General features: G+C 33.9%; 43 protein-coding genes, 3 pseudogenes and 1 CRISPR repeat array (2 of these 47 only partly in view). Of the genes and pseudogenes, 18 read left to right on the top strand and 28 right to left on the bottom strand.

Translation table 11 applies throughout. The features are described 5' to 3' along the window. Positions 1-755 carry the 3' portion of an amidophosphoribosyltransferase gene (gene purF / locus KKQ79_RS06580; protein ID WP_213189457.1) on the top strand. It extends 751 nt beyond the left edge of the window, so the window shows 755 of its 1,506 coding nt (coding positions 752-1,506); the start codon falls outside the window, past its left edge; it ends in the stop codon at positions 753-755. Positions 756-841: 86 nt separating this feature from the next. On the opposite strand, the gene KKQ79_RS06575 is transcribed toward purF, so the two are convergent. The 3 genes from KKQ79_RS06575 to aroB all read right to left on the bottom strand — a co-directional run bounded on the left by KKQ79_RS06575 (position 842) and on the right by aroB (position 3,575). Further along, complete coding sequence (locus KKQ79_RS06575) at positions 842-1,453, bottom strand: porin family protein (RefSeq protein ID WP_069797302.1); 612 nt, start codon at positions 1,451-1,453, stop codon at positions 842-844. Positions 1,454-1,611: 158 nt separating this feature from the next. After that, the gene (locus KKQ79_RS06570) at positions 1,612-2,208 is read right to left on the bottom strand and encodes a porin family protein (RefSeq protein ID WP_213189456.1); all 597 of its coding nucleotides are present in this window, start codon (positions 2,206-2,208) and stop codon (positions 1,612-1,614) included. A 323-nt stretch (positions 2,209-2,531) separates the two neighbouring features. Further along, a complete protein-coding gene (gene aroB / locus KKQ79_RS06565; protein WP_213189455.1) occupies positions 2,532-3,575 on the bottom strand; it encodes a 3-dehydroquinate synthase in 1,044 nt (347 codons plus the stop codon). 183 nt (positions 3,576-3,758) lie between these two features. On the opposite strand from aroB, the gene KKQ79_RS06560 reads away from it, so the two are divergent. The 4 genes from KKQ79_RS06560 (at position 3,759) to kbl (ending at position 10,538) form a co-directional block, all read left to right on the top strand. Then, a complete protein-coding gene (locus KKQ79_RS06560) occupies positions 3,759-4,931 on the top strand; it encodes a proline dehydrogenase family protein (protein WP_213189454.1) in 1,173 nt (390 codons plus the stop codon). A 259-nt stretch (positions 4,932-5,190) separates the two neighbouring features. Next, positions 5,191-7,629, top strand: a complete 2,439-nt coding sequence (priA, locus tag KKQ79_RS06555; protein WP_213189453.1) for a replication restart helicase PriA — start codon at positions 5,191-5,193, stop codon at positions 7,627-7,629. A gap of 115 nt (positions 7,630-7,744) precedes the next feature. Beyond that, positions 7,745-9,190, top strand: a complete 1,446-nt coding sequence (dacB, locus tag KKQ79_RS06550; protein ID WP_213189452.1) for a D-alanyl-D-alanine carboxypeptidase/D-alanyl-D-alanine endopeptidase — start codon at positions 7,745-7,747, stop codon at positions 9,188-9,190. A gap of 151 nt (positions 9,191-9,341) precedes the next feature. Then, a complete protein-coding gene (kbl, locus tag KKQ79_RS06545; RefSeq protein WP_213189451.1) occupies positions 9,342-10,538 on the top strand; it encodes a glycine C-acetyltransferase in 1,197 nt (398 codons plus the stop codon). 499 nt (positions 10,539-11,037) lie between these two features. Here kbl and KKQ79_RS06540 read toward each other — a convergent pair whose 3' ends face one another. The 4 genes from KKQ79_RS06540 to KKQ79_RS06525 are packed head-to-tail and all read right to left on the bottom strand — an operon-like array spanning position 11,038 to position 14,802. Beyond that, positions 11,038-11,499 (bottom strand): hypothetical protein, encoded by a 462-nt coding sequence (locus KKQ79_RS06540; protein ID WP_213189450.1) that lies wholly within the window; start codon positions 11,497-11,499, stop codon positions 11,038-11,040. 27 nt (positions 11,500-11,526) lie between these two features. Beyond that, positions 11,527-11,829 (bottom strand): nucleotidyltransferase domain-containing protein, encoded by a 303-nt coding sequence (locus KKQ79_RS06535; protein WP_213189449.1) that lies wholly within the window; start codon positions 11,827-11,829, stop codon positions 11,527-11,529. Continuing rightward, entirely contained in the window at positions 11,829-12,293 is a 465-nt protein-coding gene (locus KKQ79_RS06530) for a nucleotidyltransferase substrate binding protein (protein WP_213189448.1), read from the bottom strand. The genes KKQ79_RS06535 and KKQ79_RS06530 overlap by 1 nt, the downstream gene beginning before the upstream one ends. Positions 12,294-12,321: 28 nt before the next feature. Further along, complete coding sequence (locus KKQ79_RS06525; RefSeq protein WP_213189447.1) at positions 12,322-14,802, bottom strand: hypothetical protein; 2,481 nt, start codon at positions 14,800-14,802, stop codon at positions 12,322-12,324. A 176-nt stretch (positions 14,803-14,978) separates the two neighbouring features. Here KKQ79_RS06525 and KKQ79_RS06520 point away from each other — a divergent pair. Next, positions 14,979-15,410: pseudogene (locus KKQ79_RS06520) on the top strand (DUF4268 domain-containing protein). Positions 15,411-15,764: 354 nt separating this feature from the next. On the opposite strand, the gene gldG reads toward KKQ79_RS06520, so the two are convergent. The 5 genes from gldG to KKQ79_RS06495 all read right to left on the bottom strand — a co-directional run bounded on the left by gldG (position 15,765) and on the right by KKQ79_RS06495 (position 20,300). After that, positions 15,765-17,423: a gliding motility-associated ABC transporter substrate-binding protein GldG gene (gene gldG, locus KKQ79_RS06515; protein WP_213189446.1), complete on the bottom strand. Its 1,659-nt coding sequence runs from the start codon at positions 17,421-17,423 to the stop codon at positions 15,765-15,767. A gap of 153 nt (positions 17,424-17,576) precedes the next feature. Further along, complete coding sequence (locus tag KKQ79_RS06510; RefSeq protein ID WP_213189445.1) at positions 17,577-18,305, bottom strand: ABC transporter permease; 729 nt, start codon at positions 18,303-18,305, stop codon at positions 17,577-17,579. Beyond that, positions 18,305-18,676, bottom strand: coding sequence for a GxxExxY protein (locus KKQ79_RS06505; RefSeq protein WP_213189444.1), 372 nt, complete (start codon positions 18,674-18,676; stop codon positions 18,305-18,307). Before KKQ79_RS06505 ends, KKQ79_RS06510 begins: the two co-directional genes overlap by 1 nt. A 202-nt stretch (positions 18,677-18,878) precedes the next feature. Continuing rightward, positions 18,879-19,424: a CopD family protein gene (locus KKQ79_RS06500; RefSeq protein WP_213189443.1), complete on the bottom strand. Its 546-nt coding sequence runs from the start codon at positions 19,422-19,424 to the stop codon at positions 18,879-18,881. Positions 19,425-19,472: 48 nt separating this feature from the next. Next, positions 19,473-20,300, bottom strand: coding sequence for an SAM hydrolase/SAM-dependent halogenase family protein (locus tag KKQ79_RS06495; RefSeq protein ID WP_213189442.1), 828 nt, complete (start codon positions 20,298-20,300; stop codon positions 19,473-19,475). A 77-nt stretch (positions 20,301-20,377) separates the two neighbouring features. On the opposite strand from KKQ79_RS06495, the gene KKQ79_RS06490 reads away from it, so the two are divergent. Then, entirely contained in the window at positions 20,378-21,337 is a 960-nt protein-coding gene (locus KKQ79_RS06490; RefSeq protein WP_213189441.1) for a PhoH family protein, read from the top strand. A gap of 57 nt (positions 21,338-21,394) precedes the next feature. On the opposite strand, the gene ffh is transcribed toward KKQ79_RS06490, so the two are convergent. The 3 genes from ffh to KKQ79_RS06475 all read right to left on the bottom strand — a co-directional run bounded on the left by ffh (position 21,395) and on the right by KKQ79_RS06475 (position 23,759). Next, positions 21,395-22,762, bottom strand: a complete 1,368-nt coding sequence (gene ffh, locus KKQ79_RS06485) for a signal recognition particle protein (RefSeq protein WP_213189440.1) — start codon at positions 22,760-22,762, stop codon at positions 21,395-21,397. A gap of 212 nt (positions 22,763-22,974) precedes the next feature. Beyond that, entirely contained in the window at positions 22,975-23,169 is a 195-nt protein-coding gene (locus KKQ79_RS06480; RefSeq protein WP_213189439.1) for a cold-shock protein, read from the bottom strand. Between the two features lie 161 nt (positions 23,170-23,330). Further along, entirely contained in the window at positions 23,331-23,759 is a 429-nt protein-coding gene (locus tag KKQ79_RS06475) for a cold-shock protein (RefSeq protein WP_069797279.1), read from the bottom strand. A gap of 794 nt (positions 23,760-24,553) precedes the next feature. On the opposite strand from KKQ79_RS06475, the gene cas9 reads away from it, so the two are divergent. Then, entirely contained in the window at positions 24,554-28,924 is a 4,371-nt protein-coding gene (cas9, locus tag KKQ79_RS06470; protein ID WP_213189438.1) for a type II CRISPR RNA-guided endonuclease Cas9, read from the top strand. A 78-nt stretch (positions 28,925-29,002) separates the two neighbouring features. Then, a CRISPR array of direct repeats spans positions 29,003-31,148; the repeat unit is 36 nt; unit sequence GTTGTGGTTTGATTAAAGATTAGAAAAAACGATATT. Between the two features lie 451 nt (positions 31,149-31,599). On the opposite strand, the gene cas2 is transcribed toward cas9, so the two are convergent. Both cas2 and cas1 read right to left on the bottom strand, forming a co-directional pair. After that, positions 31,600-31,929 carry a CRISPR-associated endonuclease Cas2 gene (gene cas2 / locus KKQ79_RS06465; RefSeq protein WP_069797277.1) on the bottom strand — a complete coding sequence of 110 codons (330 nt, stop codon included), beginning with the start codon at positions 31,927-31,929 and terminating at the stop codon, positions 31,600-31,602. Continuing rightward, complete coding sequence (cas1, locus tag KKQ79_RS06460; RefSeq protein ID WP_213189437.1) at positions 31,920-32,816, bottom strand: type II CRISPR-associated endonuclease Cas1; 897 nt, start codon at positions 32,814-32,816, stop codon at positions 31,920-31,922. Before cas1 ends, cas2 begins: the two co-directional genes overlap by 10 nt. 180 nt (positions 32,817-32,996) lie before the next feature. On the opposite strand from cas1, the gene KKQ79_RS06455 reads away from it, so the two are divergent. Continuing rightward, on the top strand, positions 32,997-33,977 hold the full coding sequence (locus KKQ79_RS06455) for a bile acid:sodium symporter family protein (protein ID WP_284070058.1): 981 nt from the start codon (positions 32,997-32,999) through the stop codon (positions 33,975-33,977). A 360-nt stretch (positions 33,978-34,337) separates the two neighbouring features. On the opposite strand, the gene ilvA is transcribed toward KKQ79_RS06455, so the two are convergent. Genes ilvA through KKQ79_RS06425 form a run of 6 tightly spaced genes read right to left on the bottom strand, consistent with a single transcriptional unit; the run spans position 34,338 to position 41,494 of the window. Beyond that, complete coding sequence (gene ilvA, locus KKQ79_RS06450) at positions 34,338-35,582, bottom strand: threonine ammonia-lyase IlvA (RefSeq protein ID WP_213189436.1); 1,245 nt, start codon at positions 35,580-35,582, stop codon at positions 34,338-34,340. Further along, positions 35,579-36,625, bottom strand: coding sequence for a ketol-acid reductoisomerase (ilvC, locus tag KKQ79_RS06445; RefSeq protein ID WP_213189435.1), 1,047 nt, complete (start codon positions 36,623-36,625; stop codon positions 35,579-35,581). Before ilvC ends, ilvA begins: the two co-directional genes overlap by 4 nt. Positions 36,626-36,641: 16 nt before the next feature. Beyond that, complete coding sequence (gene ilvN / locus KKQ79_RS06440) at positions 36,642-37,172, bottom strand: acetolactate synthase small subunit (RefSeq protein ID WP_213189434.1); 531 nt, start codon at positions 37,170-37,172, stop codon at positions 36,642-36,644. A gap of 19 nt (positions 37,173-37,191) precedes the next feature. Beyond that, positions 37,192-38,922 carry a biosynthetic-type acetolactate synthase large subunit gene (ilvB, locus tag KKQ79_RS06435; RefSeq protein WP_213189433.1) on the bottom strand — a complete coding sequence of 577 codons (1,731 nt, stop codon included), beginning with the start codon at positions 38,920-38,922 and terminating at the stop codon, positions 37,192-37,194. Positions 38,923-38,930: 8 nt separating this feature from the next. Beyond that, complete coding sequence (gene ilvD, locus KKQ79_RS06430; protein ID WP_213189432.1) at positions 38,931-40,607, bottom strand: dihydroxy-acid dehydratase; 1,677 nt, start codon at positions 40,605-40,607, stop codon at positions 38,931-38,933. Continuing rightward, positions 40,607-41,494 carry a branched-chain amino acid transaminase gene (locus KKQ79_RS06425; RefSeq protein ID WP_213189431.1) on the bottom strand — a complete coding sequence of 296 codons (888 nt, stop codon included), beginning with the start codon at positions 41,492-41,494 and terminating at the stop codon, positions 40,607-40,609. Before KKQ79_RS06425 ends, ilvD begins: the two co-directional genes overlap by 1 nt. 534 nt (positions 41,495-42,028) lie before the next feature. Between KKQ79_RS06425 and KKQ79_RS06420 the strand changes: the two genes are divergently transcribed. Beyond that, positions 42,029-42,319, top strand: coding sequence for a transposase (locus KKQ79_RS06420; protein WP_213189430.1), 291 nt, complete (start codon positions 42,029-42,031; stop codon positions 42,317-42,319). Positions 42,320-42,374: 55 nt separating this feature from the next. On the opposite strand, the gene KKQ79_RS06415 is transcribed toward KKQ79_RS06420, so the two are convergent. Beyond that, positions 42,375-42,875, bottom strand: a complete 501-nt coding sequence (locus tag KKQ79_RS06415) for a hypothetical protein (RefSeq protein ID WP_213189429.1) — start codon at positions 42,873-42,875, stop codon at positions 42,375-42,377. Positions 42,876-43,079: 204 nt separating this feature from the next. Continuing rightward, a complete protein-coding gene (locus KKQ79_RS06410) occupies positions 43,080-43,610 on the bottom strand; it encodes a hypothetical protein (protein ID WP_213189428.1) in 531 nt (176 codons plus the stop codon). Positions 43,611-43,881: 271 nt separating this feature from the next. On the opposite strand from KKQ79_RS06410, the pseudogene KKQ79_RS13975 reads away from it, so the two are divergent. Continuing rightward, positions 43,882-44,269: pseudogene (locus KKQ79_RS13975) on the top strand (transposase); the annotation flags it as partial. A 73-nt stretch (positions 44,270-44,342) separates the two neighbouring features. On the opposite strand, the gene KKQ79_RS06400 reads toward KKQ79_RS13975, so the two are convergent. Together KKQ79_RS06400 and KKQ79_RS06395 are read right to left on the bottom strand one after the other, a co-directional pair. Beyond that, positions 44,343-45,254: an IS3 family transposase gene (locus tag KKQ79_RS06400; RefSeq protein WP_213189427.1), complete on the bottom strand. Its 912-nt coding sequence runs from the start codon at positions 45,252-45,254 to the stop codon at positions 44,343-44,345. Then, on the bottom strand, positions 45,251-45,670 hold the full coding sequence (locus tag KKQ79_RS06395) for a hypothetical protein (protein WP_112652852.1): 420 nt from the start codon (positions 45,668-45,670) through the stop codon (positions 45,251-45,253). The genes KKQ79_RS06400 and KKQ79_RS06395 overlap by 4 nt, the downstream gene beginning before the upstream one ends. A gap of 45 nt (positions 45,671-45,715) precedes the next feature. Between KKQ79_RS06395 and KKQ79_RS06390 the strand changes: the two are divergent. The 7 genes and pseudogenes from KKQ79_RS06390 to KKQ79_RS06360 form a co-directional block, all read left to right on the top strand. After that, positions 45,716-46,090, top strand: a pseudogene (locus KKQ79_RS06390) (IS1182 family transposase); the annotation flags it as partial. A gap of 612 nt (positions 46,091-46,702) precedes the next feature. After that, the gene (locus tag KKQ79_RS06385) at positions 46,703-48,715 is read left to right on the top strand and encodes a tetratricopeptide repeat-containing sensor histidine kinase (RefSeq protein WP_213189426.1); all 2,013 of its coding nucleotides are present in this window, start codon (positions 46,703-46,705) and stop codon (positions 48,713-48,715) included. Positions 48,716-48,725: 10 nt separating this feature from the next. Beyond that, entirely contained in the window at positions 48,726-49,364 is a 639-nt protein-coding gene (locus KKQ79_RS06380) for a response regulator (RefSeq protein WP_213189425.1), read from the top strand. An 89-nt stretch (positions 49,365-49,453) separates the two neighbouring features. Continuing rightward, complete coding sequence (locus tag KKQ79_RS06375) at positions 49,454-51,328, top strand: hypothetical protein (protein WP_213189424.1); 1,875 nt, start codon at positions 49,454-49,456, stop codon at positions 51,326-51,328. A 76-nt stretch (positions 51,329-51,404) separates the two neighbouring features. Next, entirely contained in the window at positions 51,405-51,854 is a 450-nt protein-coding gene (locus KKQ79_RS06370) for a hypothetical protein (protein ID WP_213189423.1), read from the top strand. A gap of 71 nt (positions 51,855-51,925) precedes the next feature. Continuing rightward, positions 51,926-54,400, top strand: a complete 2,475-nt coding sequence (locus KKQ79_RS06365) for a T9SS type A sorting domain-containing protein (protein ID WP_213189422.1) — start codon at positions 51,926-51,928, stop codon at positions 54,398-54,400. A gap of 17 nt (positions 54,401-54,417) precedes the next feature. Continuing rightward, complete coding sequence (locus KKQ79_RS06360) at positions 54,418-56,862, top strand: T9SS type A sorting domain-containing protein (protein WP_213189421.1); 2,445 nt, start codon at positions 54,418-54,420, stop codon at positions 56,860-56,862. 211 nt (positions 56,863-57,073) lie between these two features. On the opposite strand, the gene KKQ79_RS06355 is transcribed toward KKQ79_RS06360, so the two are convergent. Beyond that, a protein-coding gene (locus tag KKQ79_RS06355; RefSeq protein ID WP_213189420.1) for a copper resistance protein NlpE crosses the window boundary here: on the bottom strand, positions 57,074-57,671 show its 3' portion. It continues 179 nt past the right edge of the window; 598 of the gene's 777 nt are visible here — the last part of the coding sequence; its start codon lies beyond the right edge, outside the window; its stop codon occupies positions 57,074-57,076.

The raw sequence follows: 57,671 nt of genomic DNA, 5'->3' as shown, positions 1-57,671 counted from the left end.
CGCAATATGTAAGAGATATTCTTCCTGGTGAAATTGTTTATACTTCTGAGCATCACGAAGGTTTACAGAGTTTCTTGGTTAAAGAAAATTGCGAAAGAAGAATCTGTGCTTTTGAATATATTTATTTTGCAAGGCCTGATACCACTTTAGAGGGAATTAATGTACACGAAATTAGAGAAAAGTCTGGCGAAAAAATTTGGGAACAAGCTCCTGTAAAAGCAGATGTAGTGATTGGAGTTCCTGATTCTGGAGTTCCTGCTGCAATTGGCTATTCTAAAGCTTCTGGGATACCATTTAGACCAGTTTTAATTAAAAACAGATACATCGCAAGAAGTTTCATTGTTCCGTCTCAGGAAATGAGAGAAAGAGTAGTGAATTTGAAACTGAATCCTATTGTTGCTGAAATCAAAGGCAAGTCAGTGGTCATTATTGATGATTCTATTGTAAGAGGAACAACTTCTAAACGATTGGTGAAAATTTTAAGAGACAGTGGAGCGAAAGAAATTCATTTCAGAAGTGTTTCTCCGCCTATTATTGCGCCATGTTTCTTAGGAATTGATACGCCGAAAAAAGATGATTTAATCGCAGCAAATATGTCTGTGGAAGAATTAAAAGATTATTTGGGAGTAGACAGTTTAGAATTTTTGAGCATTGATAATTTAAAAGTGATTTTAGGTTCTTCTGACCATTGTTTCGGTTGTTTTACAGAAAAATATCCTGTAAGCAAGCCAAAAGAAACGCATTTATTTGATTAGTTTTAAATTTAAATAAATAGAAAAACTCGAGATTTTCTCGAGTTTTTTTGGTAATGATAGGTTGTATGTATGAAAGTGTTAGTGTTTTAAAAGTTGAAATCAAGACCTACTTGCAAGTTATTGTTCTTAGAATTGCTTAAGAAATAATCGGTTACGTTTCCATCTTTTCCAATTCCTGTTAAACCGAAAGTGTAACGAGCATTGATGCCTAAATTTTCATTGATTTTAAGTCCAGCGCCAACTCCAGCTCCTACATTAAATCGGTTTAAGTAATCCATATTGATGTTGGTAGAAGGTGTGATAATGGTGTTTAAACTTTGGTTTGCCGAAAGCATGTAGCTAAATTCTGGTCCAACTTCTAAATATAAATTGCTTGGCAAATTATACTGTAACATAATCGGTAATGATAGATAATCTAGTTTAGTAGTTGTAGAAACTTGACCGATAATTCCTCCAAAATCATATAAATCTGTTTTTGCTCCCATTTGGTTATATACCAATTCTGGTTTAATGCTGTAAGATTCTGTAATCGGGAAAGTAGCAGTTACACCTGCATATAATCCAGTTTTCATTTTGGTATCTACTGCGGTAGAAGTATTTGAAATGTCAGATAAGTTAAGACCTGCTTTTACTCCAAATTGTTGAGCAAAAGAAAGTGAACTTGCTAAAACGGTTAATCCCAAAAATATTTTTTTCATAATCTTTATTTTTCTTAATTAAATAATTGTTTAATATTTTCATATTTCCAAAGAGCATGCCAAAAATGCAACCGAATTATCAAGTGTCTGATTTACAGCGCTAAAAAAGCCGAAGATTAATCTTCGGCTTTTATTTTTTTTCATCAAGTGTTCTTTCATTAGAACTTTATATTTAAACCAACTTGAAAAGCGTTGTTTTTGTTTTTCGCGTCAGCTGCAGGTCCTGATTCTTTAGTGATATCGCTGAAACCAGCTACATATCTTGCGTTAAGACCTACATTTTTAGAAATGTCAAATCCTAAACCTAAACCAACTCCCATGTTGAAGCTATTGAAGTCTTCTTTATCCAATTCTGTTACTATTGAAGAAGAACCATTGTCAAATTTTTGTTTAGCGTTTACTAAAAATCCAAATTCTGGACCTGCTTCTAAGTAAAACTGTGGAGTAGCTTTGTATTGGAACATCACTGGTACTGCTACATAATCTAAGTTAAGGGTAGAAGAATAAGTAGTTCCTGATACGGTAGAAGATACTTTAGAGCCTAAATTGTTATATAAAACTTCTGGTTGAATGCTGAATGATTCTGATACAGGAACGTTCATGAAAACACCTGCGTAGTAACCTACTTTTGATTTAGTGTCATCAAATCCTTCGTCTGAAATAGTTGAAACGTTCATACCTGCTTTTGCTCCGAATTGCTGTGCAAATGTCAATGAGCTTACTGCTACTGCAGCGGTTAAAAATAATTTTTTCATAATTTTAAATTTTTTGTTCTTATTAATTTCTAATTTCTAATTTTTAAGTTTTATGTTTTTGTCTTTGCAAAGTTTCAATTTTTGTAAAAGCTTCTTGTTATAAAATTTTAAACAATTGTTTCAAAATTTTTGCTCCACACTTGTAAGCTTTATTAAAACTGAAAAGTTGTTCAGATTTCTAAGGCAAAGTTGTAGCATTTCTTAAAATTTTATTTTACAAAATTTTCATTGTTTTTTACAGAATTTCATAAAAAAAAGTTTGGCCAAAGCCAAACTTTCAAATATGTTGCCAAAAAACCTTTTGTTAAAGGGTTTTTATTATGCTATGCATTAATATTTCTGTAGTAATCTAAAGCTTGTTCTATGTGCTCTTGACTTACTTTGTAGTCATAGTTACATTTACCTAAACCTTCTAGAATAGAGAAATTAATCTTTCCATGGTCGTTCTTTTTGTCATTGAGCATTAATGAGATAATCTCTTCATTACTAAATGCAGAAATCGAAATATATGGATAATATTTTTGAATATTTTCAATAATGTGATGTGCTTTTTCTGGCGAAATAAGACTTTCTAACTCCGAAATTTTAGTTTCGATAATCATTCCGAGCGCTACTGCTTCACCGTGTGGAATGACGTGGTGTGTTTTCAGGCAAAGACTTTCCACAGCATGACCAATGGTATGACCAAAATTTAATATTTTTCTAAGACTTTTTTCTTTGTAATCTTTCACTACCACATTTTCTTTAATCATCATAGAGTTTTCGATATGCGGAGCTATGTTTTCGGGTGTAAGTTCTTCTATGGTAATGAGATTATTCCAGTGAGAAACATCTGCAATTAAACCATGTTTCAGCATTTCTGCAAAACCACTTCTTAGCTCTACAAAGTCCAGCGTTTTTAAAAATTCTGGATAAACCAAAATATGCTCTGCTTCTGCAAAAGTTCCTACAATATTTTTAAGATATTGGTGGTCTATTCCTGTTTTTCCTCCAATAGAAGCATCACACATTGCTAGAAGAGTAGTGGGAATATTGATGAAAGAAATTCCTCTCTTATAAGTAGAAGCTACGAAACCGCCCAAATCGGTAATCACACCACCTCCTAAATTGAGGAGTAATGATTTTCTATCCGCTTCGAAATCTGATAAAATCTCCCAAAGTTGTACCACCGTAGAAATGTTTTTAGCATCTTCTCCTGATTCTATTTCTATAATTTCAAAGTGAATATCGGTATCTAGATTTCCTAAAAGTGTAGGAAGGCAATGTTGATGAGTGTTTTCGTCTACCAAGATGAAAATCTGACTAGGTTTTTTTTCTTGTATAAACGTGTTAAGTGCTGAAAATTCTGAGTCTAAAATAGAAAGCATGCTAAAAATTTTTGCAAAAATAACAATAAAAAGCACACCAAAATTTTGTTGTGCCGTGATTTTTGTCTTGTATAACAAAATTATTCTATACAAATGTTTAATTATTAGAGCTATAAAAATCATGAAATTTATATTTTAGTAATTGCATAACAATCATTAAATTTGGGCGTCAAATAATTATATATGTCAATTTTCAACGATACTAAAATTGCTTTTGCTGAAAAGTCAACAGCGCAACTAGAAAAAGCCAAGTGGATGTTTACCGCTATTAAATATCCAAGTCTTACGAATGTGGGAATTAACGTTTTGAATTTCACCATTAAAAACAATTTTCCTTTGGTAACAGATTTGGTGAAAACTACACTGTTTGAACAATTCTGTGGTGGCGAAACTCGCGAACAAAGCATGAAAGTGGTAGACAAAATGTTTAAGCATCATGTAGGAAGCATTTTTGATTATGCCATCGAAGGAAAAGAAGAAGAAGCGGCTTTTGATACAACTTGCGAAGAAATTAAAGAAAATATAAAATTTGCAATAGGTAATCCTGCCATTCCTTTTGTGGTTTTTAAACCAACAGGTTTTGGTAGATTAGACTTGTATGCAGATGTTTCAGCGGGAAAAGAATTAACCAGTTCCGAAAAAGAAGAATGGCAACGTGTAAGAAATCGTTACGAAGAAGTTTGCAAAATGGCGTATGACAATAAAGTAATTCTGATGATTGATGCAGAAGAGTCTTGGATGCAAGATGCAGTAGATCATTTGGTAAACGAGATGATGGAGAAATACAACCAAGAGAAAGCCTATATCTGGAATACAATTCAAATGTACAGAACGGGAAGATTAGAATATATGGCTCAAGATTTAGAGCGTGCAAAATCTAAAAACTATTTCTTGGGGTATAAATTTGTTCGTGGTGCGTACATGGAAAAAGAAAGAGAACGCGCTGCCGAAAAGAATTATCCAGACCCAATTCAGCCAACCAAAGAAGCTACCGATAATAATTATAATGCAGCAGTAGATTTTGTTTTAGAAAATTTGGATAGAGTAGCAGCATTTTTCGGTACGCATAACGAGAAATCTACAGAATTGGCGATGGACAAAATGCAAGCCAAAGGTTTACCTCATGACCACGAAAATATCCATTTCGGGCAGTTATACGGAATGAGTGATAATATAACGTATTACCTTGGGGAGAAAAAATACAATGTAACCAAGTATTTACCTTACGGTCCAGTAAAAGATGTAGTACCTTATCTTACCAGAAGAGCACAGGAAAACACTTCTGTAGCAGGACAAACAGGTCGTGAACTTTCATTAATCCAAAAAGAATTAGAAAGAAGAAGAAAAGAAAAGTAATTTTTTCAGAAATTTCTTAAAATATCAATACAAGCGGATGTCACTTTGAGCGTAGTCGAAAAGGAGTCCGCTTTTTTTATGAATTTGGTTATCGGCTTTAGCTAAAACTTAATTCTCTTAATTCATTTATTAAATTTAAATTAAAGGAAACTTCGCGCTCTTTGCGTAAAAACTTTGCGTCTTTGCGTGAAAAATCAATTCTAAAATCCGTATTTTTGTAAAAATCATCATCAAATCGTCAAATCAACACATCGCCGCATTGACTTTCGCACAAATTATTCTACCACTTAATCTCAAAGGAACTTTTACCTACAAAGTTTCAGAAGAATTTTTGTCGAAAATCGAAATAGGAATGCGTGTTTTGGTTCCTTTTGGTGGGAAGAAAATTTATACAGGAATCGTTGCCGAAATTCATCACAATGAACCCGAAACTTTTTTGCCAAAAGACATTCATTCATTGCTAGATGCAGAACCTATTGTTCCAAAACTACAATTGAAATTCTGGAATTGGCTTTCGGAATATTATCTCTGTAATATTGGCGAAATCTATCGTTTTGCGTTTCCAAGTTCTTTAAAATTAGAAAGTGAAACCTACCTGAAAAGAAATCCGAATAAAGAAATAGACTGGGAAGTTCTAGACGCCAATGAAACCTATCTATTGCAGGCTTTAGAAGTGAAAAGTCTCGTCAGTTTGTCTGAAATAGAAGCTTTTATTCCTAAAAAAGAAATCGTGAAAACGGTAAAAGCGCTCATCGACGAACAACTGATTTTAATAGACGAAAAAATCTACGAAAAATATAAAGCCAAAGAAGTGGCTTATCTTAAAATTGATGAAAATATTCTCGGCAATCTTTCAGAAATTCTGCAAAGTTTAACCAAAGCCAAAAAACAAAAAGATTTGTTTTTAACCATTTTGGAGGCTCAACAAACACAAAATCAACCGCTGCGAAAGTCTCAATTTTTTGAAAATGGAGTTTTCAATGCTTCGCATTTAAGAGGTTTGGTGGAGAAAAACTTGGTACAGGAATATTACCTTCAGAAAGATAGAATCGAAACGTATGAAGGAGAAATAGAAAATCTGGAAAAACTTTCGGAAATTCAAGAAAAAGCTTTGACAGAAATGAATGAAGGTTTCCGTGAAGGCAAAAATGTTTTGCTTCATGGTGTTACCAGTTCAGGAAAAACGCATTTGTATCTGGAAAAAATAGAAGAAACCATTGCTAATGGAAAAAATGTATTGTTTCTGCTTCCTGAAATTGCTTTGACCAAACAAATAATCCAAAGATTAGAAAAAAAATACGGAAAACAACTCGGCTTTTATCATCAAAAACTCACAGATTTCGAAAAAGTAGAAGTGTGGCGAAAAGTGAAGAATAATGAGATTAAAATCCTCATCGGAACCAGAAGTTCGCTGTTTCTTCCGTTTCAGAATTTAGGCTTAATCATCATTGATGAAGAGCATGATGCTGCTTACAAACCTCGTGAAGTAAAACCTTTTTTCAATGCCAAAGATGCCGCTTTGGTTTTGGCAAATTATTATCAAGCGAAAGCGATTTTGGGTTCTGCAACGCCTTCTGTAGAAAGTTATTACGCCGCCAAAAATGGTAAGTTAAAATATGTTTTCTTAGGAGAAAGATTTGGTGAAGTAGCTTTGCCAAAATATGAAATTATCAATTTCAAAGAAGCGCAAGAATCGAAACTTTCAGTAGGTCATTTTTCTCAGCATTTAATTGATAAAATTTCTGAAAATTTAGAAAATAAAAAGCAAACCATCATTCTGCACAACAGAAGAGGATACGCAAACGTGGTAGAATGCGAAAGTTGCGGTCATGTTACTTATTGCAGCAATTGTGATGTGGTGATGACCTATCATAAATCTACCAATGAGCTGAAATGCCATTACTGTGGTCACAAAGCGCAAAAATCTAAAATCTGTCCGAAATGTCAAAGTACAAACCTCAATACTCGTGGAATTGGCATAGAACAGATAGAAGAAGAAACGCAGAAAATCTTTAAGGAAACTCAAGTAGAAAGAATGGATGTAGACAGTATGCGTAAGAAATTTGCCTACGAAAAACTCTACGAAAAAATAGAATCTGGAGAAGCCGAAATTGTGGTAGGAACACAAATGATTTCTAAAGGTTTGGATTTTGATAATATAGAATTGGTGGCAATTCCAAAAGCAGATTCGCTGTTGTATGTTCAGGATTTCAGAGCAGAAGAAAGAGCCTATCAATTGATTACGCAAGTTTCGGGAAGAGCGGGTAGAAACTCTGGGAAAGGTAAAATTTATATCCAAACATACAATCCTCATCATCCTCTTTTTGAACTGATTAAAGAAGAAAATTCTACAAAAATTTATGAGCATTTCCTCAAAGAAAGAGAGCAATTTTTGTATCCACCTTTTGTGAAATTGGTTTTAATTGAACTCAAACATAGAAAAGAAGAAAAATTACAGAGAGCTTCTCAGTTTTTAAGTTCGGTTTTGCAAAAATATTTGCCTTTGCCATGTATTTTAGGGCCAGAAAAAGCACCGATTGGTAAAATAAATCTCTTGTATCAGTATCAGATTTTGCTCAAATTACCAAGAGGCAAAAAGTACCAAGAATACAAGGATTACGTGCTGAAATCTCTAGAAGAATTCGAAGAAATTACCGCTTATAAAAGCATTAAAATAGATACGTTTGTTGATTTTTAACAAATTTTAACAATTCTTGGGACAGTTTTAGCTATAGAAGAAGAATAGGAAAAGGCAATAATTTATAAATTTGTCCCGTTAGAATATTGAAAATCTGATTATTATAAAGTCTAAAATGAGAGAATTGAAAAGAATAGCTATAGCTGCAACTGTGCTTATGCAAACCGCAGTTATTGCCCAAACTTCATCAGTTTCTTCTAATATATATACCGAAAAAAGTGGAATAGGAAGTGCTGGAATAGAAAAACCTGTGCTTTCTCCCAAAGAACAGTTAGAAGAAAATATAGAAAAAATGAAAAAAGACCCTCTTTTGCGCAACGCAACTTGGGGTTTTGTAGTGTACGATACCAAAAAGAAAGAAGTCATCACCGGTTATAATGAAGACAAACCTCTTATTCCGGCTTCTACCACCAAATTGCTTTCTACCGATGCTTCTATGGCGCTTTTGGGGGGAAGATTCAAATGGATTACCCAATTAGAATACTCTGGAACCATCGACGAAGCGGGAACGCTTAACGGAAATCTTTTCGTGATTGGCAGTGGTGATCCTTCTATGGGAACAGGAAAAGCAGGAGCGTGGTCTTATTCTCAAATCATCAGCGATTATTTAGCTAAAATTTCTGAAGCGGGAATCAAGAAAATTAATGGAGATATTGTGGTACAAACAGCTGTTTTTCAGGATGTAAGATTAGAATTACCTGAAAAAATAGTTTGGTTGGAGCATAATAATTACTATTTACCTGTAGGAAATACCAATAACATCAACCCAAAAAACGAGAGAATTGCCGTAAAAGCAAAATCAGTTTTTGACACTTCAAAAAGATATTTTTACGTTTCTCCTTACATGCACAAAATGGCTTTCACCGAAAAATTTGAAGCCAATAATTTAATTACAACAATTCCTGCAGCTCCAACTTTATTGGCCAATAATCTTAGAGCGAGTTTGATTAAAAATAGAATTCCTATTTCTGGAAAAGTCATCAATAGAGTGACTGACCCAAATCCTGAAGAAAGACAGTTTTTAGCGAAATATTCTTCACCTACAATGGTGGATATTATTTATTTTACCAATCAAAAAAGTGATAATGCTTTAGCGGAATCTCTATTGAAAACAGTAGGTTTTTACAAAACAGGAAATGTTTCTTTAGAATCGGGACGAGAAACCATCGTGAGACATTTAGAAGAGAAAAGATATGATTTTGATGGATTAGTTTTAGCGGATGGAAGTGGCTTGTCGAGAGCAAATAAAGTTAAACCCATTTCTCAAGTGAAGTTTTTAGCAGATGTGATGAAAGAGAAATATTATGATGATTTCCTTAAATCTTTGCCGATTGCAGGAGAAACAGGAACGCTGAGAAGAATGTTTAAATCGGGTAATAATTACGGTCAAATTTTTGCCAAAACAGGAACACTTAATGGAGTAAAATGTTTGGCAGGTTACATTAAAACAAGAGACGGAAGAATTCTTTCTTTTTCTTTGTTAATCAATGGTTATTTAGGTTCAGTAGACCAAATAAAAGCCAGAATGGAACAATTGCTAGAACCTGTGATAGATTTGTAAAAAAATAAGAAGATTTTTCCCATTCTTTAGGATTTTGAAGGAATGAAAAATTTTAGAATTTCAAAGAAAGCAATACTTAGAATATATCGGCAAAGCCTTCTTTTATGAGGGCTTTTTTTATTACATTTGTGAAAATCAAAAAATCTAAAAAATGATTTCAGAAAAATACCTTAAACACTTACAAAAGGAGCTAGAAAATATCGAAAACGACGGATTGTACAAGCGTGAAAGAATCATTACGTCTCAGCAGTCTGCAGAAATTGTAGCCAATGGAAAATCATTATTGAATTTCTGTGCCAATAATTATTTGGGACTTTCTAATCACCCAGAAGTGATGAAAGCATCTCAAGATATGATTGCTTCTCATGGTTACGGAATGTCATCGGTGCGTTTTATCTGCGGAACTCAGGATATTCATAAAGAATTAGAAGCGAAAATTTCTGAATTTTTAGGAACAGAAGATACCATCTTATATGCAGCTTGTTTTGATGCAAATGGTGGGGTATTTGAACCGCTTTTCACAGAAGAAGATGCTATTATTTCAGACGAGTTGAACCACGCTTCTATTATTGATGGGGTTCGTCTTTGTAAAGCAGCGAGATACAGATATAAAAATAATAATATGGAAGATTTAGAAGCACAACTTATTGAAGCTTCTAAACAAAATCACCGTTTTAAAATCATCGTAACAGATGGAGTTTTCTCAATGGACGGAATCGTAGCAGATTTAAAAGGTGTTTGCGATTTAGCAGAGAAATATGATGCGTTGGTAATGGTTGACGATTCTCACGCAACAGGTTTCATCGGTAAAACAGGTCGTGGAACTCACGAGGCGAATGAAGTGATGGGAAGAGTAGATATTATCACTTCTACCTTAGGAAAAGCTTTGGGTGGCGCTTTGGGAGGTTTTACTTCTGGTAAAAAAGAAATTATCGATATGCTTCGTCAGCGTTCTCGCCCGTATTTATTCTCAAATTCTCTAGCTCCAGGAATTGTAGGAGCAGCTCTTAAAGTTCTGGAAATGCTTTCTAAAGATACTTCACTTCGTGATAAAGTCATGGAAAATGCAGAATATTTCCGTACGGAAATGAAAGCCAAAGGTTTTGATATTCCTGATGGTGATGCGGCGATTGTTCCGGTAATGTTGTACGATGCTAAATTGGCCCAAACTTTTGCAGAAAAAATGATGGAAAACGGCGTTTATGTCATCGGTTTCTTCTACCCAGTTGTACCGAAAGGAAAAGCAAGAATTAGAGTTCAGCTTTCTGCGGGACATACCCGTGAACATTTGGATAAAGCCATTGCTGCTTTCGAAAAAGTAGGAAAAGAATTAGGCGTAATTTCTTAAAAATTTAGATTCTTTAAGAAAGTTGCGGAGCAACGAACGATACATAAGCATCGGAATTCATTCTGATGTAAAATATAAAAATCAATGAAAGCGGACGAAAAGTTCGCTTTTTTGTTTTAAAAAATTCTTTGGCTTTAGCCTAAACTTAAATTTTCCTCTCGCAAATTGTGCAGATTTTGCAGATTATTATTAGCTGCTTAATTTGCTAAATTTGAAAGAGTCTTTAATATTTTACCGTTCCGTAGGAACGTAATGTGTGTAGAAAATCAGAAACAATAAAATGCGTTCCGTAAGAACGCTATGTTTTTCTATAGTCCGCTTTTTTGTTTTGAAAATTCTTTGGCTTTAGCCTAAACTTAAATTTTTCTCTCGGAGATTTAACAGATTAAGAAGATTTTATTTTTAATCATCTGTTAAATCTGTTAAATCTGCGAGAGTTTTTACTATTTAAAAAAGAGAAGTTTATCAATAGAATTGGAGTTTAAAAAATCCGCTTTTTTTATTCTCTTTTATTAGGATTGATGGGTTTTTCTTTGGTAATTACCAATCCGCTGAGGTAATTTCTATCTTGATAAATCCAAACACTTAGGTATTTTAAATCGGGATTTTTCTCTGTTTTTGCATTGAAAATAAACAATTCCACAGGATCTGTTGTCAATGAAGTTTTATGGATATAAGCAGAATTAAAATCTTGCAATTCTATTTTTCCTAAATCGGTTTCGTTTTTTTGACAGATATAACTTAACTTATCATCTAAAAACATCTCAAATTTCTTCGCAACATTAAATCTCTCAAAAGAAGTATAGTTCTTATTCTCACATTTATTGAGAAACTCTTGAATGAAATTTTTGGCAATGGTTTGTCTTTCTGTATTGATGTTTTTATCTGAAATTTTCTTGTAAAAACTTTGAGCGGGAAGCAGTGAACTGAAAAATAAAGCAATAATGATGAGGTTTTTCATGGTAATTAGTTTTTTGTGAAAAAGTTTTTATTTTTTATAAAATATGATGCCACATCTCTTAATATGTTCTTTTACTTCTTCATTTTCAATATTTTTATAAATCAATAAATCAAAAGTATAAGGTAATAATAAATTATCTAATTCAATATTGATTTGATTTAAAATTCTAAGATTTATGTTACCAAAAATCACCAAATCTACATCAGAGTTATTACGGTAATTTCCTTTGGCTCGTGAACCAAAAATAATAACTTTTTCTATCTCTTGATTTTGAGAGAAAATTTTATGAATATTTTCAATTTCGGTATCTAAAAGTCCAAATTTCATCATTAAAACAAATCTATTTGTTTATTTTGGTCTAATTTTTCTTGCATTGTTTTCTTAAAATCTTCAAATGCATCATAATATTGATTAATGATTGCGGCATAGATTTCTTCTGCGGTTTCTTTGTCATACGTGTGAGAAGTTCTATTTCTGTTCTGTATCATTTCCATCCAAAGATGCCCATTTTTGATTAAATTCATTTTAAATGCTTCTCTGGTTGCATCTCTAGAACCTCCTATTTCTGTATTTCCTTGATAATATGCATAATCCTTCATTACGTTCCATGCTAACTCATGAGTATATTCAAAACGTTGGATTAATCCTTCTTTCATCATTTCATCTAATACTTCATCTAAATTATCTTCCTCATTTTGATAATCTTCTCTAATGTATTCTATTGATTGCTGAAGTTTTTTTAGCGCTTTTTTATAATTAGAAAAACGCTGAATCCATCTTATATCTCTTTCCATATTACAAATGTAATTAAAAAATTAAGTCTTATTCTTTCAAGAAACCATATTCATACACTTTTGGTTCTATTTTTTTGGCTAGAATTTTTAGAGCAGAACGTAGTTCTGAGATGAGTTTCATATACGTTTCATCATCACTTTTATTGTTCATTTTTCCTTTTTCGTTGCGTCCTTGGAAATGTTCTCTAATGTCATACAAACTAGCATTTACATTTACATTAGGTTGTGAATGATAATATTTCCAAAGATTTTTGCCAGCATCAAAAACAAGTTTAGCTTCTTCTGAAAATTGCAATTTTGTAGACAACCCTTTCAGAGTTTCAAACTCTGAAAGGGTTTCTTGTTGTGAAAATAAATCTACATTTTGATTTTCTATTTTCACTTTTCCATTGATAAAATCGGTCATAAAATTGCTTTCGAACTTGCTTCTAGCATTTACTTCTAATTCTGTAAATGGAATCCAGTGGTTGGTTCCAAATTGTGATTGTATATTATTAGAAAATAAGGTAAAAGCCAAACAATCATTCTGAAATTCTGCATCAGTTTTCCAGCCATCATTAGGAAATAGAAATTGATCTCGGTCATTAAGCCAAGTCGCTTCTATACAATGGCGAACTGCAAAGTATATTGTTGATTGGATTAAATTTTCAATACCAATTGGTTTAAAATAGGTGGAAGTTGAATTATTTTTATTTGTTTGAATAAATATTCCATTTTGATTTTGAAAGTCATTACCATTACATGCTAAAAATCCAATTTTATTTATAATGTTATTCCAAGTTGGACGAAGCCAATCATTAATATATTTACCTTCCTCATAGCTAAAAATTCTTTTTCTTTCGATTGATTCTTCGCCATCTTTTTCATAAACATCTGCAATTATTTCATGAAATTTTTCATTAATATTTGAATCCCAAACAAAAAATCCTATTGGAAATTTACCCTTTACATTGTCAAAAGTATCTGCTGGAGCCAAAAAAATTTTCGCGAGCTTCGCTCGAAAAATTTCTCGGAAATCCGAGAAGTAGGAAGATTGCAAATTTTTCAAAGTTGAAAAATTTGCAATCTTGCAATTAGGGATTTCAATGTATATTCTTGCTAAAAATTGGGCAAAAAGTTCTCTTTTAGAATAAGAACTTAATTTATTGAATATTCTTTTATGAATCATAGATTCATTCACACCAACTTTTGCATCTCTTTTTTTTGTGCTTCCTGATTCCGCATAAGGTGGATTAATATACACCACCAATTTTTTTCGTTTTTCTTCGTCTGTAATAATGTTATACAAATCGTCGGGTAGTTTTCCGCCTTTAGATTTTGGCAGAAATTCGTCATTCAAGAAATCAAATTGAAATACATAATCGTGCAATAGTAAAGCGCCGTTTTCTATACGTTCGTGCATAGCATTTACATCAGATTGGTCTAGTGTAGAAGCAAAAATGTGGTATTTATTAGTTAATCCAGCGAGTAAATTTCCCGTTCCTGCTGCACAGTCCCAAACATAATATTCTTCTTGCCAATCTTCGCCCAAAACATCAGCAATGTATTTCTGCGACAGTTCTACCCAAATTCTTGGTGTAAAAAAAGCACCTTTTCTCTCTCTAATATCTTGCGGAACGAGTAAATCTTTTCTTTCTAAAATATAATTCTGAAATTCTTCAAGAGGCGGTCTTTTGTATTTTTTCCAAAATTGTTCGTAGGGTTTTTTATCCTTGAAAGGAATGGTAGCATTAAACAAAGATTTCAGATTTTCTTTGGCAATTTCGTAATGTCCGTTTTTAAAAACTACAAAAAGATTTTCAGAAATTGGCGTATCATCTTCTATTACAGGAGTTCCTTTGTCGTCTACAAACAAATCTGCTAAAAAGAAATTATTGTCTAAAATATTTTGTTTTTTACCATCTTCCCAATTAAAATCTATATAAGGTTTTACTTGTTCTACCCAGCGTAAATAGATAGGGACAAAATTGTTTTTATTAATAAGAATTTTGCCAGATTCTGTAGCCTTTGCGAGATTATTTTTAATGAAAAATTTAAGTTCTTTTTCATCTTTTAGAAAATCATACAAATAATCATTTTTGTCTAAAGATTTTTGAACACGTTCTCTAATAATTGAAAATTCTTTGGTGTTTTGATTGCTACTGGTAACATTCCAATTAAAATCATTGAGCGAGAAAATGTCTAATACAGCATTATAAGGAATAAAAGCAATCTTTTTACCATCAAAAGCACCTAAAAAAGCAGGGGGTAAAGTTTTGTCAAAAGTTCTAGCTTTACCAATGGTGAGAATTAATTGTGCAAACATAGAAATCACATCATAATCTCCAGTTTTAGCTTCTGCCCAAAGTAAATTTATATCATCAAATAATTTAGTTTGTTTTGGATTTTTGTTTTTAGGGGTTACACAGAAATCTATGTTTCCTAAAATTTTAGTAGTATCAAAATCACCAAAAAAATCTTGTCCTACTTTGTTCTTAACTTCTTCTTCGCGAATATTTGCGTATTTCATTTGTTGATTATTATTTTTTTTATGGTCAAATGCAATCACTTATTACAAGCGTTTTTGATTTTGAACATTAATAAAAGTGATTTCATGGTTTATAAAGTAATTCTTAAATCCAAATATACAAAAACACTCGCAATTTTTCCCTATTTTCGCCAACTCATCACTCATAACTCAATCAAATGTTCAGCAAAGAAGAAGCTGCTAAAATAAAAAAGGAATTTTGGACCAGTTTCGGGAAGTCGTTTCCGAGAAAATAGATTTTGTATGATACCAAAATCAAAGATTTCGCCTTTAAATTCTATTGTGATAATAAAAAAGCCGAGGTTTCTGTAGACATCGAAATGAAAGATGAAATCTTCCGAAATGCTTATTATGAGAAGCTTTGGTCTCTCGAAGGAATTTTAGAAGATGAACTGAAATGCGAGGTGTATAAAGATGAATTCTACGCCTTAGAAAACGGAAAAGTGATTTCTAGATTTTGGGTGGAAAAACAGGGAGTTTCCGTCTACAATAAAAACACTTGGCGAGAAATTTTCGAATTTTTTGTCGAAAAAATGACCGCTTTTGAAATGGTGTATTATGAATATGAGGAGTTTATAAAAGATGTGTAAAAGAATCAAGTAAAAAGTAAAAAGAGCCAAGCGAAAGTACCAAAAGTATTCACATGGTTTTTAAGTTTTTAAAGTATATAAAGACGCTTCGTTTTTTTAAAACGAAGCGCCTTGTTTTATCTCAAAAAAATCTTTGCGACTTTGCGTGAAAAACTATCACAAAGTTCTCAAAGGCAGCACAAAGTTCACAAAATTAAGATTCTTGAGACGCTTTGCTTTTCAAAGCTCACTTTTAATTATTATACAAAAAACTCTGCGAACTCTGTGTTAAATAAAATCTTTGCGAGCATTGCGTGAAAATCTTTGCGACTTTGTGTGAAAAAATGCTGTGAAAATCTGTGTAATCTGTGAGAACTATTGCCCAAATTTCTTCTTTCTCAACCAAAAGAAAACTCCGCCCAAAAGTCCTAAAATTGCCAAAGGTGTCAACAAATTAAACCATTGCCAATTCGTTTTTTCTTCGTCTATTCTTCTTCTGTCAAGCAAGCGAGATTCTATATTTCTGTTTCTTAATTCAATTAAATTAGAATCATCGAGAAGCCAATCTAAGCAGTTTCTCAGAAATTGTTCGTTTCCGTAGAGTTGGTCGGTTAATAAATCTGCTCCTAAAGGTAAGTTTTGACCTTTCATGATTTGATTTCGGCCAACATCACCATCAGAAATAACAATCATTTTATTTTTTCCAGCAACTTCATTTTTGAAATTTGGGAAACCGTTTTTCTCACTTCTATTCGCATAAGCAGAAGTAAATTTACCTTCTAAACTCACCGCAAAAATCTTCGGAGTTGTAGGTTTTTCCATTACAGAAAGACTGTCAAGATTCGCCATTTCTGAGAGCTCTACATAATTAGGAATCGATTTAGCAGTGGTTCTTTCACTCGATTCGTAAAGCACTTGAGTTTTGATATTTTTTCTTCCTAACGTATCAATAGCCGTTGGGAATTCAAATTTTACAGGATTGATGTTTTTGGTAATCGGATTGTTGTTTTCATTAATTCCCAAAGGAAAATAAGGCCAAATTAAGTTGGTGTATTGAGGATTTCCTGCCACTTCGCCAACTTGCAATCTAATCAAAGCAGATTTTTGAAAATCTTTAATCAAAGGTGCATTGATTCTCACGCCATAATTAAAGAAAAAATCAGTCATATTAATGTCGATAGGATAGGCCATGAGTTTTTTCTTGGTCATCAAAGTATCCATTTCTGCATTCACAGCGTCAATCATCCAAAGTGTTTTTCCGCCGTTCATAATGTATTGGTCTAAAATCACTTTTTCACCGTCAGTAAAGGCTTTTCTAGGCTTTGCAATTACCAAAGCATTCATTCTTTCTAAATTCGGAAGATCTTCTAAAGTCAACTCTTTTTTGTTTATAGGAATTACAGGGCCAGCATTGTAGTTTTCGAGCGTCATGTCCATAAAACTGCGGAATTCATCTACTCTTAATTCATCTTGATTCACCAAAACACCTACATTTTTCTTTTGGTCTGCCACCAAAGATTTAATGGTAGATGCGAAGTTAAATTCCAGGTTTTCAATAGATTTGGTTAACTGTTCCGCTGCATCTATTCCCATTTGATTGGTTATAAGCGAAATAGAAGTTCCATAACCTTTATATTTCAGTGCTGCATAAGGGAAAAGCACGATTTGAGAAACTTTTCCGTCTTTCATATCGGGCAACATAGAAGGTTGCATTCCCATTGCTTGAAGCGTATCTTGAGACATTTTGGTCGCAATAGGATCGATAAATTTGTAATCAATTTTTGGATTGATTTTTCTGAATTCTTCCAAAAGAAACTGCGTTTCGTTCTGCAATTGCTTAAAACTTGCTGGAAAATCACCTTCCAGATAAACTTCTACAGTCAGTGGTTCTTTTACAGATTTCAGCGTTTCTACCGTAGCATCAGAAAGGGTGTAACGCTTCTCTTTAGTCAAATCAAAACGATGAGAAAATACCCCGAAAATCCCTAATAATAGGATAATGGCTGGAATAATATATTTTAAATTTTGTTTCATTTTATATTTTAAATTTTTAAACCACAAAAGAGACAAAAGCTTTTGTTGCTTTTTAAGTTTTTCAAAAGTAAAAAAAAGGGAGAATTTTCTTTTTTTACTTTTGGCTTGCTTTATTTTTCAATCAATTCTTTGGTTGCTTTTGCGGTTAAATAACTATTTCTTCTTCTCCACAAAAACTTTTGCCAAAAACAAACTCAATCCAATCACCAACAGGAAGTAAAACACATCTTGGGTATCAATCAAACCTCTTGTAAAAGCGATAAAATGATGATAAAAACCAAGATTTTGAAGCAAATAATCAGCACCTCCCAATAATTTGAAATTGGCCAATTGCTCTATACCAAAGTATAAAATGAAATTCAAGAAAACACCCAATAAATAAGCCATAATTTGATTCGTGGAAAGTGAACTTGCCAAAATCCCAACCGCAGAAAATGCTGCAATGAGAAGAATAATTCCGAAATAGCTTCCTAAAGTTGCTCCCAGGTCTAAATTTCCTGCTGGAACGCCTAAAACGTAAACGGAGTAGAGGTAAACTAATGAGGGAAGTAAACATAAAATCCCTACTAAAAATACCGCAAGAAATTTCCCTGAAACGATTTCAGAAATGCTTAATGGTTGAGAAAAAAGCCATTGCAATGTTCCGTTTTGTTGTTCCTCAGCAAAAGATTTCATGGCTAATGCTGGAATAATGAACAAAAACAGCCACGGCGAAAGCGTGAAAAAGCTCTGCAAACTTGCCGTTCCGATTTCTAGAATATTGAAATCATTCTCGAAAAAAAATAAAAATAAAGCAGAAATCAAAGAAAATGCACCGACGATAATCCATGCACTCCAATTCCCGAAATAACTCCAAAGTTCTTTTTTTAGTATAGCAATCATTAATTGATAATTCTTTTAATTCCGTTTTTTAAAATAGCTTCATTAAAATTAAAAATGAGCCCTAATTTGTAGTTTCCAAATTTAAGATAAGTTAGAACCTGAGCAAAATGTGCATTGTGAAGTTCTTCTACAGTTTTTAATTCTACCACTACTTTATCTTCTACTAATAAATCTATTCTGTAACCATTATCTATTTTCAAGTCTTTGTAAGTAATATGAAGCAATACTTCTTTTTCTACTTTCAAGCCATTTAGTTTTAATTCGTACATTAAACATTCTTGGTATGCTCTTTCTAATAAACCTGCTCCCAATCTTCGATGTACTTCTATTGCACAACCAATGATGATGGTTGATAATTCATTTTCGGTCATAGTTTTTTAGTTTTATTTTATCACAAAGTTCTCAAAGTAATCACAAAGTACACAAAATTAAGATATTTGAGACGCCTTGCTTTTCGAAGCTTTATGATTAAGTCTAAAATAGTATAAACTCAATCAAGCGAAGCGTCTTTGTGAAGGTATTTATAAAAAATCATTGTGAACTTTGTGGCTGTTCTTTGTGATCTCTGTGATATTAAGACTTTTTCTTATTCACCAATTTTACCGTCATCATAATCACAAACACAATAACGAAAAATCCTGTAATTAATTGCCACCAATTTTCAATGGTCAAAGATTTTAAAATTACTGTGAAAACCACTAAAAATAGAAGAAATGTTGCAATTTCATTGGCTTGTCTTAATTTGAGATTGGCGGTTTTTAGTTCACCGTTTTGTAGGTTTTTTATTTCTAATACTTTTTTCCAAGACCAATAATGGTAGATGAAAAGTCCTATGAGAAAGGCTATTTTCAACTGAAACCAAGACATTTGTAAAAGTGTAGGGTTCATTAAAATTAAAATTGTTCCAAAAATAGTCATCAAAACAAAAGCAGGAACCGTGATAATATTCCATAATCTTCTTGCCATAAATACATATTGCTCACGTAGAATTTCCTTTTTAGGACTTTCGAAAGCATCAGTGTCTTTGTAATACACAAAAATTCTTACGAGATAAAAAATTCCCGCAAAATAACTCACCATAAAGATGATATGCAGCGCTTTTATGATTAAATAAGTCATGGTAATTTACGATTTACGATTTTTCTAACATCTAACATCTAACATCCATCATTCAAACTGTATATACACCTTATCACCCACTTTTAAGCCAAAAAGCGAATTGGCGCCATTGTTTTTTGTACCTTTATAAATGGTGATTTCTAATAAATCTTGACCATTAAAAAGAGCAGAAGCTTTGCCATGATATTCATTTTCTTTTTCCCAATCGGTGACGATGTCTGTGTATTTACGGTTGATGTTTTTCAGTAAAATATTTCGAATGTTAATCTCAAAATTATTGAAATTCACCATTGTTTTATCAAAAATTAATTTGCTGATATTGGTTACACAATTCCCGAAATTATCAATGTACATCACCTCGCCAATCAGCATTTTCTCAGGTTCATTGAAATAAGGTTTTGCAAAAGTAGTACACTTGTATTCCTTAATTTTTCTGCCGATAAGTTCTGGCAAACCACCTTTGGTCAAATGTGCAGCGACGGGAACGAAAATGTCCACACTGGCAAATTTCACTTCGTCGTCAAAACGATTATTGATGGTAATTTCATAAATGGCTTCTGGTTTTTGGTCAAAAAAAGTGAGGCTCATCAATCCGTTGTCAGCAGTAATGAAATAATGCCCATCCATTTTTACCAAAAGATTTTTTCGGTCTTTGTGAAAAAAACTGTCCACGGAAATAATATGCACACTCTCTTTAGGGAAATGCGCGTAAGCATTTCTAAGAATATAGGCGGTTTGAATCAAATTATACGCTCCAATTTCATGGGTAATATCAATAATTCTAGCATCGGGATTAAGCTGGAGAATGCTGCCTTTAATGGCTGAAACTCTGTGGTCTAGATTTCCATAATCTGATGTAAGGGTAATTATTGGCATTTTTAATAGTAAAAATTTGAAAAAACAAAGATATTGCTTATTTTTGGTAAGATAAAATTTTTAAAAATATAAACAATTTGTACGAAATCACTTACGAACTCACAGGAATAGACACTAAAACGTTTTATGGTGTTAACAATCAGTATTTTAATTTATTGAAATCTTCTTTTCCTACGCTGAAAATCACAGGGAGAGACAATTTTATTTTTGCAATGGGAAATCAAGAAACTCTAGATGTACTTAAGCAGAAATTAGATGATATTGTGAGTTATATTTCCACCAATAATTCTATTGGACTTAAAGATTTAGAAAACATTCTCAAAATAAAAAGTGAGGAGGAGAAACAATTGGTTTTTGACCAAGATATCATTGTAAAAGGGGTAAATGGTAAAATCATCAAAGCCAAAACCACCAACCTTAAAAAATTGGTCAAAGAAAGTGAAAAGAAAGACATGGTTTTTGCCATCGGTCCTGCAGGAACAGGGAAAACCTATACCAGTGTAGCATTGGCAGTGAGAGCATTGAGAGATAAAGAAGTCAAAAGAATTATTTTAACCAGACCTGCAGTAGAAGCAGGGGAGAGTTTAGGATTTTTACCGGGTGACTTGAAAGAAAAGCTCGATCCTTATTTACAACCGTTGTATGATGCGTTGAGAGATATGATTCCTCACGAAAAATTAGAAGGTTTTATCGAGCGCAAAGTGATAGAAGTGGCTCCATTAGCTTTTATGAGAGGGAGAACGTTAGATGAAGCTTTTGTCATTCTAGATGAAGCGCAGAATACCACACATTCTCAAATGAAAATGTTTCTGACGAGAATGGGAATGAATGCTAAATTCATTATCACTGGAGACCCAAGTCAGGTAGATTTACCGCCAAAACAACATTCTGGGCTAAAAGAAGCCATGAGAATTCTAAAAGGAGTTCATGAAATAGGTTTTGTACATCTTACCGAAGAAGATGTGGTAAGACACCCTGTAGTGAAAAAAATTATTTTGGCTTATAACGCCGAAGAAAAAAGACAAAGAGAAGAATAAACTAAAAAATCCTGAGAATATTTATTTCTCAGGATTTTTTATTTATATATTTTAAAACTATTTTCCGAAAAGGTTGCCGCCCATTCCAGGCATACTTGGCATTCCTTTGCTCATCATCTGCATGAGTTGCTTTCCTTGAGGACCTTGCATCATCTTCATCATTTTGCCCATCTGTTCGAATTGTTTCATCAGTGCATTTACATCTTCTAATTTTCTTCCCGCACCTTTAGCAATTCTCTTTTTACGGTTCATATCAATCACAGAAGGTCTTCTCCTTTCTTCTGGAGTCATAGAATAAATAATGGCTTCTATGTGTTTGAAAGCGTCATCATTAATGTCTACATCTTTTATGGCTTTTCCTACACCTGGTAACATTCCCATTAAGTCTTTCATGTTACCCATTTTTTTGATTTGGTTAATCTGCGTTAAGAAATCATCAAAACCAAATTCATTTTTAGCGATTTTTTTGTGAAGTTTTTTAGCTTCTTCTTCGTCAAATTGTTCTTGAGCTCTTTCTACTAAGGAAACTACGTCTCCCATTCCTAGAATTCTGTCTGCCATTCTTTCTGGGTAGAACAGGTCTAGAGCTTCCATTTTTTCGCCTGTAGAAATAAACTTAATCGGTTTGTTAACTACCGAACGAACTGTAAGCGCAGCACCACCTCTGGTATCACCATCTAATTTGGTTAGAACTACACCATTGTAATCTAAAACATGGTTAAATGCAAGAGCTGTATTTACGGCATCTTGTCCCGTCATCGCATCTACTACGAAAAGAGTTTCTGTAGGTTTTACGGCTTGGTGAACGTTTCTGATTTCGTTCATCATGGCTTCGTCTATGGCAAGACGACCTGCGGTATCTATAATCACTACATCATGCTTGTTATCTTTAGCAAACTGAATAGCGTTTTGAGAAATTTCTACAGGATTTTTATTTTCGATTTCTTTGTAGATGGCTACGCCTACTTGGTCTGCAAGAACCGTTAACTGGTCTATTGCAGCAGGTCTGTAAACATCACACGCAACCAATAAAGGGTTTTTGCTTCTTTTTTGTTTTAAATAATTGGCGAGTTTTCCAGAAAAAGTAGTTTTACCAGAACCTTGTAACCCAGCAATTAAAATAATAGTAGGCTTGTCAGAAAGATTAATGCCTTCTTGAGTAGTCCCCATCAATTCTACCAATTCATCATGTACAATCTTGGTCATCAATTGCCCTGGAGTAATAGACGTAAGCACGTTTTGTCCTAGTGCTTTGTCTTGAACTCTTTTGGTAAGGTCTTTGGCTACTTTGTAATTAACATCGGCATCTACTAGAGCACGGCGAATTTCTTTTACCGTCTCTGCTACGTTAATTTCTGTAATTTTTCCGCGGCCTTGAATGTTTTGTAAGGCTTTATCTAGCTTGTCCTGAAGACTATTAAACATAGTGAATGATTTTTTAAGATGTGCAAAAATAAGGAATTTTGTTGACTTGTTTCTCTAACTCCTAAAAGATTTGTAAACCAATAGAATAAAATTTATTGATTTTTACCTTTTGAAAAATCTAAATCAAGAGAAATACGTTTTTTAAGAAGAAAAACAAAAAAAAGCGACTTCCTAAGAAGTCGCTTTCGTGTATATAGAATACCAAAAAGAGATTATGCTAATTTTACTTGAATAGCGTTTAATCCTTTTTGTCCTTGTGTTACTTGGTACACAACTTTGTCATTTTCTCTAATTGTTCTAGTGCTTAAACCAGAAGAATGTACAAAAATGTCAGCTCCTCCGTTACTTGGAGTAATAAATCCGAAACCTTTTGTTTCGTTGTAAAATTTTACGGTGCCTTCTTGCATAGTAATGGGTTTTAAATAGACATTTTTTACAATGTCTTGGTTAATGGATTAAGAAGCAGTAAACCTAAGTTTCTTATTTCTTAACGGGTAATAGCGCTTTTGCGCAATGTATGGAGTAAAGAGAAATAGTTTTGAAATAGTATTCCAAAGATGATTTCTCGTTATTTTACCAATTCAATGTTGATAGCCGAAAATCCTTTAGCAGATCTTTCTTTCTCGAAAGATACTTTGTGCCCTTTTTTCAGGATTTCTCTTGCATTATTTTGGTGGAAAAACACATTTTCTTTTGAGCGGTCTTCGGTAATAAAACCGTAACCTTTTTCGCTTAAGAAAGTGATGATTCCAGACTTTCTAGTTTCTTCTTCAGGAATAGGAGCAGCTCCTAATTGAATATCGTCTAGAGAAACTTCTTGTCTTTTTTCTGGCGGAGTAGTTGTAATTCTTCCGAACTCATCTACATAGGAAAACATATCTTCTAGTTCTTTTCCTTTGTTGTTGTTCGCTTTACGCTCTTCACGGCGCTGTGCTTTTTCTTTTTGTTTTTGAATTTTTTTCTTAAAGTTTTCTTTTTTTGAGAAAGAATCTGCCATAAATAATGTTCTGTTTGTTTTTTAATGAATGATGAAACCAATGAATATTGGTGTATTGCGTGCTATAAGGAATCTACTGTTTTTATAAACAGAGCGCTTATATCATAAGGATCAGGGGAACTTCGTCCAGGTTATTTTGCCTTGTTTTGCTTTCAGGGTTATGTGCATCTGTGAGGTGTTATTCTAAAAAGGGACGCTGAAAAAGCAAAAACTGAAAAAGAAATAAAAAAATATTCTAAACTGTAACAGATAGCAAAGGCAGTAACCTATTTTATAAATTATTCTACAAAGGTACGCTAAATAAATGACGTGACCTAATGATGAGTTTTTGGGGGAGGATTTCACCGTGATTAGGGTTTGGGTTGAATCAAGTGGCAATCAAAGTGCAGTCTTGTTCGGAAAAAGTACCGTTTTTCCGAAGCTGATTCGAACTTGATTCGAACAAGACTCGAAGGAAAGTGGAAAAAAGGAGTGTGAATGAGTGTTTTTTTTGGAGATAATAAGAGAGGGTGATGTCTAGTTAAACAGCAACTGAGGTGCAATTATCCTGCCTTTATCCTGCAATTATCGAGGAGTTTTCTAGTAAGGACGTGACAAATAAAAAAGTCCCACCGAAGCAGGACTATAGATTTTACATCTACGGCATATAGCCTTATTGTGATAAGATTAAAGATTAGAAATTTTAATCTGTTACAAATATAAAAAATTTTTTTTGTAAAAGATTATGGTTTTCCGTATTGTGCAAAATTTTCTTTTTGCTAATTTTATAAATTCATAAAATAAAACTAATACTTATGGCAAAAATTCTAGGATTAGACTTGGGAACGAACTCTATTGGGTGGGCAATTGTAGAAAAAAATAATAGTGATTTTACTTTAATAGATAAAGGAGTAAGAATATTTTCTGAAGGAGTAAAAACAGAAAAAGGGATAGAGAGTTCTCGTGCTGCTGAACGTACAAGCTACAGAAGTGCAAGGAAAATAAAATATAGAAGAAAATTAAGAAAGTACGAAACTTTAAAAGTTCTTTCTAAAAATAGAATGTGTCCTTTACAAATAGAAGATGTAGAAGCTTGGAAAAAATCTGGGTTTAAAGACTACCCATTAATTCCTGAATTTTTACAGTGGTTAAGAACAAATGATTATGAAAATGTAAATCCTTATTTTTTTAGAGATAAAGCAAGTAGAGCAAAAGTTTCTTTGTGGGAATTAGGTAGAGCTTTTTATCATATTGCCCAAAGAAGAGGCTTTTTAAGTAATAGATTAGACCAGTCAGCAGAAGGTATTTTAGAAGAACATAATCCACAGTTACAAAGTTTAATTGAAGATTTAGAAGAAACGAGTACTATTTTGAATGAAATAAGAGATTATTACATTAATCTAGGCTTGTTAGATGAGGTAAAAGGGGATTTCAAAAAGGATTTAGATGAAGGAGAAAAGAAATTAAAATCTTTATATAATGCTTTAATCGCTATCATAAAAAAGAATGAGAATGATGTTCAAAAATGTAAGGATGAAATCATTAAAAGGCTCAATAAAAAAGAAGATTTAGGTAAAGTAAAAGGAAAAATAAAAGATATCTCTCAAGCAATGCTTGATGGTAATTTTAAAACATTAGGACAATATTTTTATAGCCTTTACAATAAGGGAAAAATAAGGAATCAATATACCTCTAGAGAAGAGCATTATTTACAAGAGTTTATAACTATTTGTAAAGTTCAGGGGATTAATGGGATTAATGATGAAGAGATTCTACCAGAAAAAAAAATCACCGGCTTAGCAAAAGATTTGTACAAAGCAATTTTCTTCCAAAGACCTCTTAAATCACAAAAAGGATTAATTGGTAAATGTTCTTTTGAAAAAAATAAATCAAGATGTGCCATTTCTCATCCTGATTTTGAAGAATACAGAATGTGGAATTATCTTAATACGATAAAGTTTGGCACTCAAAGTGATAAAAAGTTACGATTTTTAACCAAAGAAGAAAAGCTAAAGTTAATCCCTAAATTTTACAGAAAAAACGATTTTAATTTTGAGGTTTTAGCAAAAGAATTAATAGAAAAAGGAGCAACGTTTGGGTTTTATAAATCTTCAAGAAAGAATGAATTTTTGTATTGGTTTAATTATCAACCTACCGATACTGTTTCTGCTTGCCAGTTTTCTGCATCTCTTAAAAACGCAATAGGTGAGGATTGGCAAACTAAAGTTTTTACTTATAAAACATTAAATTCTGAAAAGAAAGAAGTAATAAGAACTGTAGACTATAGAGATTTATGGCATCTTTTATCTGTATCAACTTCGGATATTTATTTGTATGAATATGCAAAAGAAAAATTGGGCTTAGAAGATAAAAGTGCAAAGACATTTAGTAAAATAAAGTTGAAAAAAGATTTTGCTAGCTTAAGTTTATCCGCCATAAATAAAATTTTACCATATATAAAAGAAGGTCAATTATATTCTCACGCTGTTTTTATGGCGAATATAGAAAAAGTGGTAGATGAGCATATATGGAAAGATGTAAATGAAAGAGCTATCATACAAAATGAAATTTCTAAAATAATTAAAAGTGATGTTTTTGAGAGAGAAGTACTAAATATAGTCAACGGACTAATTAAAAATAGTAAAACAGAAGGGGAGAATTATGCTGAAGAATCTAAAAATATTTTTAAAACAGAATTTGATAAAGCTATTGCTAAGATTTTTGAAAAGAATAATGATATTGAGTTTAATCAACCTTTTCTAGATGATACTTATCATAAATATGTAGAAGAACTGAAAAAATATGATAAAGCAAGAAGTTTTTTACCCGTTCCAAGATTAGATGAAAAAGTAATTCAATTTTTATTAGGAAACAATAAAGATGGTATGGTTTATTGTTCGGATAAAAATAAAACTAAAAAACTATATCATCCTTCTGATATTGAAATTTTCAAAAAGAAAATGATTAAAGATGAGTTTGGAAATGAGAAAATGGTTTTAGGAAGTCCTCTCACTACATCAATTAAAAATCCTATGGCTATGAGAGCTTTACATCAATTGCGTAAAGTTCTTAATACGTTAATTTTAGAAGGACAGATTGATGAAAATACTAGAATTCATATAGAAATGGCTCGTGAATTAAATGATGCCAACAAAAGAAAGGGAATTCAGGATTATCAAAATGAGAACAAAAAATTCAGAGAAGATGCTATTAAAGAAATAAAGAAACTCTATTTCGAAGAATGTAAAAAAGAGGTTGAGCCTACAGAAGATGATGTTCTTAGATACCAACTTTGGATAGAACAAGATAAAAAAGAAATTTATGAGCAAGGGAAGAGTATTAGAATTAGTGACATTATAGGAAGTAATCCTGCTTATGACATAGAGCATACTGTACCAAGAAGTATTTCGCAAGATAATTCGTTGATGAATAAAACACTTTGTACTCCGCGTTTTAATAGAGAGATAAAAAAACAGAAAATGCCAATTGAATTATCAAACTATGAAGAGATATTGCCACGCATTGAGCATTGGAAAAAAGAAGCGGAAGATCTTACAAGACAAATTGAATCTATTTCAAAATCTATAAAATCAGCATCAACCAAAGAAGCAAAAGACAAAAATATAAGAAGAAGACATTATCTTACTTTAAAGCGTGATTATCTAAAAGGTAAATATGACCGTTTTATATGGGAAGAACCAAAAGTTGGTTTTAAAAACAGCCAGATTCCTGACACAGGAATTATTACCAAATATGCACAAGCGTATCTAAAATCTTATTTCAAAAGAGTAGAAAGCGTAAAAGGGGGTATGGTTGCCGAGTTCAGAAAGCAATGGGGAATACAAGAAAGTTACATAGATGAAAATGGTTTTAAACATTATAAGGAAAAGGACAGAAGTAAGCACACACATCACACTATTGATGCCATTACAATAGCTTGTATGACCAAAGATAAATATGATGTATTAGCACAAGCTTGGACTTCTGAAGATGAACAAGATAAGCAAAAAGCAAAAACTCTCATGTCAGAAGCCAAACCTTGGAAAACTTTTAAAGAAGATATTGAAAAAATAGAAGAAGAAATTTTGGTTTCTCATTACACTCCAGATAATGTTAAAAAACAATCTAAAAAGATTGTGAGAGTTCGTGGTAAAAAACAATACGTAGCCGAAATAGAAAGAGATGTAAATGGAAAAGCCATTGCAAAAAAAGATGCCAATGGTAAAATTATTTATAAACTCAATGAAAAAGGAGAAAAAATACCAAGATTGCAACAAGGAGATACTATAAGAGGTTCATTACACCAAGATAGTATTTACGGTGCAATTAAAAATCCTTTAAATCAAGAAGAAATAAAATACGTAATCCGCAAAGATTTAGAAAGTTTAAAAGCAAATGATGTAGATAATATTGTAGATGAAACAGTTAAACAGAAAGTAAAAGAAGCTATAGAAAATAAGATTTTACTACTTTCTTCTAATGCACAGCAAAAAAATAAATTAGTAGATGATGTTTGGCTTAATAAAGAAAAGCAAGTACCTATAAAAAAAGTAAGAATTTATGCCAATTCTGTAAAAAATCCTTTAGAAATAAAAGAGCACAGTTTATTGTCTAAATCCAGAAAAGAGTATAAACAAAAAGTCTATGGACAGAATGATGAAAATTATGCCATGGCAATTTATGAATTAGATGGTAAGAGAGAATTTGAATTAATTAATAATTTTAATTTAGCTAAACTTATCAAGCAAAAAGAAGGTTTTTATCCTCTTAACAAAGAAAAAGAAGTAAAAGGAAAAAAAGTTTTATATCCAATAGCAAAAAGTAATCATAGAGATGTTGTTTTAAAAAAAGGACAGCTTGTTATTTTCTATGATAAAACTATTGAAAACCCTAAAGATATATCGGAAATATATGATTTTAAAGGGAGAATCTATATAATTGAAGGTTTATCAATCAATAGGATTAAATCTGGTAATAATTTATATGAATTTGGAGTAATAATTTTAAGATTCTTCAAAGAAGCAAGAAAAGCAGATGAAATTAAAAAAGATAGATATAAACCCGATGGAGACTTTAAGTTAGGTGAAAATAAGCCAACAAGGAAAATGAGTCCTAGTCAATTTACAGCTTTTGTAGAAGGCATTGATTTTAAAGTATTGCCAACTGGAAAGTTTGATAAAATTTAATTTTCTGGTAGTTCTTTGACATTCACGGATAATCATAAGCAACCAAACCACAACGGAGTTTCGGCGATAGCTCACTCGGTTGTGGTTTGATTAAAGATTAGAAAAAACGATATTTGCAAGGATTAATTAATAGAAATAATTTAGGTTGTGGTTTGATTAAAGATTAGAAAAAACGATATTTCTATGCTGCTATTCCAGCAGAGGTTTTAGGTTGTGGTTTGATTAAAGATTAGAAAAAACGATATTCCAACAAAGAAACAGTTTATTGAATTGCTAGTTGTGGTTTGATTAAAGATTAGAAAAAACGATATTACGGAAAAGGAAAAAGGACAAGCCTCTGACGTTGTGGTTTGATTAAAGATTAGAAAAAACGATATTAGATTGGTATAATGCAGGGCAAATTAGAGAGTTGTGGTTTGATTAAAGATTAGAAAAAACGATATTGGGAAAATTGAAATTGACGGCGAATGATTAGTTGTGGTTTGATTAAAGATTAGAAAAAACGATATTCAGTTTCAAATAATGGAATATTTCAGCCGAGTTGTGGTTTGATTAAAGATTAGAAAAAACGATATTAAATGCTTTTTATATTCGTAATTATGAAACGTTGTGGTTTGATTAAAGATTAGAAAAAACGATATTATGAAACGGAATTAAAAGCCAAATTAATAGGTTGTGGTTTGATTAAAGATTAGAAAAAACGATATTAATGATGCAAGTTATATAATTTCGCCTAATGTTGTGGTTTGATTAAAGATTAGAAAAAACGATATTACACTGACGAGGATTGCAGAAATCCAGATAGTTGTGGTTTGATTAAAGATTAGAAAAAACGATATTGGATTTATAGATTTAACACAAGATTATTAAGTTGTGGTTTGATTAAAGATTAGAAAAAACGATATTGAGGGATAAGTTTCAATAAGTCGTTGGTTAGTTGTGGTTTGATTAAAGATTAGAAAAAACGATATTTTCTTCCAAAACATTACCTTCTTCATCACAGTTGTGGTTTGATTAAAGATTAGAAAAAACGATATTGTAAATCTCTTTATGTCGTGGGTCGTAAAAGTTGTGGTTTGATTAAAGATTAGAAAAAACGATATTAAGAACCAAATAATGAAAACGAAATAGGTAGTTGTGGTTTGATTAAAGATTAGAAAAAACGATATTAAGCGTAAATACAAGCGTAGAAGCATTCCAGTTGTGGTTTGATTAAAGATTAGAAAAAACGATATTTCTTTAGAATTACCATATTTCAAAATTCTAGTTGTGGTTTGATTAAAGATTAGAAAAAACGATATTTTTTTTTGCTTTTTTACTTTTGGGGTTTAAGTTGTGGTTTGATTAAAGATTAGAAAAAACGATATTTTTTTAAATTACTGATATAACCTTTTCGAAGTTGTGGTTTGATTAAAGATTAGAAAAAACGATATTTTCAATTAACGCTGTTTTAGGCTCGAAAGGTTGTGGTTTGATTAAAGATTAGAAAAAACGATATTCTTTATTTTTAAAAGGTTAGGATACAAATCGTTGTGGTTTGATTAAAGATTAGAAAAAACGATATTGAAAGTAACATTCAGATAGCGTGCGTGAATGTTGTGGTTTGATTAAAGATTAGAAAAAACGATATTGTTGCTGGTATGCACTATGCAGCTTATGTAGTTGTGGTTTGATTAAAGATTAGAAAAAACGATATTCAAGAAAACAATTATATGCCACTAGAACCAGTTGTGGTTTGATTAAAGATTAGAAAAAACGATATTCAATAGTTTTTTGCCATAGTTTCATTATGAGTTGTGGTTTGATTAAAGATTAGAAAAAACGATATTCAGAAAGAATTTCCAGACGAAAAGTTTGAAGTTGTGGTTTGATTAAAGATTAGAAAAAACGATATTCTTTGCCATGTGATACTTTGTGTGTTATCGGTTGTGGTTTGATTAAAGATTAGAAAAAACGATATTTTAATTTTTATTAAGAATTATGTACAATAAGTTGTGGTTTGATTAAAGATTAGAAAAAACGATATTATTATTCATTTGTAGCAGAGGGAGGAATGAGTTGTGGTTTGATTAAAGATTAGAAAAAACGATATTTTATTTGAGCCTTAATTAATCCCATTGTTGTTGTGGTTTGATTAAAGATTAGAAAAAACGATATTCGGGATATGTTCAAGTTTATAGACCGATAAGTTGTGGTTTGATTAAAGATTAGAAAAAACGATATTAGTTGGCTCTCTACCTTCTGATAATCAATAGGTTAATGATGAAATATCGTGTATAAAAATGCTTCTTTTTTGCCTTGATACAGCAAGATTGAAGCATTTTTTGGTTTCTAATGTTGTGGTTTACAAACACCAATTAATTATTTTTTATAGGAGTGTTTGTGAATCTCCCTTTGGTCGATTTGATTAAAGATTAGAAACCCAGGAACGAGGTTCGACGAAGTCAAAAAACGATATTAGTTGGCTCTCTACCTTCTAATAATCAATAGATTAATAATGAAATATCGTATATAAAAATGCTTCTTTTTTGCCTTGATACAGTAAGATTGAAGCATTTTTTGGTTTCTAATGTTGAATTTTTATTTTTTAATAATCAATAGGAACGGGCTTTAGCCCGTTTTGAAAATTAAAAGATCTAATGGCTTTAGCCAAAAGTTAAAAGATAAATTTTTCTCTAGAATAGTTCTAATTGTACTGGCTGAGGTGACTTTGGTACTTCGGATTTTCCCCAGAAATTAATGATATTTCCGTATTGTTTATCGGTAATGCGCAGAATGCTTACTTTACCTAATGGTGGTAAGAGTTTATTAATTCTTTTTTCGTGTACATCTGCACTTTCGCTACTTGCACAGTGTCTTACATATACAGAATATTGCATCATGCTATATCCATCTTTTAGCAGATTATTTCTAAATCCAGAAGCGTTTTTTCTGTCTTTAGGAGTTTCGGTAGGTAAGTCAAAGAATACAAATAGCCACATAATTCGGTATCCGTTTAGTTCCATAATTTGGGATATTTTATTTTTTTTCGCTCACCAGTGAAGCATTGCTGTAGAGAACTTGCTGTTTTTTGTAAGCCTACCATCATCGGACTTTTTTCATCTTCGAAATAGAGTGTTCTGGTTAAGATTTGTAGAAGTTCGGCCTTTAGTTTGGTGTTAAGTTCTTCCTCATCATATTGATTAATGATTTCAAAAACTTTTTCGTCTACCATAGGTCGAAATGGTTCCATAATGTCATCTGCCAAAGCAAAAGCATTGTACTTGCTTTTATGATGAATTCCTAAGGTATTGAGTAGTCCGCTTCCAGAGAGTGCTCTAGCTGTAGCCGCTCTTAGAATAGCATAGCCGTAGTTTAAGAAGTTATTAGGATAATCTCCGAAACGTTCTCTTTTAAATTTTTTAAACGTGCTGTTTTCAAAGAACGCTTTCCAGTAAATATTGGCAGCTGTAGCTTCCATATTAGAAGTGTCTCCGCTCAAGACTTTGGAAGCGATGAAGTCGAACGAATTTTTCTCACCTGTTATTTTTTCTAAAAGAATTCCTTGGTTGGTAATTTTTTCTATGATGGTTTGTTGCCACAGTTGTTTTTTTAATGGAACACTGGCTTCAATTTGGTTTTTGAAAATTTCTTGTTGAATGTGGTGGCTATTCAAATTGAGAAACATGCCATTAGGAAGATGGTTTCTACCACAAATAATAACCGAGGTGTTGTTTTCTACTAATAAGTTCATTGCTGGCATACTCAGAAAAATTTCTGGATGGTCTATTACCAAGAATCCTATTTCTTCTATTGGGATAGAGGTTTCTCGTATTTCAGATTTTATGAGAAGTTGTAGATTTTTAGTAGAGAGTGACGCTTTATTTTCTAAAAGGATGGTTTTTTTAATCATGGCAAATTTTTATAATAAATTTACGAGGATTAGTCCAATTAAAATTATGGTTTTCCGTAATAGTACAAATCAACTTTCCCCTGTAAGAAAAAATCATTAACAAAGCCTATAGAAGCTACAATTTTCTAAATAATTTCCCCACCAACCTGATCTGCTGTATCTTTGTAGAAAATACTGAAATTGAATCTTAAAAAATTAGCCGATAAACAGAATGTTTTCTTGTTGCTGTTGCTGGTAATGGTTTTGGCGGGAAAACTCATTCCTTACCAAGAATCTTATAACAGAATTTTTAACTTAGAGCAATTCATCGATTGGGGAATTGCGGGAATTTTCCTTTTGTACGGGTTAAAACTCAACTTGAAAGAAGTCCTGAAAGATGTCTCCAATTGGAAGTTGCACCTATTGGTTCAGGCGGGAACTTTCATTCTTTTTCCTGCATTGGTTTTGGTTTTTTATCCAATTTTTAAAGATTCGCCTTACTTCCAAAGTTGGCTTTCCGTATATTTTTTAGCGTGTTTGCCTTCTACGGTTTCTTCATCGGTAGTGATGGTGTCTATTGCCAAAGGAAATGTGACTTCGGCTATTTTTAATGCCTCTATTTCTGGACTTATTGGCATTGTAATGACGCCTTTATTGATGGGATTTTTCTTAAATGCTCAAGCTGCCGAAAACCATCAAGCAGAGATTATCCAACAACTCTTACTCAAAGTTCTTTTGCCGATTATCTTGGGAATTCTGCTCAATCCGATTTTCAAAAATTGGGTAACGAAATACAGTAAAATCATTGCAGAATTTGACCGTCTAATTATTTTACTCATCGTTTACGAAAGCTTTTCTAAAGCATTTATCGAGAATATTTTTTCTACCGTTCCTTTATTGGTCTTTGTGGTGATTACACTTGCTGCAATAGCGCTTTTTTTTATTGTATATGAGATTTTAAAACGCATTTCGCACCGATTGGGTTTCAGCAGAGAAGATACTATTACCACCACTTTTTGTGGCTCCAAAAAATCTTTGGTTCATGGCAGTTTATTCGTGATGATACTAGGGATTCCCGAAGAACAAAAAGTTCTTTTCCTATTGCCGATTATGATTTACCACAGTTTCCAACTGTTCTATGTAAGCGCTCTCGCCAATAAAATCGCAAAAAGCAAAGTTTAAAAATAAAATTTATAGACCAATTAAAGTTTCAAGATTTTAATCTTAACTAAAAACACTCTTTAAATCTGGTTTCTGAATTAATCGAAAAATAAACGAGGTCAAAATTTTATGTTTCTCAAAACTATTTTCTAAAAAAAAGGAGTTGTGCAACAGCTACGGTTGTAGTAAGTTCGCCCTTCTTTTCTGTCTTGTTGTTGTCTGTCCATTTCACTACTGCCTTCGTGCGTGGGCTTGGAGGCTCTTTTATGAATCTTGATTTGGCGTGGGCTTATGAGGTTTTGCAAATGTGCCACCAAATTCGCTGACTAAAAATTAATGGACTATTGTTTGAATTTTACAGCACATATTGTACAGAATATTCTAAAATATCAAATGCGTAAACAACTCTTTCTGCTGATTCAGATGCTGATAATTGATTTTTTTTGTTTTCATTTTTTGTTCCATACGATCTAAATCAAATCTGTTTTTTAATTCTACACCCACCACTGCCGGACCTTCTTCGCGGTTGTTCTTTTTGGTGAATTGAAAATAAGTGATGTCATCATTCTCGCCTAAAACATCGTTTACAAATTCTTTTAATGCACCGGGACGTTGTGGAAAGTTGACGATGAAATAATGCTTCAAACCTTCATAAATCAAGGAACGCTCTTTGATTTCTTCCATTCTTGTAATGTCGTTGTTGCTTCCGCTGACAATACAGACCACATTTTTTCCTTTGATTTGATCTTTATACAAATCCAAGGCTGCGATGCTCAGAGCTCCTGCCGGTTCTACCACTATGGCTTCTTCGTTATATAATTTTAAAATCGTGGTGCAAACCTTTCCTTCAGGCACCAGAACGATGTCGTCTAATGAATGTTGGCAGATTTCAAATGGTTTATCGCCCACTCGTTTTACGGCTGCTCCATCTACAAATTTATCAATGTCGGTGAGTATAGTATTTTTACCGTTTTCCAACGATGTTTTCATAGAAGCGGCACCTTGTGGTTCCACGCCGATAAGTTTAGTTTCGGGACTTAACTGTTTAAAAACCGAAATTACTCCTGCTGCCAAACCGCCACCACCAATCGGGAAGAATAAGAAATCGATTTTATTTCTGGTATCCTCTATAACTTCTAATCCTAAAGTTCCTTGTCCGGCAATCACCCATTCATCATCAAACGGATGTACAAAAACTGCTTTATTTTCATTGCTGAAAAGCATCGCTTCGTTGTAAGCATCATCAAAAGTATCTCCTTTGAGAACCACTTCTACGTTTTCTTTTCCGAAGAGTTTTACCTGTTTTACTTTTTGTGCAGGTGTAGTAATGGGCATATAAATGACGGCTTTTATGTTGAGTTTTCTACACGCAAAAGCTACACCTTGAGCGTGATTACCCGCACTGGCACATACAACGCCTAATTTTCTTTCATTTTCGGAAAGAGAACTGATTTTATGATACGCACCACGCAATTTATAAGAACGCACGGGCTGCAAATCTTCGCGTTTCAGATAAACCTGAGCAGCAAATTGCTCACTCAGGTTCTCGTTTTTTACCAGAGGCGTATGCACCGACACGCCATTTAGATTTTCCGCTGCCTCTTGTATTTTTGTCAAATGTATCATTTGGTTTGAGGTCTTAATTTTCGAACTTGCATACCGGTTTGCCACAACTCACTTTGCTGTAATTCTTTGAGTTCTGCGTTGAGTTTTTCCCGGTAATCCGGCTTGCTGTTGGCTTCGATAACGATGGCTGCTTCTTTTCCAGAAAGTACATCATCATACAATTCATTAAAAACAGGGGTTGTGGCATCTCTAAATTTACCTTTCCAATCCAATGCGCCTCGTTGTGCGGTGGTGCTACAATTGGCAAACATCCAATCCATTCCGTTTTCCGCTACCAAAGGCATTAAACTTTGGGTCAGTTCTTCTACGGTTTCGTTAAATGCTTCGCTTGGTGAATGGCCTCGCTGACGAAGTACATGGTATTGCGCTTCAAAAACGCCTGCGATAGCTCCCATCAAAACACCTCGTTCTCCGGTTAAATCGCTATATACTTCTTTTTGAAATGTAGTTTCAAACAAATAGCCCGAACCAATGGCAATGCCTAATGCCAAGGCTTTCTCTTCTGCTTTTCCTGTAGCATTTTGATAAACAGCATAACTGGAGTTTAACCCTTGTCCTTTTAAAAATAATGTTCGTAACGAAGTTCCTGAACCTTTGGGTGCTACCAAAAATACATCTACATCTTTGGGCGGAACGATGCCGGTTTTTTCATGAAATGTAACGCCAAAACCGTGTGAAAAATACAATGACTTTCTTGCAGTTAAGTGTTTTTTCATGGTTTCCCACGCTTGTATTTGCCCAGCATCTGATAATAAATTCATTAGCAAAGTGCCTTTTTCGCAAGCGGCTTCTACATCAAAAAGGGTTTCATTTTCTACCCAGCCATCAGCCAATGCTTTGTCCCAACTTTTTGTTCCTTTTCGTTGTCCTACAATCACATTTACACCATTATCTTTCAAGTTCAAGGCTTGTCCAGGACCTTGTACGCCGTAACCGATTACTGCAACGGTTTCATTTTTTAGTACTTCTCTTGCTTTCTCTAATGAAAACTCTTCTCGTGTTACGACATTTTCCATTACGCCGCCAAAATTTAATTGTGCCATTTTTATTGTTTTATTTTTAATTGATTTCTAATTCTTTTAAATAAGTGCTTAATTCTTTCATTGATTTTGTTACCGCAACCCTGCCGGATCGGGCAAATTCTAAAATGCCGAAGGGTTTTAGTTTATCCAATAAAGCCTGAGTTTCTGCTTTGTATCCAGTCTTTTCAATGACGATAAAATCGGGATCGACGGTGAGAATTTTGGCGCTGTTTTCTCTCACTACCTGCTCCACATTAATTGATTTAAGTTCTGTTGTTTTGATTTTATATAAAGCTATTTCCTGATGTACCACTTCATCATCTTCGTGTACAAAGGCTTTCAGAACATCAATTAATTTTTCGATTTGCCCAACAACTTTATCGATTTTTTCCCTGCTCGTTCTTAAAACAATTGTATAACGATGTACATCCTTTACTTCTGTTTCCGAAGCAGTTATACTATCAATATTCAAGTGTCTTCTTGTGAAAATGATGGTGATGCGGTTGAGCATTCCGATTGTATTTTCCGTAAATATGGATACGGTGAATGGGCGTTCTAATGATTCCATTTTGTTCATTTTTTTTAATTTATTGTAATCGAATTTCAGCAACCGAAGCTCCTGTGGGAACCATCGGGAAAACATTGTCTTCTTTGGCTACTTTCACTTCTAGTAGAAAGGCATTTTCTGTGTTTAAAAGCTGATCTAAAGCATTGCTTAAATCTTCCTGTTTTTCCACTTTTACTCCTTTGATGTTGTAAGAAGCCGCCAATGCTACAAAATCTGGACTTTGAATGTTGGTGAAGGAATATCTTTTCTCGAAGAACATTTGTTGCCACTGCCGCACCATTCCTAGATATTCATTATTTAGAATGATGATTTTTACCCCGATATTATTCTGCATGATGGTTCCCAATTCCTGCAAAGTCATTTGGAAACCGCCATCGCCAATGATAGCAACCACTTGTTTTTCTGGGTTGGCCATTTTTGCTCCGATAGCGGCCGGAAGTGCAAAACCCATCGTTCCCAATCCGCCAGAGGTAACATTGCTTTTGGTTTGATTGTATTGATAAAACTGTGCTGCCATCATTTGATGTTGTCCCACATCGGTTACTATCACTGCATTGCCATTGGTTTTTTGAGAAAGTAAATCGATGACCAAATCCATTCTTAATTCATCAGAAAAATCTTTATTTCTGTTTTTAGACAACACCTGCAATTCATTTTCTTTTGCGTGATGAAATTCATCTAACCAACTTTGATGATTTTGCTTTTCTACCCAATCGTTTAAAAAAGCTAAAGCTTCTTTAGCATCGGCTAAAACGGGTGCATCTGCTTTGATGATTTTATTAATTTCGGCAGCGTCAATGTCTATGTGAACCACTTTTGCTTGTTTTGCATAACGAGAAACATCGCCCGTCACACGATCGTCAAACCGCATTCCGACTGCTAAAAGGACATCACACTCATTGGATTTTACATTAGGTGCGTAATTACCGTGCATACCAACCATTCCAACAAATTGGGGGTGATTTGCGGGGAAAGCACCCAATCCCAAAAGCGTGGAAGCCACCGGAACGCCAGTTTTTTCGGCAAAAACCAATAATTCATCTTCCGCATTGGAAAGCATAATACCTTGACCGACAATCATCAACGGTTTTTTTGCTTCATTCAAAAGCTTGCTTGCTGCTTGTAGTTGATCTGCATTCAGTTTGGGTTTCGGTTGGAAACTTCTAACCGCTGTACACTTTTCGTAAGAGAAATCCAGCTTTTCAAACTGAGCATCTTTGGTAATGTCCACCAAAACAGGTCCTGGACGACCCGAACTTGCGATGTAAAATGCTTTAGCTATAGAAGGAGCGATATCTTCTGCTTTGGTGACCTGGCAATTCCATTTGGTTACAGGCATTGAAATTCCCATCACATCAGTTTCTTGAAAAGCATCCGTTCCCAAAAGGTGAGAAGCCACTTGTCCGGTGATGCAAACCAAGGGCGTAGAATCGATCAATGCATCGGCTAAACCTGTGATTAAATTGGTAGCACCCGGACCTGAAGTTGCGAATACAACGCCTGTTTTTCCGGAAGTTCGGGCATATCCTTGAGCAGCGTGAATAGCACCTTGCTCGTGTCTGGTCAAAACGTGGTTTATTTCTTCAAGATGATCAAACAGGGCATCGTAGATGGGCATAATCGCACCACCTGGGTAGCCAAATATTGTTTTTACACCTTCGGCTTTCAGACTTTGTATCACCGCTTCTGCACCTGTGGATTGCAACAGCACCGAAGTTTGTTTGGGAGTTTCTAATTCTATTGTTTTCATTTTTTAATTTATTTATCGGTTACACAGCCTAAAGAAGCGCTTGAAACACATTGTGCGTATTTATACAACACTCCTTTGTTCGCTTTTAAGGAAGGTTGTTTCCAGGCTGCTTTTCGTTTTTCTAATTCCTGTTCAGATACTTTTAAGTTGATCGTATTGTTTTTAGCGTCAATGGCAATCAAATCGCCATCTTTTACCAAAGCAATTGTTCCGCCTAAAAAAGCTTCGGGTGTAATATGTCCTACCACAAAACCGTGGGTTCCGCCTGAAAATCTGCCATCGGTAATTAATGCTACCGAATTGCCTAATCCCGCGCCCATGATCGCTGAAGTCGGTTTAAGCATTTCCGGCATTCCCGGTCCGCCTTTTGGTCCACAGTATCGGATGACGACCACATTCCCGGGTTTCACTTTTCCGTTTTTCACGCCATCAATCACGGCATATTCATCGTCAAACACTTTGGCAGTTCCCTCAAAATAATCACCTTCTTTACCGCTTATTTTAGCTACACTTCCTTCGGTAGCTAGATTTCCGTAGAGCATTTGCAGATGTCCGTTTGCTTTTACCGGATTTTCTAAGGGAAGAAATACTTGCTGACCTTCGGTTAAATCCTGCACCGATTCTAAATTTTCGGCAATGGTTTTTCCGGTGACTGTTAAGCAATCACCGTGTAGTAAATGATGTTTCAATAAATACTTCATCACGGCAGGAACTCCTCCTACCTCGTGCAAGTCTTCCATCAAGTATTTACCGCTCGGTTTCAAATCTGCCAATACCGGAACACGGTTACTTACCTTTTGGAAATCATCCAAAGTCAGTTCTATATCCACCGAATTTGCCATAGCGATCAAGTGCATCACCGCATTGGTAGAACCGCCCAAAACGGTGACCATCGTCATTGCGTTTTCAAAGGCTTTTCGGGTCATGATGTCTTTGGGTTTGATGTCTTTTTCCAACAAGGTCTGAATGGCTTTTCCGGTATCAAAACATTCCATTTTTTTATTGTTGCTCAATGCTGGATTGGAAGAACTGTAAGGCAAACTCATTCCTAAAGCTTCAATCGCCGAAGCCATCGTGTTTGCCGTGTACATCCCTCCGCACGCACCCGCTCCGGGACAAGCGTTTTTAATTACTCCTTTGTAGTCTTCATCAGAAATTGTGTTGCCAAATTTTTTACCCAAAGCCTCGAAAGCCGAAACGATATTGAGCGATTCGCCTTTCCATTTTCCTGAATGGATGGTTCCGCCATACACCATGATAGCAGGACGGTTTAATCTTCCCATAGCGATGATCGATCCCGGCATATTCTTGTCGCATCCCACAACTGCCAAAACTGCATCGTACCACTGTGCACTCACCACTGTTTCTATAGAATCTGCAATGATATCTCTGGAAACCAAAGAGAATCGCATTCCATCTGTTCCGTTGGATATACCGTCACTTACGCCAATGGTATTGAATATCAAACCGACTAAATTTTCTTGTTGCACACCGGCTTTAACTTCTTTCGCCAAATCGTTGAGATGCATATTGCAAGGATTTCCTTCGTAACCCATACTCACAATTCCCACTTGGGGTTTTTGCAAATCTTCTTCCGTTAATCCTATGGCATAAAGCATGGCTTGTGCAGCAGGTTGGGTTTCATCTTGCGTAATGGTTCTGCTGTATTTGTTGAGTATTTTCATTAGTTGAAATGGTTTTGTTTTAATGGTTCTCTTACCAAAAGTGAATAGGCGTTTTGAAGTTTTTTACCCAAGGAATCGTTCCAGTTCTTAGGAAATTGATAATCATCTACCGATGCTATTCCCACCACTTCGGCAGCTGTTCCGCAGTAAAATGCGCTGTCGGCTTGTAATAAATCTTCTTTAGTAAAATTTCCTTGCTGTACTTCCAAGCCTAATTGTTCGGCTAATTCCAAAACCGTAGATCTGGTGATTCCCGGAAGGATATTTCCCAGTTGGGGCGTGAATAATTTTCCATCTTTTTCAAAAAATAAATTCGCTCCCGGACCTTCGGCCAAGAAACCATCGCTATCCAACAGCAAGGCTTCATCAAATCCTTTATCTTTTGCTTCGGTAGTTGCCAAGATAGAATTGACATAATGACCGCAGATTTTTGCTTTGATATGGATGGATTTTGGATGCGGACGACAATAGGAAGAAACTGTTAACCGCAATAATTTTTCACCTAAATAAGCTCCCCAATCCCACACAGCAATCATCAGCGAAACGCTCGTAGGTTTTGTCAAACTCATATTTGGGGCGCAATACACCAATGGTCGGATGTAGGCATTTTTTAAATTATTTTTTTCCAGCAATTCGTAGGTGGCTTCAACTAATTCTTGCACCGTATAATCGAAAGGAATTTTCACCAGTTCGCAGGATTTTTTTAAGCGTTCGTAATGTTCTTCGGCTTTAAAAACCTTGGTTCCGTGTTCTGTTTCATAAGAACGGATACCTTCAAAAGCACCATAACCATAATGAAGGGTTTGACCATACAGATCGGTTGTAGATTCGGTGGCCTTTACAAATTTTCCGTCCAGATAAAGGACTGTTTCGTTGTTGAAATACATGTTTGTTTTTGTTTTTTATTGAATTGTTATTTAATTTCTTGGGCATAAAAAAAGCCTTTCCCGAAAGTGAGAAAGGCTTACAGTTTGGCGTACAGCAGCATCTCTCACGGTGGCGAGCTAATAATAATGCTGATAATAATATTGTTGTTATATAAATTCATTTTCTTGTTTTAATTTCTATAAAAAAAGCCTCCTGATTTCTCGGGAGGCTTTCAAATATATCTTTCGATCACATCAAAATTATTCCTCCCCGGAATCTGAAATCAGACCAGTAATAATAATAGAAGAAATAATAATTGAGTTGTACATTTTCTTTGTTTTGTGATGCAAACCTAAAAATAATTTTTTTGTTGAGCAAATTTTTTACGCTTTTTTGAAAATCTTTGAACTTATTCGGTAAGATATAGGTGTAGATGAGGTTGGACAAAATAAAATGTTCTGTTTTGGTTTAAATATGGGGAAACAGCTCTTTTAATTTAGCGAGGCGTCGGTGTTTTTTCGGTTTTTTTACTGTTGGTATGTCATACTAAACCTTTGGAAGCTTTACCAATTTCACCATTTGAATACAGCTCTGGAAGCAGTATCAGAGGCAGAAATAGGGTAAATCCTTTGGCAGACAAAAAGATGAAATCTTTGCTTCATCTTCTAGCCTTAACCTCCATTCGGCACGATCCTGAACACAAATTATACTACGAACGAAAAAAAGAAGAAGGAAAACACAGTTTATTAGCCTTAAACAACGTAAAATGCAAACTGGTAAGCCGCATTTTTGCAGTCATCAAACGAGAAAAGCCCTATGTAAAAACCCATCAATTTGCCAATTGAAAATATTTAAAAATTTTCTTGTTTTTTGACATAGAATATGTTAGTTGTAGTTTTTTTATATTATTATTGTTCCAAAAGTCAGAAAAGTTAATTCCGCATTTTTTATAAAATCTTCCTTACTTGTTTTTTCATCTGCATTTTTATTTTGTAGTTCAAAATAATATTCGTGAGGATTTACAACATTTAAAAGCGGATTTTCTGAAGCAGAATACCAAATCCAAAACTTAAATCTTTTTGTTTGCGGATTAGGATTTAACAGTGGTAATTCGTCAATTATAGAGATTTTAAGATTATTACTTCCATTTATTTGATAAGGATCCAGCAATCCACTACACAATATCAATTTTGTAACATTATTACTTTTCTCACTAAATTCAAATGATTTGACAAGATTAAAAGTTACTTTGTTATTATAAATTTTGATTTGTGAAGGATGAAATTTTTGGAAAGTCATTTTCTTATAATTATTTTCAAAAACTTCTTTGGCAGGATGATATTTTCCGCTGTTTATATTTTCAGTCTGACTAAAAACATTTAGTGGAATTAGGATAATCAATATTTGCAGAAAGGCTCTTATAAAATGTCGCACATTGGTGAATTTTCGAAGTTCTTCAAGCGAAATAGCACATCATTCAAATTTACAAAAGTTTTGTAAAAAATAAATATTTATAAACCAACTTCTTTTAAGGTTAGTCATTTATCAAAGAATAAAAGAGGTTGGGAGATTATTTTAAGAAAATAGGAGATGTGCAACACTTATCTATTTTAGTTGTAGTCTTTTTATTTCAATTTTAAATTTTTGCAATATTTTGATTGAACCATTATAACCCATAAATGTTGGACCATTCCAATTTCTTTGTTGAATATGAGCATAAATTCCTTTATCATTTACCAATACAATTAAATCTCTTTTTTCAAAGAAAAAATTCTTTGTTTGAAATTTCATCAGACAGCCTTGCTCAGATGGAAGCGATTTTAAATTCAATTTTTTTGCAGCTTTAGCAATGTTTTCTTTATTGAGTTCTATGTTTGGATTTTTGCTTATAATTTCAATTTGGTCAAGATGAGGTGTACGTATAAAACCGATTATTCCAATAAAGAGTAAATAAAATGAAATTAGCAATGTAAATAAAAATAATATTATTGTTAAGTTTTCAGACCAATTTGTAAACAACAGCTTATATATGAAAAATATGCCACCACCCAATGCAGAAAATGCATATAAATAATTTAAGTATTTATCTGAAAAATATTCTTTTTTTATTTTATTCTGAAATTCCTCAACAGTCATTTTTGATAAGATTATAGCTAACGGTTCGGCGGATTTGCTAAGTGCGGGGAATTCGAAGAACTTTAGTTCAAGTATTTCCAAACGTAGCCAATGCGGTTTTCGTATTGGTAAATTTAATAAAAAAACAAATGCGAAACCGCATTTGGCGGAATAAAAGCACAAATGTTGAACCTTTCACTTCAGCCCGAATTACGCCAAACCGATGTGCTTGTTGCACAACTCAAATATACAAAAAACTTGTATAAAAATTGGATATTTTGTAAATTGATGTATGCAAGGAAAGAAGAATTTTACGCCACAATTATTTGTTTCGGTCAATTTATTAGACCTAGTTCCAGAGGATAATTTTTACAGAAAATTGCAAACGGATCTTGACTTACATTTCATTTATAAAGCTACCCAAAAGTATTATGGTAAAGAAGGACAAGAGAGTATAGATCCAGTGAACTTCGTTCGCAATCTTTGTAGAAAGCTATGCTTTCTTCTCGTTTGTTTTTAAGATTTTGTTGGTGGGATATTTGAATAACATCAATAGTGATCGACAATTAATTGCTTTTTGTAGTGATAGCTTGTCGATACGATTATTTTTGGGTTATGATGTACATGAGCAACTTCCTTGGCACAGTACCATTAGCCGAACTCGCGGTTTATATGGCGAAGAATGTCACGTCCTAAAAAAAGTTTACACTTTTTATATTAATACTAAAATTCGTTTACAGTTCAAATATAATTCTAAAATATATTTACAACCTCCTTTTTTTTGTAATAATTTTTCCATTTACAATCTCCCTTTTTAAGTTCCTTTGAGTGAACTTTTTCTGGAGTTATATATCCAATGCTCATATGAGGTCTTTCATTGTTATAAATTCTAATTACAGCATCTAGTAATTCTTTTGCTTGACTATAGTTTTCAACCTCATAATTGTTTAAATATTCTTCTTTTAAAATTCCATTTACACGTTCTGCAATAGCATTTTCAAGAGGGTCACCATTCTCCGTCATGCTAATTTGTATATTATAATCCTGTAATAGGTTTACATATTTTTGGCTACAATACTGTGCTCCTCTGTCTGAATGATGCGTTATGGGCAAATGGCTCTCTGCCCCTTCAAAGGCAGAGAGAGCCATTTGTAATGCTTTTACACTATGCTCTGCTTCCAGTGTTTGAGACAAACAATGTCCAACTATTTTCCTACTGTAAGCGTCTGTTACTAAATGAATATAAAGTACCTTATTTTTTGTTTTCCAATACGTTATATCACTCACAAACAATTCATTAGCTCTAGAAGCGGAAAATCCTTTTATTAGATTTGGATATTTTTTTAACCAATGATGAGATTGCGTTGTTTTTATTAACCTTTTTCTGCGTCTAATCAACAAATTATTTACAGATAATAAATTAAATAAGGCATCTCTTCCCATTTTGATTTGATGCTCATGCATAAAACATTCCAACATAACATAAAGCTTTCTAGTTCCTATTCTTGGGTTCTGTCTTCTTATTTTAAGAACTTCTGCTATAATCAATTCATGTTCTAATTCTGTGTCAATATTCCGCTCAAAATATTGGTAATATGCCTGTCTTGTTACACCAAACAATCGGCATATTTTGCTTAATCCTAAGTTAGGTTTACGCTCTTTCATTTTGAAGATGGTTTGGTATTGGACTTTTTTCTTATATTGATTTTTAGCTCTTTTTCAGCAACTTCAATCATCATTTCCAAAGCGGTAGCTCGTAATTCTGAATTAACCAATGCCTGTTCTAAGTGCTTGATTTTTTCTTTCATTTGAAGCTCTTCTATAGTTTGTTTGGAATCTCTTTTAGCCATAATATCAGTTTTATTTATAGCTAATTTACTGTATTTTGGTTCAATTTCATAGCCTAATTGACGCATCCATCGTAATATCTGACCGTGTTCCTCTTTCTCGCCTGTATATTTTTCCCAAATATCTCGCTTTTTGCATTTTGTTAATAGGTACTCTTCAACTATTTGTTGTCGCTCAGATAAAGTAAATTCACTAGGCCTTTTTAATCCTAAAATAATTTGTCGTTTGTTCATTCTTTTACACTTTTTTGTGTAAAGCTATTTTAGGACAAGACAGAAGTCTTTTTAAACTTGTTTAAAGAAGTCTTGAAAATGTGCGTTTCTAAAGGAATGGTAAGAGGGAAACGCCAAGCGGTGGACAGCGTTTTTATCAAAGCCAACGCCAGTATGGATAGTTTGGTAGAGAAACTTGTAGTGAGCGATGTCGAACTAGAAGTTTTAGAAGACGCCAGTGCTTTTGTAAACGAACTAGAAGAAAACAGCGAATACAAAGTAACTTCCACCCGCAAGAAACTGGTAGAACGCCACCATGATTGGAAGGTAGAAGCGTATAAAGGAATGCCAGCAAATAGCAATAGCAATCAAACTGACGAAAACGGCAATCTCATCCGTCCCAAATACTTGTCTAATCACACCCATTATTCTCCCACAGATTGCTCGGGAGGCTTTCACATATATTTTTCGATTACATAAAAATTACTCCTGCCAGGAATGCGAAATCACCCCAGTAATAATACAAGAAATAATAATAGAATTGTACATTTTTTCTGTTTTGCGTTACGAACTTAACAAGTATTTTCTAATTTTACATTTTTTAAATAAAAATTAACTTATGCTTCTGTTTTTGATTTCTAAGAGTAGCTTTCTAAAAATATTTCAGGTCAATTATTTTGTTACACAAATAGATGATTTTATCAGTTAATTCTTTGTCAATAAACGAAATGTGTGAAAAATCATTATTCTGTTCCGTTTATTAAATAAAGTTGACAGTAAAAATAGTAAGCGGATCGACAATTTGAACAATTCTGTAAAAAACAATCTCAAAATTTCAAAATATTTTTTAAAAACAATGCGTATTTTCAATTCGGATTTTATGTATATTTGATTCTGATCAAAGTGGTTATGAAGCTATCATCAATTTATTTTTAAATTTTAGAGCATAACCATTTTGCAAGAAAATTAAAAAACACAATTAAAGATTCTTCGATTTTTGCCTGATGCAGTCGCGCTCATAAAACTTCGGAGAATAGAAACAATAACACCTATATGAAAATAAATTCTACTCTTTCTTCTAATTTTTCTACACCAGAATCATCTTCTAATTTGTTGAAAAATCAGTTTGCGATGATTTGTAGATGTATGATGTTTTTTTGTTTGACTTTAGGTTTTGCTTCCGGTTTGAAGGCGCAAAACTTATCTGAAGTCATCAGCAATTTAAAATCCGAACTCAGTAAAAATCCCGACGATAAAAAACGGGCGTCCATTTACTCCGATCTTACTTGGTATTACGCCAGTGTTTCGGTGGATTCTGCGCTTAGTTACGGGAAAAAAGCCATTGCGGCAACGGAAAAACTTCAAGATTCTGTTATGTTGGCACAGGTTTACAGCGACTTGGGAGCGGTTCATTTTCGAAATAATGATTTCAAAAATTCAGAAAAAAATTATCTGAAATCTTATCAAATCCGCAAAAGGCAAAAGAACGCCGCAGGAATTGCAAAGCTCAATAATAATCTGGCTTCGGTATATCAAAGTAGCTTTCAGTACAACAAAGCAATGAAAATGTATTTGGAAGCTTTGAAATATTTTGATGCGAAAGGAGATGTGCGAAATTCCAACATCACGAAGGCAAATATCGGACTGTTGTTTGTGGATTTAAAAGACAATCGCAATGCAATCAAATACATCACAGAAGCGATCAACTATTTTGAATCGCAGGAAAGAAGCGTGGAAATAGAGAATAAACTCTGCGAAAATTACCTCAACTTGGGAAAGGCATTTCAGATGCAGAAAAATTATTCCGAAGCGGAAAAACAGTATCAAAAGAGTGCAGAAATTTGTAATAAAATCGGGAATAAACAGGGGATTTCATTTGCCAACAGAAACTTGGCAAACCTGTACATAATTCAACAAAAAGATTCTTTGGCCCAAGTAAATCTGCAGGTTTCACAGGAAGTTCGTGAAGAATTCAATTCTAAACTTGATCAGGAAAGCAACAGCATTGATGTGGCGCAAAGCTTAATTGTAAAAGGCAAATACCAAGATGCTAAACGAATGCTTTTAAAGATTTTGCCAACTTTCGAAAAAGAAAAATCTAAAGAAAATCAGCTTTCTACCTACAAACTCCTTACGAATGTTTATCATAACACCGCGCAACCGGACAGTGCAGAATTTTATTTTGAAAAATACATCGCATTAGATAATGAATTGGTGAATACCAACGTAATTTCTAATACAACAGAACTCGAAAAAAAGTACCAGACATTGAAGAAAGATTCCGAAATTCTTCAGCAAAAATCTAAAATATTTAAAAGAAATGTTGCGATTTCTTCGTTGGCCGCTTTGCTTCTTTTTGGTTTCGTTTTTTACAGAAACCGTCAACATCGCCAGAAAGTGGAGCATCAAAAAGCCATTCTCCATCAGCAAGATTTGGCTACAAAAGCAGTAATAACAGCCGAAGACAACGAGCGGAAACGGATGGCAACACACCTGCACGATGGAGTGGGACAACTTTTAATGGCAGCCAATATGAATGTGAGTGTCTTGAATGAATACAAAGACAATCCTGAAAATTTTAAAAACATCACTCAGAAAATATCGAATATTCTGTCTGATGCGATTGCGGATGTTCGTACGCTTTCTCATCAGATGATGCCGAATATGTTGATTAAAAACTCTTTGGCGAATGCCTTGAGAGACCTCATCGAGAAAACATCTACGCCGAAACTCGCTGTAAATCTGCAAATTGAAGGCCTTGAGACCGAAGTCGATCAAAATATTCAGGTGACGCTCTACAGGATTATTCAGGAATGCATCAACAATACGGTTAAACATTCGGGAGCCGATAAAATCGATATTTCTGTGATACAGTCCTATAAAAAAATTACCACAGAGATTAAAGACAATGGTAAAGGTTTCAATCCTTTAAAAATAACGGAAAATAAAGATGGAATAGGCCTGCAAAATATGAAAGCAAGGATTGAAATGCTGAAAGGAAAAATGCGAATTGACAGCGCTGCAGATCGCGGTACACAAGTCTTTATAGAAATACCAATCGTCTAATTATTTTCCTATGAAAATTGCCATAGTTGATGATCATCAGATTATAATTGATGGAATCGAAATGCTTCTCGGTTTGGAGAAAAATATTGCGATTCTGAAAACCTATACCGATGCATGTGATTTTTTGCTGGATATGCGAGAAAGGCAGATCAATCCGGATTTGTTATTGATGGATTTAATGATGCCCACGATGAATGGTTTCGAATGTGCGAAAGTCCTGAAACAAGAGTTCCCCAATCTTAAAATCATTATTCTATCGATGAATTGTGATCCGAAAGTAGTTTATGAATTGGTGGAAAAAATAAAAATTGAAGGTTATCTTTCCAAAAATGTCAACAGACAAGATTTGGTAAAAGCGTTGCAGGATGTACAGTTGGGATACATTCACCTTAGCGAAGAAGCAGAAATGGCTTTGAAACAATTTCAGCGAAAAATCATTGATTATCCGCAAATTATATTGACCGCCCGCGAGAAGCAGATCGTGAAATTAATGATCGACGGACTTACCAATAAAGAAATTTCTAATGCATTATTCATCAGTGAAAGCACAGTAGAAACCCACCGAAAAAATATCTACCGAAAAACAGAAACCCATTCGCTTCCTAAATTAATTCAAGTGGTTGCCAATCTCAATTTATTGGCAGATTAATCTTCGATTTACTATAAAAATACCCTGTAGAGGGTAGATTGTCATCTGGATTTTGAGATACTTTTATCTCGTAAAAAAAATCACAGACTATGACAACAAAAATTATTTTTAGTACGGCCGCCATACTTTTCGGCGTTGCCACCTTTGCACAACAATCCACTTTTGATATCCTGGAAAAGGATTATGAAATCTCCCGAAAAGCAAAAAAAGGCTATCTCGGTGGAGTAGAACCCACCGGAAATGGAGGTTTTGAAATGGTGTATTTCCTGCCTTCAAGCAAAAGAAAAGTTAAGATTGAAACCTATACTTTCGACAAAGATGCCAATCTTGTCAACAGCCTAAAAGACGAATGGGATGTAGAGAAAGTAAAGAAAAAATGGAAATTTTTCAATTTTAAAGGTGACGAATATATCACTACCGCAGCTTCGGTGAGCACCAATCTTACCGGAAAAATGATGTTTAAAAAACGCGAAATCAAAGCGAAATACAACTGGCTTGCCGGAGATTATGTGAAGCGGATAAAACTCCTCGACAAACAAAAACTCACCAGTGAAAGCGGGGAAGAATATCTCTTCAGCGGTGCGTACGAAGTAGAAAGAGACAGTACGATTTATGCGCTCGCATATCCTTATACCAAAGGTGCTTCCCTAAGTAATCTCGATTTAGTGAAAATCTCAAACAGCGGAGAATCCAAAAAAATAGCTTCTATTCCTACGCCGACTCCTTTGAAGCCCATTTTCTCCAAGCCTTTAATGGACGACAACAGCCGAGACGTTTCTAATGACGATTTCCCGAGAGATTGGATTGTGGTTTTAGCCCCTACAAAAGCTTATGGAAAAAGCAATGCTGGAACCCCAAACCAACTGACTTATCTTAGGATTTCCCCGGAAGGTGCGGTAAAGGAACAATTTAATTTCTCTGCTCCATCGGCAGGTTTCCGTATTCTTAATGCCTATAATAAAGGAAATGAAGTGATTCTGTATGGTTTAGGAATTAAAAAAGAAGGAAAATATGCAGACGAGATCTTAGGAGCTACCGTGTCGCCATCAAGTATGGATGATGAGGAACAAGCCGCCGCTAAATCTACTGGAGGAATGCTCGGAGGAATCGGAAAAATGGCGAATATGGTTTCCGGAAAAGACGATATGGCTCCGTCACAGCAATCACTTGACAATGCCCTGGACGAAAAAAAATATGATGACTTTATCATTGCAAAAGTTTCTGGGGGAAATGTTTCTTTCATTAAAGCGACACCTATGGCTGAACTTAACCAAAAAGCAGTTGCCGGTCCGGACATGAAAAAAGCTTTAGAATTTGACGGTAAGAAGTTTGTTACCAATAATTTCCAAATCTTGAAAGATGGCTCGATGATGCTTAGCGTACAGGATTATAAACCAAATGGTGGCGGAATAGGAGGCAACAAACTTTTAGGTGCTTTAACAGGTGTAAGTACAAGTAGAAGTGGAGGATATGACAGAGTTTATAAAGGCATGTATTTGTTGCATTTTGCTCCGGACGGGAATTTGGTGAGAAACTACACCGTGCAGCTCGATCAGAAAAATAAGAAAGGATTTTTCAATAATTCACCAATGACCGCAGATAATTTTCCTGCTGTTGGATATCTAATCGAAAACAAAGACGGTAAGTCTGTTAACTGGATTATGGAAATTGTGAAGGCCATAGATAAAGACACAAGTTTTAGTTCAATGACCAATTTTTTCACAGGAACCACCACTAATACCACAACCACCACGTATTCACCTTTCTATAGTATTGAATATGGTAAAATTGATCTCTCTACCGGGAAATCTTCAGAATTCAGGACATTGGGTGACTTAGAGAAAAAGAAATATTACCTCTACGACAAGCATAACCGCATACAGATTGGCGACTATATTTATTTCTTCAGCGAAACTCCTAATGGCGACCGGCTTTTGGTTTCCAGAATGGATGTGAACCAATAAAAATCTGTGATTCCGTGCCTGTTTAACTTAGGTTTCCGGGTGCGGTTTTCTTATAAACACATTAAAATTCTATATTATGAAAAATCTGTTTTTTTATTTAAAAACCTTGATGGTTTTAGCGGTCCTATTCATTTCCTGTGACAGAAACGAAGATGATGGAACAAACACCGCAATTTCCTCAACTGCAGGATTTACGTGGAAGGAAGACTCCCAAACTGCTCCTGAACAAAAAGCTTCGTCCGCCTATTTTCAGGGAAGTTCCATTTTCGCACTTAATGCTTCTAATGCTACTGTGTTCGAAATTAATCTGATGAAAAGTTCTGCGGTAGGAACCTATACTTTCGACGGTGATTATATCAAAGGTACAGCTTTGGTTTACGTCACTAAAAATTTCAACGCTACTGGTGGAACCATCACCATAACTGAAAAAACGGATTCCAAAGTCTCAGGAAAATTCGAAGCTACCGGAACAGGAAACGGAATTACAAAAGTTTACGGAACGTTCACAGGTATTCCGGTGAAATAATCAGTATTAAAGACTTAGCCAAAGTTTTTGAGCTTTGGCTAAGTTTCATTATCAAATAAAAAACAGCTACAATGAAAAATTTCTATTTTTTGGCAATATTCTTTATCTCCGTATTTGGAAATGCCCAGATTACAAAAGTATTAGAATTTAATGACAGTAAACTCCTTCCCCAATATATGGAAAAACATAGGTTGAAGGTTTGGAAAAACATGGTATTCTATCAAGGAAAAGGGATCCCGGTATCTTCACCTTATCAATACCGTACGTGCAATCTTGTAGTTTCCGACGGAACTGCGGAAGGCACTAAAATTTTGAAAGATTTATCTCCAAGCACTGAGTACGACGCTAAAATCGTTCAATGGGCTGCAACCGACAGCTATCTTTATTTCACCTGCAAAACAAATTACGGAAAATACCAGTTATGGAGAACAGACGGTACTTCGGAAAATACCTTGAAACTCGATGAATCTTTTAGGACAGGTTTTACAGAACCTAATATGAATTATTTGGGAATTGGAGGCACTACTAGTGAAGAGTTTATTACAAGCATTCAAAATTCTTCTTACAATTATCCGGATAATTTTGACAATCAACTTGTTACAATCGGAAACAAACTCTTTTATACAAAATTCGACAATACTACCCAGGAATTTTCCATGTACGAAACAGAGGGCACTGTTGAGTCGATTAAAAAAATTCCCGGAGACTACAGCTACAAGCAGTCTCTTCCCAATACTTATCTTGTTTATAATAACAAGCTTTATTTTGGAGGAAGTTATTATACTGTCAACCAATATAGTGGAGTAAAAAGTAGGTACGATGCGTCTTTTGTGTACGATGGTGTTTCCACAAAACAGGTATTTTATTCTAATGGAAAATTTGATCCTTCTTTCAAACGATTTAGTGCTTTTTTTAACGGTAAGATTTATTTTGATGCCGGTAATTTCAATATATATTCTACCACAGATTTTGGCAACAACAAAAAACTAGTTTACACAGCACCTTGCACTATGGGTTTCCCGGGACCACCTGATTCCAAGAAAACGTTTCAGTTCCGAAAAACTGCAAATTATATGTTTATGTTTGGCAATAATGGCTGCGACGAATATTTATACATTATTGATAAAAATGATACGGTGAGAAAAGTACTACTTCCTCCCAACAGTAAGCTAAAGGAAATAATAACTGGTGAAAACATCTCATATATTCATACGGAAACATTGATGAATAGTGCATATTCTTACAATATTACGGCGATTAATGAAGATGCTTCTTTAATTAATTCTGTTACGGTGAATTACCCCTTTTTTTGGGGGCACACCTTAAATGGAATTCTTTATTATGCTGATTTGCCTGAAAAATTGAACAGTCCAACATTGAACGGACTCAATATTGAATTATGGCGTACCAATGGTTCTAGCAATTATATGGCTTATGAAATAAATAGAGGCCAACAGCAACTTCCGCAAAATAATTTTGTAAATATGCCATCTCAACCGAGGAACTTTTTTAAGCTTCAGAACAAAATCTATTTTATTGGCACCAATGAGGGCAAAGAAAATCTGTATTCTTTAAATGAAGATTTTACTTTCAACAATGGCACATCAAACAATCAATGGAATGAAGGTGATAACTGGGCAGGGCAGATCGTTCCTTTTGAAAGCGATGTCGCGTTAATTCCGACAGGAAAAACACCGGAAATTAATGGCAATGCATCAGTGAAAAATATAAGCGTAAGTTCGCCGTTGAACCTTTCTGCAGGAACCCTGAACGTTACAGGGAACTTAGATCTTGGAGCAAAAATCACTTTAAACGGGAATAATTTAAACTTAAAAGGCCCTTCTTCCCAAATAACGAATGGAAATTCTACCAATTACATCGTGACCAACGGAACCGGCACCGTAAATGTTGAAAATCTAAATGCTGAGAGAGGAATCGTAAACTTACCAATCGGAACGGCCACGAATTACAATCCTGTTTCCATCGCAAACACCGGAACTTCCGATACCTTTTCAGCGAGAGTTTCGGATGGAATTTCCAACACTACGAACGGCGCGGTAAACGCAACCTGGGACATTTTTGAAGCTACAGCGGGAGGAAGCAACGTGAATCTGACTTTAGGATGGAATGCATCTCAACAAAACGGAAGTTTTGATGCTTCAACCGCGAAAGTCGGGCATTATCTTAACGGTAACTGGACTGAGGAAAATTCGGGGGCGGTTTCAAATAATTCTATCACAGCCACAGGAATTTCTTCTTTCTCACCATTTGCCGTGATGAATTTTGGCGCACTTGCCACTTCGGATTTTTCAAAATCAAAAGTTTTAATTTACCCTAATCCTTTTAATGAAAACCTAAATATTTCAACAGAAAATGGTGGGGTAGTGTACTTCTACGATTTGAGCGGAAAACTCGTTTCAATATCAGTTTTGATGAAAGGAGCAAATTCTTTGAACAAATCTTCGCTTGCGAAAGGCGTTTACATTTATCAAATAAAAAACACAAGTGGGGAAGTAGTTTCATCTGGGAAAGTGATTAAGAAATAATTTTAAAAATTAACATAATGAAAAATATATTAAAAACAATATTTCTTTTTTCTTTTACCACGATTTTGGCACAAGTTAGTGTTGTAAAAGAATCTCCTTATTCCAGTAATTATCTAGGTGTTCCAGTTTATCCAAAAGAAAGTGTTAATTATAGAGCTTTTCTTGGTGAGTATAATGTGTGGAATAATAAGGCTTTTTATATTGCAGACTACTATTTTCAACCGTGTAAAAGCGGATGCAATACATTGAATTTAGTAATGACGGACGGTACTGAAAATGGTACTGTTGTTTTAAAAAATTTAATAAGTAGCACAGTTTCAAACCCAATTGCAATTCAGTTTAAACCAGCTGGAAATTATATTTATTTTACAATTCAGTATACGGATAGTGCAAGTAATATATTTTTAGAATTATGGAGAACAGATGGAACCGCAGCTGGAACCTTTAGAGTAGATCAAGTCCAGAATCCCGTAAGTCCACAAAAAAGATTTTTCAGTATAGAAATTGGTGGTGATGAATATAATGGAAATAGAGGACCAAGATATAAAACTGATTCCCATATCGGTAACACATTTTATTATTTAAAGTATTCTACAGCTCAAAGTAAATGGGAAATCTGGAAAACTGATGGTTCACAAAGTCAAGCTGTTACAAACAGTCCATTAATAGATTTAGTTAATGATACGGGTTATCTTACCTCATATAATAATAAACTTTATTTATTAGATAAAAATTACAACTTAGTTTCTTATGACGGCAGTGTTTTTTCCAATGTTATTCCATTTACTATTGGTGATACTGGTGGTGGAGGGCAAGGTGTGGTCACAAGAGTTTATCAAATTGGAACTATTTTTAAAGATAAACTTTATCTAAGTGCCAGAATAAATAATATTAGTGGAATTTTTAGTTTAGATAATCAAAATATTACACAATTTATTTTTAAAAAAGACGCCTCATCAATTGGTTTTGATTTTATGAAAACCAAAGATCATCTTGTTTTCGTGAGTAGTGGAGCTACATCAGAAGTTATATTAACAAACGGAATTCCCGGAAACTCAAATAGAATATTTTATCAACCCAATACAACAACCATTATTAAACAAATGTTTACCGATAATGATAATATATTTTTCATCACAAGACCTTATGATACAAGTCAAATGATGAATGGTAAAATCTACAGAGCAAATTCTGATGGTTCAAACCTAACTTCAGTAAACTGTAATTTAGAGTATGCATTAGATAGGTATGAAAATTATAAAATTTATAAAAATACATTATGGTTTGATTATAATTTACCAACAGCTCCTATTACAGAAGGAAAAGAGCTTTGGAGAACAGATGGCGTTACCTTATCACAGGCTTTTGATCAAATTAAAACGATTAGCTTTGGATACAATGGAAGTTTAGATGCAAAATATTTTTTCAGATTAAATGATGATTTATTTTTCTTTGGTTATAAGGACAATTTTTCTACAGCCCTTTATAAATTCAAAGGTGATTTTACATTTAACAATAGTGTGGACAATTCTTGGAACAATCCTAATAACTGGAACTCTACATTAACACCTTTAACACAGAATGACGCAATAATTCCAGTAAATGTTACACCTCAGATTAATTCGGATGTGTTTGCTAAAAACTTATTCGTTTCTTCACCACTCAATATTTCCGCAGGAAACCTCAATGTTTCAGGAAATTTAAACCTCGGAGCAAAAATCACTTTAAACGGGAATAATTTAAACTTAAAAGGCCCTTCTTCCCAAATAACGAATGGAAATTCTACCAATTACATCGTCACCAACGGAACCGGCACCGTAAATGTTGAAAATCTAAATGCTGAGAGAGGAACTGTAAACTTTCCAATCGGAACGGCCACGAATTACAATCCTGTTTCCATCGCAAACAACGGAACTTCCGATACTTTTTCAACGAGAGTTTCGGATGGGATTTCCAACACTACGAACGGCGCGGTAAGTGCCACCTGGGACATTTCCGAAGCTACAGCGGGAGGAAGCAACGTGAATCTGACTTTAGGATGGAATGCATCTCAACAAAACGGAAGTTTTGATGCTTCAACCGCGAAAGTCGGGCATTATCTTAACGGTAACTGGACTGAGGAAAATTCGGGGGCTGTTTCAAATAATTTCATCACAGCCACAGGAATTTCTTCTTTCTCACCATTTGCCGTGATGAATTTTGGCGCACTTGCCACTTCGGATTTTTCAAAATCAAAAGTTTTAATTTACCCTAATCCTTTTAATGAAAACCTAAATATTTCAACAGAAAATGGTGGAGTAGTGCACTTCTACGATTTGAGCGGAAAACTCGTTTCAATATCAGTTTTGATGAAAGGAGCAAATTCTTTGAACAAATCCTCGCTTGAAAAAGGTGTTTACATTTATCAGATAAAAAACACAAATGGGGAAGTAGTTTCATCTGGGAAAGTGATTAAAAAATAAATTCCATTTCGATGGATTCTAACAAAAAAAATCCAGTTGAGCAGATCAACTGGATTTTCGTTTATTAATATTTGCAGCAAATACTTTTACGAGGAAAGGGTAATGCTTAAAAACCGTCCGAAGTTTCAGTTTATCAACACTTTCATTATTTGACTACCAGCGATCAACCGAAGTTATTTATCGGTCAGCTATTGATAGAACCTTTATAATACTATTTTTTATAATAATCTCCGGCTAAACTTGCACCGCCACCACAAAAGTAATTTAATGCGAATCTATCTTCAAATTTCGAAGTAAATACTTCAGATGTTTTATCCTTAAATAAAATGGTCATCGTCCCTTTTAATTCTTTATTGATGGTTTTTAAATCAACATCAATCTGATTATTCACTAACTTTCCTTTGCCTTCAAAAGTACACCCTTTCACAGCGCCAATAAATGAAATTTTCACTGAATAAATACTGTCATTTTCAGATTTCAATTCCAGAATTTGGTTGTATCCTTTCCCATCGGTGTTGGTGTTATAGGTCCCGTTCAATTGAGCGGGCGTATAAGCTTTTATTTCTTTAAAAGTGTAATTTTTGGCTAATTCTCCGCTTACTTCTTTCTTATCAGCATCTAATCTTACCAAGGTTTTGTTTGGTTTTACCAGATAATATTCTTTAGTCGAATTTGGGATTGATACTTCAATAATATCATCATTCTTTGTCCAGGTACCATACTCGTTTTCAGAAGTACCGTCGCTGTCTAAATACGATGTACTTTTAACCGCCTTGTTGTCTATTCGAAAGGTAATATAGGTTTCGATT

The organism is Cloacibacterium caeni (genome assembly GCF_907163125.1).
GTDB classification, from domain to species: domain Bacteria; phylum Bacteroidota; class Bacteroidia; order Flavobacteriales; family Weeksellaceae; genus Cloacibacterium; species Cloacibacterium caeni_B.
This window is presented reverse-complemented; position numbering and strand designations above follow the sequence as displayed.

Excerpts from the sequence above, each read along its gene's own strand:
- KKQ79_RS06575 (WP_069797302.1), bottom strand. The coding sequence starts at position 1,453 with ATGAAAAAAATATTTTTGGGATTAACCGTTTTAGCAAGTTCACTTTCT.
- KKQ79_RS06570 (WP_213189456.1), bottom strand. The coding sequence starts at position 2,208 with ATGAAAAAATTATTTTTAACCGCTGCAGTAGCAGTAAGCTCATTGACA.
- aroB (WP_213189455.1), bottom strand. The coding sequence starts at position 3,575 with ATGCTTTCTATTTTAGACTCAGAATTTTCAGCACTTAACACGTTTATA.
- KKQ79_RS06560 (WP_213189454.1), top strand. The coding sequence starts at position 3,759 with ATGTCAATTTTCAACGATACTAAAATTGCTTTTGCTGAAAAGTCAACA.
- dacB (WP_213189452.1), top strand. The coding sequence starts at position 7,745 with ATGAGAGAATTGAAAAGAATAGCTATAGCTGCAACTGTGCTTATGCAA.
- kbl (WP_213189451.1), top strand. The coding sequence starts at position 9,342 with ATGATTTCAGAAAAATACCTTAAACACTTACAAAAGGAGCTAGAAAAT.
- KKQ79_RS06540 (WP_213189450.1), bottom strand. The coding sequence starts at position 11,499 with ATGAAAAACCTCATCATTATTGCTTTATTTTTCAGTTCACTGCTTCCC.
- KKQ79_RS06535 (WP_213189449.1), bottom strand. The coding sequence starts at position 11,829 with ATGATGAAATTTGGACTTTTAGATACCGAAATTGAAAATATTCATAAA.
- KKQ79_RS06530 (WP_213189448.1), bottom strand. The coding sequence starts at position 12,293 with ATGGAAAGAGATATAAGATGGATTCAGCGTTTTTCTAATTATAAAAAA.
- KKQ79_RS06525 (WP_213189447.1), bottom strand. The coding sequence starts at position 14,802 with ATGAAATACGCAAATATTCGCGAAGAAGAAGTTAAGAACAAAGTAGGA.
- gldG (WP_213189446.1), bottom strand. The coding sequence starts at position 17,423 with ATGAAACAAAATTTAAAATATATTATTCCAGCCATTATCCTATTATTA.
- KKQ79_RS06510 (WP_213189445.1), bottom strand. The coding sequence starts at position 18,305 with ATGATTGCTATACTAAAAAAAGAACTTTGGAGTTATTTCGGGAATTGG.
- KKQ79_RS06505 (WP_213189444.1), bottom strand. The coding sequence starts at position 18,676 with ATGACCGAAAATGAATTATCAACCATCATCATTGGTTGTGCAATAGAA.
- KKQ79_RS06500 (WP_213189443.1), bottom strand. The coding sequence starts at position 19,424 with ATGACTTATTTAATCATAAAAGCGCTGCATATCATCTTTATGGTGAGT.
- KKQ79_RS06495 (WP_213189442.1), bottom strand. The coding sequence starts at position 20,300 with ATGCCAATAATTACCCTTACATCAGATTATGGAAATCTAGACCACAGA.
- ffh (WP_213189440.1), bottom strand. The coding sequence starts at position 22,762 with ATGTTTAATAGTCTTCAGGACAAGCTAGATAAAGCCTTACAAAACATT.
- KKQ79_RS06480 (WP_213189439.1), bottom strand. The coding sequence starts at position 23,169 with ATGCAAGAAGGCACCGTAAAATTTTACAACGAAACAAAAGGTTTCGGA.
- KKQ79_RS06475 (WP_069797279.1), bottom strand. The coding sequence starts at position 23,759 with ATGGCAGATTCTTTCTCAAAAAAAGAAAACTTTAAGAAAAAAATTCAA.
- cas9 (WP_213189438.1), top strand. The coding sequence starts at position 24,554 with ATGGCAAAAATTCTAGGATTAGACTTGGGAACGAACTCTATTGGGTGG.
- cas2 (WP_069797277.1), bottom strand. The coding sequence starts at position 31,929 with ATGGAACTAAACGGATACCGAATTATGTGGCTATTTGTATTCTTTGAC.
- cas1 (WP_213189437.1), bottom strand. The coding sequence starts at position 32,816 with ATGATTAAAAAAACCATCCTTTTAGAAAATAAAGCGTCACTCTCTACT.
- ilvA (WP_213189436.1), bottom strand. The coding sequence starts at position 35,582 with ATGATACATTTGACAAAAATACAAGAGGCAGCGGAAAATCTAAATGGC.
- ilvC (WP_213189435.1), bottom strand. The coding sequence starts at position 36,625 with ATGGCACAATTAAATTTTGGCGGCGTAATGGAAAATGTCGTAACACGA.
- ilvN (WP_213189434.1), bottom strand. The coding sequence starts at position 37,172 with ATGGAATCATTAGAACGCCCATTCACCGTATCCATATTTACGGAAAAT.
- ilvB (WP_213189433.1), bottom strand. The coding sequence starts at position 38,922 with ATGAAAACAATAGAATTAGAAACTCCCAAACAAACTTCGGTGCTGTTG.
- ilvD (WP_213189432.1), bottom strand. The coding sequence starts at position 40,607 with ATGAAAATACTCAACAAATACAGCAGAACCATTACGCAAGATGAAACC.
- KKQ79_RS06425 (WP_213189431.1), bottom strand. The coding sequence starts at position 41,494 with ATGTATTTCAACAACGAAACAGTCCTTTATCTGGACGGAAAATTTGTA.
- KKQ79_RS06410 (WP_213189428.1), bottom strand. The coding sequence starts at position 43,610 with ATGACTGTTGAGGAATTTCAGAATAAAATAAAAAAAGAATATTTTTCA.
- KKQ79_RS06400 (WP_213189427.1), bottom strand. The coding sequence starts at position 45,254 with ATGAAAGAGCGTAAACCTAACTTAGGATTAAGCAAAATATGCCGATTG.
- KKQ79_RS06395 (WP_112652852.1), bottom strand. The coding sequence starts at position 45,670 with ATGAACAAACGACAAATTATTTTAGGATTAAAAAGGCCTAGTGAATTT.
- KKQ79_RS06385 (WP_213189426.1), top strand. The coding sequence starts at position 46,703 with ATGAAAATAAATTCTACTCTTTCTTCTAATTTTTCTACACCAGAATCA.
- KKQ79_RS06380 (WP_213189425.1), top strand. The coding sequence starts at position 48,726 with ATGAAAATTGCCATAGTTGATGATCATCAGATTATAATTGATGGAATC.
- KKQ79_RS06375 (WP_213189424.1), top strand. The coding sequence starts at position 49,454 with ATGACAACAAAAATTATTTTTAGTACGGCCGCCATACTTTTCGGCGTT.
- KKQ79_RS06370 (WP_213189423.1), top strand. The coding sequence starts at position 51,405 with ATGAAAAATCTGTTTTTTTATTTAAAAACCTTGATGGTTTTAGCGGTC.
- KKQ79_RS06365 (WP_213189422.1), top strand. The coding sequence starts at position 51,926 with ATGAAAAATTTCTATTTTTTGGCAATATTCTTTATCTCCGTATTTGGA.
- KKQ79_RS06360 (WP_213189421.1), top strand. The coding sequence starts at position 54,418 with ATGAAAAATATATTAAAAACAATATTTCTTTTTTCTTTTACCACGATT.